The sequence below is a fragment of the Nonomuraea sp. NPDC050394 genome, assembly GCF_044459065.1.
GTDB lineage: Bacteria > Actinomycetota > Actinomycetes > Streptosporangiales > Streptosporangiaceae > Nonomuraea.
On record NZ_JBITIO010000001.1, the window covers coordinates 1,290,145 to 1,347,815 of the forward strand.

The 57,671-nt window shown below is 70.7% G+C and carries 47 protein-coding genes (2 of these 47 only partly in view); 24 read left to right on the forward strand and 23 right to left on the reverse strand.

The window, feature by feature from the left end:
• A protein-coding gene (locus ACIBKY_RS06350; protein WP_397095463.1) for a threonine/serine dehydratase crosses the window boundary here: on the forward strand, positions 1-128 show its 3' portion. 787 nt of this gene lie to the left of the window's left edge; 128 of the gene's 915 nt are visible here — the last part of the coding sequence; the start codon falls outside the window, past its left edge; its stop codon occupies positions 126-128.
• Here the strand turns inward: ACIBKY_RS06350 and ACIBKY_RS06355 are convergent.
• Both ACIBKY_RS06355 and mscL read right to left on the reverse strand, forming a co-directional pair.
• Positions 125-712 (reverse strand): hypothetical protein, encoded by a 588-nt coding sequence (locus ACIBKY_RS06355; RefSeq protein ID WP_397094863.1) that lies wholly within the window; start codon positions 710-712, stop codon positions 125-127. The genes ACIBKY_RS06350 and ACIBKY_RS06355 overlap by 4 nt on opposite strands.
• Positions 713-805: 93 nt before the next feature.
• Positions 806-1,222 (reverse strand): large conductance mechanosensitive channel protein MscL, encoded by a 417-nt coding sequence (gene mscL / locus ACIBKY_RS06360; RefSeq protein WP_397094864.1) that lies wholly within the window; start codon positions 1,220-1,222, stop codon positions 806-808.
• 144 nt (positions 1,223-1,366) lie between these two features.
• On the opposite strand from mscL, the gene glgX reads away from it, so the two are divergent.
• From glgX to ACIBKY_RS06405, 9 genes are all read left to right on the forward strand, one after another.
• Entirely contained in the window at positions 1,367-3,460 is a 2,094-nt protein-coding gene (glgX, locus tag ACIBKY_RS06365) for a glycogen debranching protein GlgX (protein WP_397094866.1), read from the forward strand.
• Positions 3,453-5,564 carry a malto-oligosyltrehalose synthase gene (treY, locus tag ACIBKY_RS06370; protein WP_397094868.1) on the forward strand — a complete coding sequence of 704 codons (2,112 nt, stop codon included), beginning with the start codon at positions 3,453-3,455 and terminating at the stop codon, positions 5,562-5,564. The genes glgX and treY overlap by 8 nt, the downstream gene beginning before the upstream one ends.
• Positions 5,565-5,632: 68 nt before the next feature.
• Positions 5,633-7,345, forward strand: a complete 1,713-nt coding sequence (treZ, locus tag ACIBKY_RS06375; RefSeq protein WP_397094870.1) for a malto-oligosyltrehalose trehalohydrolase — start codon at positions 5,633-5,635, stop codon at positions 7,343-7,345.
• Positions 7,346-7,513: 168 nt separating this feature from the next.
• A complete protein-coding gene (locus tag ACIBKY_RS06380) occupies positions 7,514-8,491 on the forward strand; it encodes an ABC transporter permease (RefSeq protein ID WP_397094872.1) in 978 nt (325 codons plus the stop codon).
• A 3-nt stretch (positions 8,492-8,494) separates the two neighbouring features.
• A complete protein-coding gene (locus ACIBKY_RS06385; protein ID WP_397094873.1) occupies positions 8,495-9,340 on the forward strand; it encodes an ABC transporter permease in 846 nt (281 codons plus the stop codon).
• Positions 9,337-11,406 carry a dipeptide ABC transporter ATP-binding protein gene (locus tag ACIBKY_RS06390; protein WP_397094875.1) on the forward strand — a complete coding sequence of 690 codons (2,070 nt, stop codon included), beginning with the start codon at positions 9,337-9,339 and terminating at the stop codon, positions 11,404-11,406. The genes ACIBKY_RS06385 and ACIBKY_RS06390 overlap by 4 nt, the downstream gene beginning before the upstream one ends.
• On the forward strand, positions 11,403-13,112 hold the full coding sequence (locus ACIBKY_RS06395; protein ID WP_397094876.1) for an ABC transporter family substrate-binding protein: 1,710 nt from the start codon (positions 11,403-11,405) through the stop codon (positions 13,110-13,112). The genes ACIBKY_RS06390 and ACIBKY_RS06395 overlap by 4 nt, the downstream gene beginning before the upstream one ends.
• A gap of 171 nt (positions 13,113-13,283) precedes the next feature.
• Positions 13,284-14,207, forward strand: a complete 924-nt coding sequence (locus ACIBKY_RS06400) for a hypothetical protein (RefSeq protein ID WP_397094878.1) — start codon at positions 13,284-13,286, stop codon at positions 14,205-14,207.
• 136 nt (positions 14,208-14,343) lie between these two features.
• The gene (locus tag ACIBKY_RS06405; RefSeq protein ID WP_397094880.1) at positions 14,344-15,117 is read left to right on the forward strand and encodes an SAM-dependent methyltransferase; all 774 of its coding nucleotides are present in this window, start codon (positions 14,344-14,346) and stop codon (positions 15,115-15,117) included.
• A 208-nt stretch (positions 15,118-15,325) separates the two neighbouring features.
• Here the strand turns inward: ACIBKY_RS06405 and ACIBKY_RS06410 are convergent, their stop codons facing one another.
• Complete coding sequence (locus ACIBKY_RS06410; RefSeq protein WP_397095465.1) at positions 15,326-16,912, reverse strand: FAD-dependent monooxygenase; 1,587 nt, start codon at positions 16,910-16,912, stop codon at positions 15,326-15,328.
• A gap of 744 nt (positions 16,913-17,656) precedes the next feature.
• Here ACIBKY_RS06410 and ACIBKY_RS06415 point away from each other — a divergent pair.
• Entirely contained in the window at positions 17,657-17,818 is a 162-nt protein-coding gene (locus ACIBKY_RS06415; protein WP_397094881.1) for a hypothetical protein, read from the forward strand.
• 124 nt (positions 17,819-17,942) lie between these two features.
• On the opposite strand, the gene ACIBKY_RS06420 is transcribed toward ACIBKY_RS06415, so the two are convergent.
• From ACIBKY_RS06420 to ACIBKY_RS06435, 4 genes are all read right to left on the reverse strand, one after another.
• Positions 17,943-18,233, reverse strand: coding sequence for an MTH1187 family thiamine-binding protein (locus tag ACIBKY_RS06420; RefSeq protein ID WP_397094883.1), 291 nt, complete (start codon positions 18,231-18,233; stop codon positions 17,943-17,945).
• Between the two features lie 525 nt (positions 18,234-18,758).
• A complete protein-coding gene (locus tag ACIBKY_RS06425; RefSeq protein ID WP_184966041.1) occupies positions 18,759-19,079 on the reverse strand; it encodes a hypothetical protein in 321 nt (106 codons plus the stop codon).
• A gap of 17 nt (positions 19,080-19,096) precedes the next feature.
• Positions 19,097-19,717 carry a response regulator gene (locus ACIBKY_RS06430; protein WP_397094885.1) on the reverse strand — a complete coding sequence of 207 codons (621 nt, stop codon included), beginning with the start codon at positions 19,715-19,717 and terminating at the stop codon, positions 19,097-19,099.
• Positions 19,714-20,865, reverse strand: a complete 1,152-nt coding sequence (locus ACIBKY_RS06435; RefSeq protein ID WP_397094887.1) for a sensor histidine kinase — start codon at positions 20,863-20,865, stop codon at positions 19,714-19,716. Before ACIBKY_RS06435 ends, ACIBKY_RS06430 begins: the two co-directional genes overlap by 4 nt.
• Positions 20,866-20,993: 128 nt before the next feature.
• Here ACIBKY_RS06435 and ACIBKY_RS06440 point away from each other — a divergent pair, with 128 nt between their 5' ends.
• Positions 20,994-21,419: a DoxX family protein gene (locus ACIBKY_RS06440; protein WP_397094888.1), complete on the forward strand. Its 426-nt coding sequence runs from the start codon at positions 20,994-20,996 to the stop codon at positions 21,417-21,419.
• On the opposite strand, the gene ACIBKY_RS06445 is transcribed toward ACIBKY_RS06440, so the two are convergent.
• The 5 genes from ACIBKY_RS06445 to ACIBKY_RS06465 form a co-directional block, all read right to left on the reverse strand.
• Positions 21,416-22,093, reverse strand: coding sequence for a uracil-DNA glycosylase (locus ACIBKY_RS06445; protein WP_397094889.1), 678 nt, complete (start codon positions 22,091-22,093; stop codon positions 21,416-21,418). The genes ACIBKY_RS06440 and ACIBKY_RS06445 overlap by 4 nt on opposite strands.
• Before the next feature lie 112 nt (positions 22,094-22,205).
• Positions 22,206-23,105 (reverse strand): carbohydrate ABC transporter permease, encoded by a 900-nt coding sequence (locus ACIBKY_RS06450; protein WP_397094891.1) that lies wholly within the window; start codon positions 23,103-23,105, stop codon positions 22,206-22,208.
• On the reverse strand, positions 23,105-24,469 hold the full coding sequence (locus ACIBKY_RS06455) for an ABC transporter permease subunit (RefSeq protein WP_397094893.1): 1,365 nt from the start codon (positions 24,467-24,469) through the stop codon (positions 23,105-23,107). Before ACIBKY_RS06455 ends, ACIBKY_RS06450 begins: the two co-directional genes overlap by 1 nt.
• Positions 24,470-24,481: 12 nt before the next feature.
• The gene (locus ACIBKY_RS06460) at positions 24,482-25,801 is read right to left on the reverse strand and encodes an ABC transporter substrate-binding protein (RefSeq protein WP_397094894.1); all 1,320 of its coding nucleotides are present in this window, start codon (positions 25,799-25,801) and stop codon (positions 24,482-24,484) included.
• Between the two features lie 8 nt (positions 25,802-25,809).
• On the reverse strand, positions 25,810-27,048 hold the full coding sequence (locus ACIBKY_RS06465) for an ABC transporter substrate-binding protein (RefSeq protein ID WP_397094895.1): 1,239 nt from the start codon (positions 27,046-27,048) through the stop codon (positions 25,810-25,812).
• 126 nt (positions 27,049-27,174) lie between these two features.
• On the opposite strand from ACIBKY_RS06465, the gene ACIBKY_RS06470 reads away from it, so the two are divergent.
• From ACIBKY_RS06470 to ACIBKY_RS06480, 3 genes are read left to right on the forward strand one after another with little or no spacing between them, the layout of a single operon-like run.
• Positions 27,175-27,681, forward strand: coding sequence for a PadR family transcriptional regulator (locus tag ACIBKY_RS06470; RefSeq protein WP_184966027.1), 507 nt, complete (start codon positions 27,175-27,177; stop codon positions 27,679-27,681).
• Positions 27,678-28,403, forward strand: coding sequence for an ABC transporter ATP-binding protein (locus ACIBKY_RS06475; RefSeq protein WP_397094897.1), 726 nt, complete (start codon positions 27,678-27,680; stop codon positions 28,401-28,403). Before ACIBKY_RS06470 ends, ACIBKY_RS06475 begins: the two co-directional genes overlap by 4 nt.
• 50 nt (positions 28,404-28,453) lie before the next feature.
• Positions 28,454-30,718, forward strand: coding sequence for an ABC transporter permease (locus ACIBKY_RS06480; protein ID WP_397095466.1), 2,265 nt, complete (start codon positions 28,454-28,456; stop codon positions 30,716-30,718).
• A gap of 4 nt (positions 30,719-30,722) precedes the next feature.
• On the opposite strand, the gene treS is transcribed toward ACIBKY_RS06480, so the two are convergent.
• On the reverse strand, positions 30,723-32,414 hold the full coding sequence (gene treS / locus ACIBKY_RS06485) for a maltose alpha-D-glucosyltransferase (protein ID WP_397094898.1): 1,692 nt from the start codon (positions 32,412-32,414) through the stop codon (positions 30,723-30,725).
• A 260-nt stretch (positions 32,415-32,674) separates the two neighbouring features.
• On the reverse strand, positions 32,675-34,318 hold the full coding sequence (locus tag ACIBKY_RS06490) for an asparagine synthetase B family protein (RefSeq protein ID WP_397094900.1): 1,644 nt from the start codon (positions 34,316-34,318) through the stop codon (positions 32,675-32,677).
• A gap of 110 nt (positions 34,319-34,428) precedes the next feature.
• Here ACIBKY_RS06490 and ACIBKY_RS06495 point away from each other — a divergent pair, with 110 nt between their 5' ends.
• The 4 genes from ACIBKY_RS06495 to ACIBKY_RS06510 all read left to right on the forward strand — a co-directional run bounded on the left by ACIBKY_RS06495 (position 34,429) and on the right by ACIBKY_RS06510 (position 39,750).
• A complete protein-coding gene (locus ACIBKY_RS06495) occupies positions 34,429-36,270 on the forward strand; it encodes a hypothetical protein (protein WP_397094902.1) in 1,842 nt (613 codons plus the stop codon).
• On the forward strand, positions 36,270-36,974 hold the full coding sequence (locus ACIBKY_RS06500; RefSeq protein WP_397094903.1) for an anticodon-binding protein: 705 nt from the start codon (positions 36,270-36,272) through the stop codon (positions 36,972-36,974). Before ACIBKY_RS06495 ends, ACIBKY_RS06500 begins: the two co-directional genes overlap by 1 nt.
• 116 nt (positions 36,975-37,090) lie before the next feature.
• On the forward strand, positions 37,091-38,473 hold the full coding sequence (lysA, locus tag ACIBKY_RS06505; protein ID WP_397094905.1) for a diaminopimelate decarboxylase: 1,383 nt from the start codon (positions 37,091-37,093) through the stop codon (positions 38,471-38,473).
• Entirely contained in the window at positions 38,470-39,750 is a 1,281-nt protein-coding gene (locus ACIBKY_RS06510) for a homoserine dehydrogenase (RefSeq protein WP_397094906.1), read from the forward strand. The genes lysA and ACIBKY_RS06510 overlap by 4 nt, the downstream gene beginning before the upstream one ends.
• 46 nt (positions 39,751-39,796) lie before the next feature.
• On the opposite strand, the gene ACIBKY_RS06515 is transcribed toward ACIBKY_RS06510, so the two are convergent.
• From ACIBKY_RS06515 to ACIBKY_RS06530, 4 genes are all read right to left on the reverse strand, one after another.
• The gene (locus tag ACIBKY_RS06515; RefSeq protein WP_397094907.1) at positions 39,797-40,954 is read right to left on the reverse strand and encodes a cation:proton antiporter; all 1,158 of its coding nucleotides are present in this window, start codon (positions 40,952-40,954) and stop codon (positions 39,797-39,799) included.
• Between the two features lie 8 nt (positions 40,955-40,962).
• Positions 40,963-41,445: a cation:proton antiporter regulatory subunit gene (locus ACIBKY_RS06520; RefSeq protein ID WP_397094908.1), complete on the reverse strand. Its 483-nt coding sequence runs from the start codon at positions 41,443-41,445 to the stop codon at positions 40,963-40,965.
• A gap of 61 nt (positions 41,446-41,506) precedes the next feature.
• Complete coding sequence (locus ACIBKY_RS06525; RefSeq protein ID WP_397094910.1) at positions 41,507-44,077, reverse strand: FHA domain-containing protein; 2,571 nt, start codon at positions 44,075-44,077, stop codon at positions 41,507-41,509.
• A gap of 35 nt (positions 44,078-44,112) precedes the next feature.
• Positions 44,113-45,084: a hypothetical protein gene (locus tag ACIBKY_RS06530; RefSeq protein WP_397094911.1), complete on the reverse strand. Its 972-nt coding sequence runs from the start codon at positions 45,082-45,084 to the stop codon at positions 44,113-44,115.
• Between the two features lie 86 nt (positions 45,085-45,170).
• Between ACIBKY_RS06530 and ACIBKY_RS06535 the strand changes: the two genes are divergently transcribed.
• Both ACIBKY_RS06535 and ACIBKY_RS06540 read left to right on the forward strand, forming a co-directional pair.
• Positions 45,171-46,313, forward strand: a complete 1,143-nt coding sequence (locus tag ACIBKY_RS06535) for a sensor histidine kinase (RefSeq protein WP_397094913.1) — start codon at positions 45,171-45,173, stop codon at positions 46,311-46,313.
• Positions 46,310-46,939, forward strand: a complete 630-nt coding sequence (locus ACIBKY_RS06540; RefSeq protein ID WP_397094915.1) for a response regulator — start codon at positions 46,310-46,312, stop codon at positions 46,937-46,939. The genes ACIBKY_RS06535 and ACIBKY_RS06540 overlap by 4 nt, the downstream gene beginning before the upstream one ends.
• Positions 46,940-46,943: 4 nt before the next feature.
• Here the strand turns inward: ACIBKY_RS06540 and ACIBKY_RS06545 are convergent, their stop codons facing one another.
• The 4 genes from ACIBKY_RS06545 to ACIBKY_RS06560 are packed head-to-tail and all read right to left on the reverse strand — an operon-like array spanning position 46,944 to position 52,505.
• A complete protein-coding gene (locus ACIBKY_RS06545; protein WP_397094917.1) occupies positions 46,944-48,644 on the reverse strand; it encodes a glycosyltransferase in 1,701 nt (566 codons plus the stop codon).
• Positions 48,641-50,554 (reverse strand): glycosyltransferase, encoded by a 1,914-nt coding sequence (locus ACIBKY_RS06550; protein WP_397094919.1) that lies wholly within the window; start codon positions 50,552-50,554, stop codon positions 48,641-48,643. Before ACIBKY_RS06550 ends, ACIBKY_RS06545 begins: the two co-directional genes overlap by 4 nt.
• Positions 50,555-50,586: 32 nt before the next feature.
• A complete protein-coding gene (locus ACIBKY_RS06555) occupies positions 50,587-52,086 on the reverse strand; it encodes a glycosyltransferase (RefSeq protein ID WP_397094920.1) in 1,500 nt (499 codons plus the stop codon).
• Positions 52,083-52,505, reverse strand: a complete 423-nt coding sequence (locus tag ACIBKY_RS06560; RefSeq protein ID WP_397094922.1) for a hypothetical protein — start codon at positions 52,503-52,505, stop codon at positions 52,083-52,085. Before ACIBKY_RS06560 ends, ACIBKY_RS06555 begins: the two co-directional genes overlap by 4 nt.
• A gap of 228 nt (positions 52,506-52,733) precedes the next feature.
• Here ACIBKY_RS06560 and ACIBKY_RS06565 point away from each other — a divergent pair, with 228 nt between their 5' ends.
• Together ACIBKY_RS06565 and ACIBKY_RS06570 are read left to right on the forward strand one after the other, a co-directional pair.
• Positions 52,734-53,879 carry a glycosyltransferase family 2 protein gene (locus tag ACIBKY_RS06565; protein WP_397094924.1) on the forward strand — a complete coding sequence of 382 codons (1,146 nt, stop codon included), beginning with the start codon at positions 52,734-52,736 and terminating at the stop codon, positions 53,877-53,879.
• Positions 53,876-55,504 carry a glycosyltransferase gene (locus ACIBKY_RS06570; RefSeq protein WP_397094925.1) on the forward strand — a complete coding sequence of 543 codons (1,629 nt, stop codon included), beginning with the start codon at positions 53,876-53,878 and terminating at the stop codon, positions 55,502-55,504. The genes ACIBKY_RS06565 and ACIBKY_RS06570 overlap by 4 nt, the downstream gene beginning before the upstream one ends.
• A 209-nt stretch (positions 55,505-55,713) precedes the next feature.
• Here ACIBKY_RS06570 and ACIBKY_RS06575 read toward each other — a convergent pair whose 3' ends face one another.
• On the reverse strand, positions 55,714-57,228 hold the full coding sequence (locus ACIBKY_RS06575; RefSeq protein WP_397094927.1) for a glycosyltransferase: 1,515 nt from the start codon (positions 57,226-57,228) through the stop codon (positions 55,714-55,716).
• A gap of 146 nt (positions 57,229-57,374) precedes the next feature.
• On the opposite strand from ACIBKY_RS06575, the gene thrC reads away from it, so the two are divergent.
• On the forward strand, positions 57,375-57,671 hold the 5' portion of the coding sequence (gene thrC, locus ACIBKY_RS06580) for a threonine synthase (RefSeq protein ID WP_397094928.1). It continues 762 nt past the right edge of the window; the window shows 297 of its 1,059 coding nt (coding positions 1-297); its start codon is at positions 57,375-57,377; the stop codon falls past the right edge of the window.

Here is a 57,671-nt window from a genome sequence, read left to right on the forward strand (position 1 = left end):
TGGTGGCCGAGCCCAGTGGCGCCACCGCGACGGCGGCCTACCTGGCGGGGCGGGCGCCGGCCGGGCGGACCGTGATCGTGTTGTCAGGGGGCAACGTGGATCCCGAGCTGTTCCGCTCGGTGATCTAGGACGACCAGGCGAGGCGGGTCAGGAATCCGCGCTCGTCGCGGGCGTACTCGCCGAAGGCCCGCTGGATCTCCGCGAGGCCGGGCACCAGCGTGCGGTGGAGGGTGCCGCCCTCCTTGTACTCCAGCTCGTAACCCCCCGCCTCGGGCGAGACCTGCATGAAGTGGCGGCCGAAGTTGACGAGGGCGACGAAGGGGTTCTGGGCGGACAGCGTGGCCAGGGCGTCGTGGACGAGGCCCAGGTCCGGGTCGGTGACGATCATGCCGTCGCCGGTGTGGAGCTGCATGCCCGCGTAGGCGCCGCGTGGCCCCGCGTTGTGGACGAGGTCGCGCTGCGGGTCGTAGCAGACCAGGCCGTGCGCGCCGGCGACGGCGAAGACCCGGCCGGACATCTCGTCCATGGACTCCAGATCCATGGTCACCAGCACGTGCCCGCCCGTGTAGGCCGTGAGCTTCCCGGGCAGCTCGTCGGCGTACGGCGGCAGCGCGCCGCCCGGCGCGTCCTTCTTGGCCGCCAAATACCCCTTACGGGCGAGATCTCGGGTGATCGGCTCTGGTTCCCGCCAGACCATCAGCTCAACACTCACTCGCCCCATCTAACCGGACGATCGCCTCAGTCTGGGCATTAGCCAGCATAGGGCGCAAGATCCGCTTGCTGGCCGTGGCTTCTCCGCGTGGCGTCACGGCTGCTCGGACTGGGGGACCAGCTCGACCGTGCAGTACGCGCACCGCCGGGCCTCGACCGGGACCTCGCTCAGGCAGTCGGGGCACTGCTTGGTCGTCGCCGCTTGGTCCCGCTCGAAGAGGCTGACCAGCCGGGACATCGGCATGACGACCAGCCAGTACACGATGGCCGCGATGATCAGGAAGGCCAGGAGGTGGTTGAGGAAGTCGCCGTACTTGAACTCGCTGCCGTTGACGGTGAAGGAGTAGCTGGCGAAGTCCGGCTCGCGGCCGCCGGTCATCGCCCCGATCAACGGTGTGATCAGGTCGGCGACCAGGGCCTGCACGAGCCCGCTGAAGGTGGCGCCCACGATGACCGCGACCGCCAGCTCGACGATGTTGCCGCGCAGCAGGAATTTCTTGAATCCGCCCATGGGACCGGCACATTGCCGACAGAACGCCCCCGAAACCTGGAGCCGGGGGCGTGGTGGCGGGGGTTTGCGGGTAGGTCGGTGCTCCCGCCCTTGTCGCCGGCGGCGGGGGCACGGAACATGGGATGGATCGCGAGGGAGTCGTCGATGATCGAGCTTTGGCCGGGAGACCCTTACCCGCTGGGTGCGACCTACGACGGGGCGGGCACCAACTTCGCGCTCTTCAGTGAGGTGGCCGAGCGGGTCGAGCTGTGCCTGTTCGACGAGGACGGCAAGGAGAGCGCGGTCCGGCTGAGCGAGTGCGACGGGTTCGTCTGGCACGGGTACCTGCCCGGCGTCGGACCCGGCCACCGGTACGGCTACCGCGTCCACGGCCCCCACGACCCGGCCAGGGGCCTGCGCTGCAACCCGGCCAAGCTCCTCCTGGACCCGTACGCCAAGGCGATCGAGGGCGAGGTGACCTGGGACGAGGCGGTCTACGGATACATGTTCGGCCGTCCGGAGACGATGAACGAGGCGGACTCCGCCCCGTTCGTGCCCAGGTCGGTGGTGGTGAACCCGTTCTTCGGCTGGGGTCACGACCGGCCGCCGGCGACGCCGTACCATGACACGGTCATCTACGAGGCGCACGTCCGGGGACTGACGATCACCAACCCGAAGATCCCCGAGCGGATCCGCGGGACGTATGCCGCCCTGGGCCACCCGGAGACCCTCGACCACCTGACGAAGCTCGGGGTGACCGCCCTGGAACTGATGCCGGTGCACCAGTTCGTCACCGACGACTTCCTGAGCCAGCGCGGGCTGAGCAACTACTGGGGCTACAACTCGATCGGGTTCTTCGCCCCGCACAACCGCTACTCCAGCCAGGGCCAGCGCGGCGGGCAGGTGCTGGAGTTCAAGGCGATGGTCAGGGCGCTGCACGAGGCGGACATCGAGGTCATCCTCGACGTGGTCTACAACCACACGGCCGAGGGCAACCACCTGGGCCCCACGCTGAGCTTCAAGGGCATCGACAACACCCACTACTACCGGCTGGCCGACGGCGACCCGCGCCACTACCTGGACACGACCGGCACGGGCAACAGCCTGTTCATGCGCAGCCCGCACGTCCTGCAGATGATCATGGACTCGCTGCGCTACTGGGTGACCGAGATGCACGTGGACGGCTTCCGCTTCGACCTGGCCTCGACGCTGGCCAGGGAACTGCACGAGGTGGACCGGCTGAGCGCCTTCTTCGACCTGGTCCAGCAGGACCCGGTGTTGTCGCAGGTCAAGCTGATCGCCGAGCCCTGGGACCTCGGTCCCGGCGGGTACCAGGTGGGCAACTTCCCCTCCCGCTGGACCGAGTGGAACGGCCGCTATCGCGACACCATCCGCGACCTGTGGCGCGGGCAGCCGGCGACGCTGCCCGAGTTCGGCTCGCGCTTCACCGGCTCCAGCGACCTCTACCAGGACGACAGCCGCCGCCCCGCCGCCTCGATCAACTTCGTCACCTGCCACGACGGGTTCACGTTGCAGGACCTGGTCTCGTACAACGACAAGCACAACGAGGCCAACCAGGAGGGCAACCGCGACGGCACCGACGACAACCGCTCCTGGAACTGCGGCGCGGAGGGCCAGGCGGGGCCCGAGATCGAGGCGCTGCGCGAGCAGCAGAAGCGCAACTTCCTGACCACGCTCTTCCTCTCGCAGGGCGTGCCGATGATCTCCCACGGCGACGAACTGGGCCGCACGCAGCAGGGCAACAACAACGGCTACTGCCAGGACAACGAGCTGAGCTGGGTCGACTGGTCGGACGTGCGGGAGAACTGGCTGCTGCTGGAGTTCACCCAGCGGCTGGCGGCGCTGCGCAGACGGCACCCGGTCTTCCGCCGCAGGCGCTTCTTCTACGGCCGGCCCGTGCGCGGTCTTGCCGACATCGCCTGGCTGACCCCGGCGGGCGAGGAGATGACCAACGGCGACTGGGAGGCCGGCTTCGCCAAGTCCTTGGCGGTCTTCCTGAACGGCGAGGCCATCACCGAGCCCGACCGCCGCGGCCGCACGATCAGGGACGACTCGTTCCTGCTGCTGTTCAACGCGCACCACGAGACCATCCGCTTCACCGTCCCCAAGGATTACGGCGACATGTGGCAGACCGAGATCGATACCGCGATGCCGATCAGCGTGGGCGTGGCGACGTGCCGCGCCGGGGAGAGCGTGGCCGTGAACGGCCGCAGCGTGCGGGTGCTGCGCCGTGTCTAAGCCGACCTCGACCTACCGCGTCCAGCTCACGCCGGACTTCGGCTTCGCGCAGGTGGCCGAGATCGCCCCCTACCTGCGGGAGCTGGGCGTCAGCCATGTGTACCTGTCGCCGATCCTCCAGGCGACGCCGGGCTCGCTGCACGGCTACGACGTCATCGACCACTCCAGCATCCGGGCGGAGTTCGGCGGCGCGGCGGGCCTGCGCGAGCTGGCCGAGCAACTGGCCGCGCACGATCTGGCCATCGTCATGGACATCGTGCCCAATCACATGAACACCGAGAACGCGCAGTTCCGGTCGGTCCTGAAGGACGGTACGGCCTCGCCGTACGTGAACTGGTTCGACATCGAGTGGGCCGGCGGGAAGGTCGCGCTGCCGGTGCTGGGCGACGGCGCCGAGCCCAAGGTCGACGGCGATGTGCTGCGCTACTACGAGCATGAATATCCCTATCCGGGGCACTATCGGCTGGTTCCTTACACCGAGGGGCCCGGCTACCGGCGCTTCTTCGACGTGTCGTCGCTGATCGGGCTGCGGGTGGAGGACCCCGCGGTGCTGTTCGCCACCCATGAGGTGATCTTCTGGCTGCTCGACGAGGGGCTGGTCGAAGGGCTGCGGGTGGACCATCCGGACGGCCTCGCCGACCCGCGCGGCTACCTGGAGTCGCTGCGCAGGCGCTCCGGGGGCGTGTGGACGGTCGTGGAGAAGATCCTCATCGGCGAGGAGCGGCTGCCCGACGACTGGGCCTGCGACGGCACGACCGGATACGAGGTCCTGAACCGGATCACCCGCCTGTTCGTCGACCCGGCCGGGGCGGATCCGCTCATCAGCCAGTTCGTCCGGCGTACCGGGCAGAGCGCCGACTACCGGGCGGTGGTCGCGCGCTCGAAGCGCGAGGTCATCGAGCTGTTCTTCACCGCCGAGGTCGAGCGGCTGGCGCGGGCCGCCGGCGCCGATCCGGCCGAGGTCGCGGAACTGCTCGCCGCCATGCCGGTCTACCGCGCCTACGTGACGCCCGGCGAGCCGCCGCCGCCCGCGTCGGTCGAGCTCATCGAGGCGATCGCCACGCCGAAGACGCGGGAACTCGCCCAGAAGATCCTGTACGGCCCCGCCGAGGTGGTCACCAGGTTCCAGCAGAGCACCGGGCCGGTCATGGCCAAGGGCGTCGAGGACACGGCCCTGTACCGGTGGTACCCGCTGGCCGCGCTCAACGAGGTGGGCGGGGAGCCGGACGTCTTCGGGATCGAGGTCAAGGAGTTCCACGAGTTCTGCGCCGGGATGCGGCCGCACACGATGACGACGCTGTCGACGCACGACACCAAGCGCTCGGAGGACGTGCGGGCCCGGCTGTCGGTGCTGTCGGAGATGCCCGGGGAGTGGGCGCGGGCGGTGGCGGACTGGTCGTCGGCCCTGAGCTTCGACCCGCACCTCGACTACCTGGCCTGGCAGAACCTGCTCGGCGCCTGGCCGATCACGCCGGAGCGCTTCGCCGGTTACCTGCTGAAGGCCGCCCGGGAGGCCAAGACCCGGACGTCCTGGGTCAAGCCGGATCCGGCGTATGAGAAGGGGCTGCGCGAGTTCGCCGTCCAGGCGACGCAACTGCCGGTGGGGGAGTTCGCGGCGGAGATCGAGCCGTACGCGATGGCGAACTCGCTCGGGGCCAAGCTCGTGCAGCTGATGATGCCCGGCGTGCCCGACGTCTACCAGGGCAATGAGATGACCGACTTCTCCCTCGTCGACCCGGACAACCGGCGGCCCGTCGACTTCGGCCGCCGCCCGGCCAACGCCTGGGACGCCACCAAGCTGCTGCTCACCAGCCAGGCGTTGCGCCTGCGCCGCCGGCTGCCGCCCGCCGCGCCGTACCTGCCGCTGTTCGCGACGGGTGAGGCGGAGGAGCACGCGATCGCCTTCGCGCGCGGCTCCGGCGCGGTCGCGGTCGCCACCCGCCTTCCCGTACGGCTGGCGCGCCGCGGCGGCTGGGCCGCCACCACGCTCATGCTGCCGCCGGGATCCTGGCACGACCTCCTGACCGGCAGCCGTTACACCGGCCGCATCCCCCTGGCCCACCTCATGTGCCGCAACCCCGTCGCTTTGCTGGAGCGAACCTGACGCAGTGAGTGGAGTGGAGGCCCGACGAAGGAGGGACTCCGCGAACCGATGAGCAGGGAGCGAACCTGATGCGATTTGACGTGTGGGCGCCTCGTGCCACGACCGTCGAGATCGAGCTGCCCGAGGGGCGGCGGCCGTTGCGGGCGGGCAAGGACGGCTGGTGGGGCGCCGAGGTGGCGGAGGCGGGGCACGGCACGCCGTACTCCTTCGTGCTGGACGGCGACGGCCCCTACCCCGACCCGCGCTCGCGGCGTCAGCCCGAGGGGATCTTCGGCCCCAGCATGGTCTACGACCACGCCCACTACACCTGGAGCGACCACGACTGGACCGGCCGCGACCTGCGCGGATCGGTGATCTACGAGCTGCACATCGGCGCGTTCACCCCCGATGGCACCTTCGCCTCGGCGATCGAGCGGCTGGACCACCTGGTCGAGCTGGGCGTCGACTTCGTGGAGGTCATGCCGATCGTCCCGGTGCCCGGCGGGCGCAACTGGGGCTACGACGGCGTCGACCTCTACGCGGTCAACGAGACCTACGGCGGGCCCGACGGGTTCAAGTCGTTCGTGGACGCCTGCCACGGCAAGGGCCTGGGCGTCGTCCTGGACGTGGTCTACAACCACCTCGGCCCGTCGGGCAACTTCCTGCACCCGTTCGGCCCGTACCTGACCGGCACCCAGGGCAGCTACTGGGGCGAGGCGGTCAACCTGGACGGCCCCCAGTCGGACGAGGTACGCCGCTACTTCATCGAGAACGCGCTGCAGTGGCTGCGCGACTACCACGTGGACGGGCTGCGGCTCGACGCGGTCCACGCGCTGCACGACCGCCGCGCCACGCACCTGCTGGCGGAGCTGTCGGCGGAGGTGGACGCGCTGTCGTGCGCGCTCGGCCGCCCGCTGTCACTGATCGCCGAGTCCGACCTCAACGACCCGCGCATGGTCACGCCGCTGGAGGCCGGCGGCCTCGGCATGACGGCGCAGTGGAACGACGACGTCCACCACGCCCTGCACTGCGCGGTCAGCGGCGAGAACCACGGCTACTACGGCGACTTCGCCGGCCTGGAGTCGCTGGCCAAGGCGCTGACCTCGGGATTCGTGCACGACGGAGGCTACTCCACCTTCCGCGGGCGTTCCCACGGCGCCTCGGCGCGCGGGGTGCCGGGCCACCGCTTCGTCTGCTGCCTGCAGAACCACGACCAGATCGGCAATCGCCCCGCCGGCGACCGGCTGCCGATGACGGCGCTGAAGCTGGGGGCCGGGCTGCTGCTGGCCTCGCCGTACACGCCGATGCTGTTCATGGGGGAGGAGTGGGGGGCGCGCTCGCCGTTCCTGTTCTTCTCCGACCACGTGGAGCCCTCGCTGCGCGAGGGCGAGTCGGTGCGCCGGGCGCGGGAGTTCGAGGGTTTCGGGTACGACTGGGACGCGCCGGACCCGTCGTCGGAGGAGGCGTTCCAGCGCTCCAAGCTCGACTGGAGCGAGCTGAAGGACGAGGAGCACTGGACGCTGCTGAGCTGGTACCGGGATCTCATCGCGCTGCGGAAGGCGTTTCCCGAGCTCGCCGACCCCCGTCTGGACCGGGTCCGGGTGGAGGTGGGACCTCTTGACCGCTGGCTGATCCTGTGGCGGGGATCACTTTGCGTAATCGTAAATTTTTGTCCGGATTCTGTGACACTGCCCCTCCGCGGAGGCACCGTGATCTTGGCTGCTGATGAGCCTGTTTCCGCAGGTCCGAAGGGTTTACTGGTCCCCGGACAATCAGTGGTGATCTACCGTTCAGTAATCTGACCGTTACTTTGCCCCGTTGCGGACTGTTACGTTTCGCCAGATATTCTGCGCTTCGGCCGTGACTGATGCGTCAAGTGGTTTCTCACAACGCGGAACGGCCTTTTCGTTGCGGGGGCGAACTCTCCACCCCAGGACCTTCTGGCCCCCGTTCAGCGCGAACGGAGGGTAATGGGCAAGTACCTGCTGCGCAGGTTGGCGACGAACGTGCTCTTGGTCGCTATCGCGGCCAGCCTGGCTTACCTCCTCGCCGCGTCGAGTCTCAACCCCCAGGTCAACTTCAAGGGACGTAACCCTCCCGTCCCCGAGGCGACCATCGACAAGACGCTCGACCAGTACAACCTCAACCCCAAGAAGCCGCTGCTCGAGCGGTACGGCACGTGGGCGTCCGGGGTGGTCAAGGGCGACTTCGGCCAGACGTGGGAAGGCGACTCGGTCAACGAGGAGATGGGCCGCAGGATGGGCGTCAGCCTGCGCCTCCTGCTGATCGGAACGATCCTCGGCTCCGGGCTCGGCGTGCTCATCGGCGCCTTCGCCGCGGTACGCCAGTACAAACTCAGCGACCGGGTGATCGGCGTCTCGTCATTCGTGATCATGGCCGTGCCGGTCTTCGTCATGGCCACGATGCTGATCCTCGCCGCGACCGGGCTCAACAACGCCGCGGGATCGAAGCTGATCGAGTTCGTGGGCGAATACTCGCCCGGCCTGACCGGCTGGGACCAGTTCGCCAACCGGCTCGTCCACCTGATCCTGCCGACGATCTCCCTGTGCCTCGGCCAGATCGCCTTCTACAGCCGGATCCAGCGGAACATGATGCTCGACGTGCTCGGCCAGGACTTCGTCCGCACGGCCATGGCCAAGGGGCTGCGGCGCCGTACCGCGTTGTTCAGGCACGCGCTGCGCACCGCGCTGATCCCCGCCGCGACCTATTTCGCCTTCGCCTTCGGCACGCTGCTCACCGGCGCCACGTTCACCGAGAAGATCTTCGGCTGGCACGGCATGGGCGCCTGGCTGGTCGACTCGATCAACCAGCACGACGTGAACTCCGTGGCGGCGGTCAGCACCTTCGCGGCGGCCTGCGTCCTCGTGGCCGGTTTCCTGTCCGACCTGGCGGTCGCCGCCCTCGACCCCCGAGTCCGGGTGAGCTAACAGATGCGTAGCAAGGTCGTTCTCCGACGCCTGGTCAAGAACAAGCAGACGCGCTACGGCCTCATCGGCGTGCTCTTCCTGCTGATCCTGGCCTACGTGGGCCCGTTCGTGGCCCCCTACGACTGGTCCGACAAGGACTTCATGGCCTTCATGCAGCCCCCGGGACCCGACCACTGGTGGGGCACCACGCAGACCGGCGGCGACGTCTTCGCCAACACGCTGCGCGGCCTGCAGAAGTCGCTCGTCATCGGCTTCCTCGTGGCGCTGATCTCCACCGGTCTCGCCGCTCTCGTCGGCGCCGCCGCCGGCTACTTCGGCGGCTGGGTCGACCGCCTCCTCATGTGGGGCGTCGACCTGCTGCTGGTCCTGCCCAGCTTCCTGATCATCGCCATCCTCTCGCCGCGGCTCAAGGGCGGCACCTGGCTGCTGTTCGTCCTGCTGCTCGCGCTGTTCGGATGGATGATCACCTCCCGGGTGGTCCGCAGCATGACGCTGTCGCTACGTGAGCGTGAATACGTGCTGGCCGCCCGGTACATGGGCATCCCCGGCTGGCGGATCATCCTGCGGCACGTGCTGCCCAACCTGTCGTCGCTCCTGATCATCGACGCCACGCTGAACGTCAGCGGCGCCATCATCGGCGAGACCTCGCTGTCGTTCTTCGGCTTCGGCGTCCAGGCGCCCGACGTCTCCCTCGGCACCCTGATCGCCGACGGCTCCGGCACCAGCACGGTCATCTCGTATCCGTGGCTCTTCCTCTTCCCCGCGGGCCTCCTGGTGGCGCTGGTGCTCAGCGTCAACCTGATCGGCGACGGCCTGCGCGACGCGCTCGACCCCGGGAGCACCTCATGAGCATCCTCGAGGTGAAGGACCTCACCGTCACGTTCCCCGGCGGCATCGAGGCCGTCCGCGGCGTGAACTACTCGGTCTCGCGCGGAGAGGTGCTCGGCATCGTCGGCGAGTCCGGCTCGGGCAAGTCCGTGACCTCCCTGGCCGTCATGGGCCTGCTGCCGCGCAACGCCGTGGTCAGCGGCTCGGTGAAGCTGCACGGCCGCGAACTGCTGGGCATGTCGGAAGACGAGCAGATCAAGGTACGCGGCAAGACGATCAGCATGATCTTCCAGGATCCGCTGTCGGCCTTCACCCCCGTCTACACGATCGGCGACCAGATCGCGGAAGCCGTCCGCATCCACCAGAAGGTGGGCAAGGACAAGGCGGCCCGCAAGGCCGTCGAACTCCTCGACCTGGTCGGCATCCCGCACCCCGGCGTGCGGGCCAAGTCGTTCCCGCACGAGTTCTCCGGCGGCATGCGCCAGCGCGCGATGATCGCCATGGCCATCGCCAACGACCCCGACCTGCTCATCTGCGACGAGCCCACCACCGCCCTGGATGTCACGATCCAGGCGCAGGTGCTGGAGGTGCTCAAGACCGCGCAGCGGGAGACCGGCGCCGGCATCGTGATGATCACCCACGACCTGGGCGTCATCGCGGGCATGGCCGACCGGGTGCTCGTCATGTACGCGGGCAAGCCGGTCGAGCAGGGGCCGGTGGACGAGCTTTACTACCGGCCGCGCATGCCGTACACGATGGGACTTCTCGCTTCGATCCCGCGCATCGACGGCGAGGAGGGGCCGCTGGTCCCCATCGAGGGCAACCCGCCCTCTCCGGCGGCGCTGCCGCCCGGCTGCCCGTTCGCGCCGCGCTGCCCGATGAAGGTCGACGCCTGCGACGACGAGGAGCCGCCGCTCACCGAGATCGGCGGCGGGCGGCACGTGGCCTGCATCCGCTCGCGCGAGATCGAGCACAAGGGCCTGACCGGCGCCGACGTCTTCCCCGTCCCGGTGATCCCGCCGAGCGACGTGGTGCGGATCCCGCGCGAGCAGCGTCCCACGGTGCTGGAGCTCGACGACCTCATCCGGCACTACCCGCTGATGAAGGGCGCGGTCTTCAAGCGCCGCGTCGGCACCGTGCACGCCGTGGACGGCATCAGCTTCGACATCGCCGAGGGCGAGACGCTGGCGCTGGTCGGCGAGTCGGGCTGCGGCAAGACGACCACGCTCCAGCAGATCATGCAGCTGGAGCCGCCGCAGAGCGGCCGCATCGTCGTGCTCGGCAAGGACAGCGGCAAGCTCGGCAAGGAGGACCGCAAGGCGCTCCGCGGCGACCTGCAGATCGTCTTCCAGGACCCGATGGCCGCGCTCGACCCGCGCATGCCGGTCGGCGACATCGTCGCCGAGCCGCTGCGCGCCCACGGCCGCAAGAACGTTGGCGGGCGTGTGGCGGAACTGCTCGCGCTGGTCGGCCTCGACCCGAGCTACGCCGAGCGCTACCCGCAGCACTTCTCCGGCGGCCAGCGCCAGCGCATCGGCATCGCCCGCGCGCTCGCCCTGGAGCCCAAGCTGCTCGTCCTCGACGAGCCGGTCTCCGCCCTCGACGTCTCCATCCAGGCCGGTGTCATCAACCTGCTGGAGGAGCTGAAGAACACGCTCGGGCTGTCCTACCTGTTCGTGGCGCACGACCTGGCCGTGGTACGGCACCTCGCCGACCGCGTAGCCGTCATGTACCTCGGCCGGATCGCCGAGATCGGCACCGTCGAGAACGTCTACGACCGCCCGGCCCACCCCTACACGCAGGCGCTGCTGTCAGCGATCCCGCTGCCCGACCCCGAGATGGAGCGCACACGCAAGCGCATCCTGCTCGAAGGCGACCTGCCCAGCCCGGCCGACCCGCCATCGGGTTGCCGGTTCCGCACCCGCTGCCCCAAGTTCGCCCGCCTCAGCGAGGCCGAGCGGCGGCGGTGTGTGGAGGAAGAGCCCTCAGTTGTTCGGCTCGCGAACGCCGTCGACCACGGTGCCGCCTGCCACTACGCGGAGGAGATCGAGGTCATCACGGCCTCGGACGATCAGGAGGAAAAGTGAAGGTTCGTTACCGGGCAGCGGCCGGACTCGCGGTCCTCGCCATGGCCGTCGCGGCCTGTGGCGGTGGTGGCGGCAGCGACGCCAAGAAGCCCAGTGCCGAGCAGTCGCAGCAGGCCCAGCAGCAGGCCGCCGCGCTGCCGGAGGTGTCCATCAACGAGACGCCGTACGAGCAGGTCCCGGACGGCGGCACGGTGAAGCTGGCGCTGCAGTCCTGGCAGACGCAGTGGAACTACAACCAGACGCAGGGCACCAAGGGTGACGTCCGTGACGCCATGTCGCCGATGATGCCGTTCATCAGCGTCGCCGATGAGAAGGGGCAGGTCGTCAACAACCCGGACTACGTCTCCGAGTGGAAGTCCGAGGTCGTCGACGGCAAGCAGACCGTCACCTACAAGATCAACGATAAGGCCACGTGGTCCGACGGCGAGCCGATCGGGTTCGCGGACTTCGAGGCCCAGTGGAAGGCCCTGAACGGCAAGAACAAGGACTACCTGATCTCCTCGCCTGACGGCTACGACCGCATCCAGTCGGTGGAGAAGGGCGCCACCGACAAGGACGTCATCGTCAAGTTCTCCAAGGTCTGGCCGGCCTGGCAGGGCCTGTTCAGCCCGCTGTACCCGGCCTCGATCAACAAGACCGCCGAGGGCTTCAACAAGGGCTACCTGAACAAGGTCCCGGTCACCGCCGGGCCGTTCAAGCTGGGCAAGATCGACCAGACCGCGAAGACCGTCACCGCGGTCCGCGACGACAAGTGGTGGGGCCGCAAGGCCAAGCTCGACTCGGCCGTCTTCCGCGCCATCGACCTGTCCGGCCACGTCCCGGCCTTCGCCAACGGCGAGATCGACGCCGTGGTCATCGGCGCCGACGGCGCCAAGTACCAGCAGGCCAAGAACGTCGCCGGCGCCGACATGCGCAAGGCCGCCGGTCCGATCTGGCGTCACTTCACCTTCAACGGCGCCTCCGAGGCCCTGAAGGACAAGAACGTCCGCCACGCCATCTTCATGGGCATCAACCGCACGCCCATCCTCCAGTCGGACCTCCAGGGCCTCGACTGGCCGATGCAGCCCCAGGACAACCACGTCTACGTGAACACCCAGAAGGGCTACCAGGACAACTCGGGCGGGCTGAACACCTACAACCCCGACAAGGCCAAGCAGCTGCTCGACGCGGCCGGTTGGAAGCTTGAGGGCGACGTCCGCAAGAAGGACGGCAAGGAGCTGAACATCCGCTTCATGTACTCGGCCGACCTGGCCGTGGCGAAGCAGGAGGGTGAGCTCACCCAGGCCATGCTCAAGGAGATCGGGGTCAAGGTGACCCTGGACGCGGCCGTTCCGGACAAGTTCTTCGACCGGATCAACGAGGGCGACTTCGACGTCACGCCGTTCGTGTGGGAGGGCACGCCGTTCCCGCTGGGCAACCTGTTCCAGCTGTACGGCAACCCGCCGGACTCGAAGCTGTTCAACAACAACTTCACCCGCGTGGGCTCCGCCGAGCTGGACGCCGCCATGGACGCCGCCGCCTCCGAGATCGACCCTGCCAAGGCTGTCGAGCTCGGTAACAAGGCGGACCAGCTGATCTGGGACCAGGCCGGTGTGCTGCCGCTGTTCCAGCGGCCGAACATCGTCGCCGCCAAGAGCGGGCTGGCCAACTACGGTGCGTTCGGGTTCTCGGACCGTGACTGGACCGCCGTCGGGCTGAAGAAGTAGTTCCCGACCGGTTTGCTCTGGGCCCTGGCCGGGTTGTCCGGCCGGGGCCCTCTGCTTTTCCACAGCCGGGCCGCCACGGCGGCGGCTCTTTCCCCAGAACCCCGTTCGCGCCCCCTTCCCACCCCCACCCCTCGGCACCCTGAGGGCCTCACCGTTCATCCGGAGGCCCCTGTGCAGATCACCTTCCCCGTGCCCGCGTCCCTGACGGCCCTGTTCGTGGTGGCCATCGAACGTCTGCGCTTCGACATCGAGGGCGTGCTGCCGTGGCGCATGGGCAGACCCCACAGAAGAGCCGCGATGGCGGCGCTGGGCACGCCGCTGCTGACGTTGACCCACAGCACCGCCCAGTGGCGACCCGGCGGAGTCGACCTCACCGAGGACGAACGCCGCCTGCTGCGCCGTACCCGCCAGCACGTCCTGGTCTCCAGCACCGCGCCACCACAGGCACTACCGGCAAGCCTCCAGGTCGCCAGGGCCGCCGCACGAGCCATAGCCGAGGAGTGCGCGGGCATGGTGGTCGACCCGCTGGCCGGCTACGCCCTGCCGTCCTGCGTCCGCTGCGCCGGCGAACCGTCCTCGTTCCGTCTGACCGACGACTGGCTGGGCTGGAGCGTGGACGTCCACGACACGGCGACCTGCCCACCCTGGAACCCCGCCGACACCCGGGCCTGCGACTGCCTGCGCGTGACCTCACGGGGCCTGCGCCGCTTCGCCCTCCCCGAGATCACCCTCGATGGCGCCGCCTGCGCCCACAACCTGTGCGCCATCAACCTTCTGCGCGCCGTGGCCCAGCGCCTCCTGACCGACCACCTGGCCTTCCTGTCGGCCAACCCCGAGGCCCGCGACCGCACTATCGACGACCACCTGCGCATCCACGACCACGCCCTCTTCTCCGACCGCCAGTCGTTCGGCGTCCGCCTGACCCCCTGCGAGACCCCCGGCCCGATCCGCCGCCTGAAGGTCGGCCCCGCTCCCGGCTCCGGCCAGTTCACCTGCCTGAAGGTAGGCCCGCCCTCCGGCTTCACCGGCACCCTGAACGACTGGCTCTGCTCCACCCAGGGCGCCGCCCCGGTCACCTACCTGGCCGCCGCCTGAAGCTTCGCCCATCCGGTACGTGGCCGATCCGCGCTCTGTGGGCGTACCTGGATGGGACGGTGTGGACGGGGCGGCGTGCGATAGTCTCTGCGCCAATGTGGTTGCCGGTGCTCCTGGCCGGCACGGGAGGAGAACGATGAGCGAGCGGGCTCCCGCGGGCATAGACGTCCACACGCCGAACGTCGCCCGGATCTACGACTACATGCTCGGTGGCAAGGACAACTTCGCCGCCGACCGTGAGGCCGCCGAGCAGATACTCAAATCGTTCCCCGAGTCCCGGGAAGGTGTGCGGGTCAACCGCGAGTTCCTCGGCAACGCCGTCCGTTACCTGGCCGATGAGGCGGGGATCCGGCAGTTCATCGACATCGGGGCGGGCCTGCCCACTCAGCGGAACGTTCACGAGGTGGCCCACTCGGTCGACAAGACGGCCCGCACGGTCTACGTCGACAACGACCCGATCGTCTGCGTCCACGGCCGCGCCCTGCTCGCCAACACCCCCACCGTGGCCATGGTCGACGCCGACCTGCGCGAACCCGACACGCTCCGGGCCAAGGTGGCCGCCACCACGCTGATCGACTTCGAGGAGCCGGTGGCGTTGCTGATGGTGGCCGTCCTGCACTTCCTCGAAGACCCGTACGACAACGTCGCCCAGCTCCGCGACATGCTCCCGCCCGGCAGCCACATGGTGATCACACACATGTCCATGCAGGAGAAGCGGAGCACGGACACGGACTCGGTCCGCGAGGTCTACTCCCGCGCCAGCTCAGGCGTCTACCCCCGCACGGTGCCGGACATCCGCCGCTTCTTCGGCCCCTACGAGGTACTGACTCCCGACCACTTCATCTCCCCTCACATCCTGAGCCGCTTCGCCCCGCTCGGCTGGGCCGCCGTGGCCAAACACCCTTCCTGACCACCGCCCCCTGTTCCGACCCGCCGGCGTGCCCCGCCTCCGGGCTCACCCGCCCGGGGTTCGCCTCGCCTCTGGCCGCAGGTGGCGAACGCGTGTGCTCAGCGTTGCCGGGTAGTGGTCTCGGGCCCGAGGATCTTGCGAACCGGCTCCGGTCCACGGCAGTTCCGAGGCGTCCCGCAGCTTCCCCGAAGCTGTCCCGGGGACGCGGCTAGAGGCTGAGGATTTTGGTGAGGGCTTCGTGGAGGGTGGTCTCGGGGGACGGGGGCAGGGAGGCGGCGCGCCAGGCGACGTAGCCGTCCGGGCGGACCAGGACGGCGCCGGTGTCGTCGACGCCGTAGCGCTCCTGCCAGCGTCCCTCCATGTCCTTGAGCTCGCCGCCGATGGGCAGCGGGGTGAGGTGGAGTGACAGGCGTTCGCTCAGCCTGCGCGCCGCCGTCTCCCACGCCCGGCCGCCCGGCCCGACCAGCAGGACGAAGCCCGTTCCGAACAGGTCGATCGTGGAGATCGGCTGGCCGTCCCAGTCGAGGAGCATGTGGGGTGCGCGGCTGCCGGGGCGGGCGGTGGCGGTGCGGGGGTCCTCCAGGATGGAGCCGTCGTCACCGGGTTCCGTCAAGATCGCCGTCGAGTGGTAGCGGTAGCCGATCATGACCGAGAAGGGGTCCGCGATCGGCGGAGGGAAGCCCTGTGTCTGCTCGGACGGCATGCGGAAGGCCAAGTTGGCCAGCTGGCCGTCGGCCGTCAGGGAGCCGATGGGGCGGCGTTCGGCGTCGTAGGTGTCCAGGAAGTCCGGTCCGGCCTGGCCGGTGTGGACGAGCCACAGGCGCCAGGCGAGGTCGATGCCGTCCTGGAGCGCGGTGCTGCCGCCCTGGCCGCCGGTGGGCGGCATGGTGTGGGCGGCGTCCCCGGCGAAGAAGACACGGCCCGCTCGGTAGGTGTCGGCGAGGATGTGGGCGAAGGCGAAGCTGGTGGTGTCCTTGATGGTGACGTCCAGATCGGGGATGCCCACGGCCTGCCGTACCAGGTGGCGGCAACGCTCTTCGGTGAAGCCGGGGTCGGTCTCCGGGTCGTAGTAGACGCCGAACACGTGGCTGCCGACGCCGGTGCCGGTGACGATGGCGCCGGTGAAGTCCGCTGACTGCAGGTACCAGAGGGTGACCTCGCGGTCGCGTACGATGCCGGTGAGGTCGGCGTCGAACATGATCGAGTACATCTCGTTCAGCGGGCCCTTGCCACTGGTCGGCACGCCGAGCGACGTGCGCAGGGGGCTGCGGGAGCCGTCGGCGGCCACGACGTAGTCGGCGCGGACGGTGCTCACCGCGTCGCCGGACATGATCACGGCGGTGACGCCGTCAGCGTCCTGCTCCAGGGAGATGAGCTCGGTGGAGAAGCGCAGGTCGGCGCCGAACTCCTCGGCCTTGGCCCGCAGCACCCGCTCCACCTCCGACTGCGGCGCCCCCACCTGCGGCACCGGCGTGATGTCGATGATGGAGTCGAGGTCGCCCTCGGAGGTGTCCACGATGATCTTCGGGTTGGGGTCGACGAGGCTGCCGGCGATCGCGATGCGCATGTCGTCGCCGATGCCCTCCCAGATGCTGGTGAGGCTCGACTCGATCCCCGGCACCGACCGCACCAGCTCCATCACCCTCGGTCCCACGCCGAATGCTTTTGGCTGGATTGATGTGCTCGCATGCCGTTCGACCAGAATGACCGGCACCTCGTGCCATGCCAGCATCATCGCCGCACTGAGCCCCGCATACCCGGCACCGACCACCAGAACGGGCACCCGCTCTTCCATCTCCACCCTTTCCACCTCCGAGATGCTCGGCTTCGCGTAATATCGCGTTAGCGCGTCCGAAGGACACGATATGTCGCGTGTTGCGGTGGGTCAAGACATATCGCGTTTGTGGGTGGTTGGTAAAGAGCACCATCCTTTACGGCACAGCCGTCCCCACCGCCACCCGCCGCACGGGGCCGGGCCCCATCCAGGGAGACGCCGAGGAGTCGTGCGCGGGGCGGGCCGCCGTCACGAGATCCGCCTACCGGCCGGGTGGTTCAGAAGCCGGGCACCGAATCGGGCCCACCGAGCCCAGACTCCGGAAACCCGCCTTGAGGCACACCGTTCTGCGGAGCTCCGCCCAGAGGCGCAGGGTTCTGCGGAGCTCCGCCCAGAGGCGCACCGTTCTGTGGAACTCCGCCAAGAGGAGCGCCGTTCTGTGGAACTCCGCCCGGAGGGGCACCGGTCTGGGCCTGAGGCGCCCCATTTTGTGGCATTCCTGCCTGAGGCGCCCCAGCTTGGGGAGCACCTGCTTGGGGAGCGCCTGCCTGGGGCGCACCGGTCTGCGGCAGACCCGCTTGGGGGACGCCGTTCTGCGGAACCCCCGTCTGCGGGACCTCCTGATGGGGGCCGCTCGTCTGGGGTGCTCCGGTCTGGGGTGTGCCGGGTTGGGTGGTGCCAGGCTGCGGGGCTCCGGTGGTGTCCGGGGTTGGCACGTTGGTGAAGGTGTCGCCGGAGGGCGGGGCCGAGGTGGGGAACAGGTCGATGGGCGACGTGGAGAGCGTGTCCGCCGGGGTGATCGTGCTGACGCTGGTGGTGGCCGTGAACACCTGGAAAAGCGCCAGCACCGCGCTTGCCGTGAGCGCCAGCGCGAAGGCTCCGATGACGATCGGAACCGCCAGGGGAGTCCGCATTCGCGATTTCTAGCATGCTCGGCGCAGCGAGAAAACCCCGAATACCCCGGAATCCCGGATATATCTGACCAGGGGCTGGGCCGACCGGCCAGGTGGGCCGGGCCGCCGCAGGGGGTGGGCGGGGTGTCGCGGGAGGGTCAATCCAGGTGGCGTTCGAGAGAGTTCAGTTTGCTGGTCATTCCGTCGGTGACGCCTTCGCGGATGTCGGCCTTCAGCACGATGCTGACCCGGGGTGCGACTTCCTTCACCGCGTCGACGGCCTGCTTGATGACGGCCATCACCTCGTCCCACTCGCCCTCGATCGTGGTGAACATCGCGTCTGTCCGGTTCGGCAGTCCGCTCTCCCGGACCACCTTGACCGCACGGGCCACCGGCTCGGCGACGCCTTCGCCCACTCCCAGCGGCGTGATGGAGAATGCGACGATCACGAACCAACCTCCACGAATTCGGCATGCCCCGAAGGCTCCCGATCCTACAAACGCCACACCCGCTCAACGGCACCGGGTAGCAGCCCCGGGGGTGGCTCGGCGCCCCGGAAAGCTACGAGGCCACTGTGCCGGGAACGCGGTTGGGCGGGGACACGGTTGGGCGGGAACGCGGTTGGCAGGGGACGTGGTTGGGCGGGGACGGGTGGTGGGGGACCCGCCTGCGCAGGGGTTGAGCGGCGGTGTCCTGGTGCGGCAGAGCTTGGGGCGTCTGCCGTGGCTGGGTGGGGGAGCCGAAGTGCGGCGCGGCCGGGGTGGCGAGAACCGGGGGTGGGGTGGCCGGAGTCCGCGCGGAGAGAGCCGGCGAAAGGGCCGGGGTGGGGTGGCCGGAGTCCGCGCGGAGAGGGTCGGAGAGAGCCGGCGAAAGGGCCGGGGTGGGGTGGCCGGCGGTGGGTGTGAGGGGAGGGCTGGGGTGGGGAGGGTGGGTGGGGAGCCGCTGGTGGTTGGTGGCGGCTCCCCGGGTCGTGCTCAGTGCTCGTGGTCGTGCTCTTCCTCGTCCTCACTCAGCCCGTCCGACGGCTCCACGCCCAGCACGGCCTCCCGCGGCTCAACCTCGTCGATGTGGTTGACCAGCGACAGCACGTGGTCGGGCTCGATCAGCCATTGCAGCGCCGTGGCCCCGGTCTCGTCGGCGTTGACCAGTTCGGCCTGCTCCTTGCGCTCCTCGTCGGTGAGGTCGGCGTCCTCATGGCGGATCTCGCCCAGCGCCGCGGCCTGCAGCGCGTCAACGTCGAGCACCTCCACGGTCAGCTCGACCGTGAGACGCAGGAACTTACCTTCATCACTCATGGAGCTGACTCTACGGGTTACAGCCGGATCAGGCGCCGCTCCACGGCGCACCGGACGGCCGCGGTTCTGCTGTCGACGCCCAGCTTGTCGTAGACGTGGGCGAGATGCGTCTTGACGGTGGCCTCGCTGATGAACATGGCCTTGCTGATCTCACGGTTGGAACGGCCGGCCGCCAGGAGTTCGAGGATCTCGATCTCCCGCTGGCTCAGCGCGAGCTGGGGGCTGCGGAAGCGCTGGGCCAGCCGGGAGGCCACGGGCGGCGACAGGGCGGTCTCGCCGCTCGCGGCGGTGCGCAGGGCCGCGAACAGTTCTTCGGGGGGCGACTCCTTCAGCAGATAGCCGACGGCCCCGGCTTCGAGGGCTCGCAGGATGTCGGCGTCGGAGTCGTACGTGGTGAGCACGACCACCTTGGGCGCTCCCGGCAGGGCGGCGATCTGCCTGGTGGCCTCCAGGCCGTCGATGCCCTCGCCCATCTGGAGGTCCATGAGGACGAGGTCGGGGGCCAGGTAGGCGCTCTGCCGTACCGCTTCCTCTCCGTCGGCGGCTTCGCCGGCGACGGTGAAGCCGTCCTGTGCGGCGAGCATCGCGGCCAGGCCCGCCCGCACCACGGGGTGGTCGTCGACCAGCAGGATCCTCATGCGTACACCTTGACCGCCACCACGGTGCCCTCGCCGGGCACGCTGTCCACGGTGGCCGTGCCGCCGAGCGATTCGGCGCGCTGGCGGATGGCCTTCAGGCCGTAGCCCCGGCCTCGGCCGGAGCTGGGGCTGGTGGGGTCGAAGCCGACGCCGTCGTCCATGACGTCGAGGGTGACGGTGTCGGGCAGGTAGGTGAGCGTGACCACGACGGTGCCGGCGCGGGCGTGCTGGGCGGCGTTGGCGAGGGCGCCCTGGGCGATGCGCAGGAGTTCGCCTTCCACGCCCGGGTCCAGCTTGCGTGGTGTGCCTTCCACCCGTACCTGGACGGCGTCGGCGACCTTGCGGAGAGCCTCGGGGAGGGAACGTTCGTCGAGGGCGGGCGGGGCGAGGTCGTGGACGAAGCGCCTGGCTTCGGCGAGGTTCTCGCGGGCGGCCACCGCGGCCTGGCGCACGTGGGCGCGGGCCTTGCCGTTGTCGGCGTCCCATTCCTGGTCGGCGGCGTTGAGCAGCATGTGCATGCTGGACAGGCCTTGGGCGAGCGTGTCGTGGATCTCGCGCGAGAGCCGTACCCGCTCCTGGAGGACGCCGGCGGCGCGCTCGGACTCCGCGAGCGCGTCCCTCGCCCGCATGAGGTCGTCGATGAGCTCCTGGCGGCGGACGTTCTCGTGGTGGAGGCGGCGGTAGTTGAACATGCTCATCGTGGCGATCGCGATCGGCGCGACGAGCGGGGCGGGGTCCCAGTTGGTGCGCGCGTGGAACTCGCCGACGACCGCGGCGACCGCCGCGAGATATCCCACCAGGGGTACGGCCAGCCGCATCGGCAGCACGATCAGCACAAGGAAGAACAGCGGGATCGCCGACCAGCTGAAGCACGGCGTGGTCAGCGTGAGCGGCGTCCAGGCGGCGATCATGGCGCCCAGCCAGGCGACCTGCTGCCGCCCCGGCTTGGCCCACGCGACGCCGCCGGCATAAAGGGAACAGAAAGCGGCCACCGCGACGAGCCTGATCACATCGAGCTGCGAGACGCCGCCGCCATAGGACAGCATCCGTACGGTGCAAGCCGCCATCGTCAGATAAAAGCCCAGGTGGACGACTCGCGGGAAACTGTCATCGAAGGTCATCGGCTGCCGCAGGGAAAGCACGCTCATCCCTTCTTGGTACCAGGAGCGTGCGATGCCCGGATCATCCTTTTGGATGATCGGAGACCAACCATGCGCCCGTCCCGCCGTCCGGCCTGGGCCGGAAGGCTTGACCACGACCGGAAAGGAGACTTCACATGATCGACAAAATTCGGCCGTTCTCCCTGCTGATCGGACGCGTGGTGCTCGGGGCCGTGTTCCTCGTGCACGGCCTGCAGAAGTTCACCGGCGAAGGGATCCCGGGCGTGACCGGGTTCTTCGCATCGCTGGGCGTCCCGCTTCCCGGTGTGGCCGCGCCGGTGGTCGCGATTCTGGAGGTGGGCGGCGGCGTCGCCCTCATCCTGGGCGCGGCTCTGCCCATCGTCGGCACGCTGCTCGCCGTCGACATGCTCGGCGCCATCGTCCTCGTCCACTTCAAGAACGGCTTCTCCGTCGGCGAGGGCGGCTACGAGTTCGTCCTCACGCTGGCCGCGGCCAGCCTGGTGATCGCGTTCAGCGAGGGCGGCGCACTGGCCGTCGACAACGTCTGGCGGCGCAAGCGCGCCCTCGCCGTGGTGCGTTAGGGGAGCTTCCACTCCACGGGCGCCGCGCCCTGCTGGACCAGCAGCTCGTTGGCCCGGCTGAACGGCCGCGAGCCGAAGAAGCCGCTGCGCGCCGACAGCGGAGACGGGTGCGCGGACTCGATCCGCGGCACGTCACCCAGCATCGGGGCGAGGTTGCGGGCGTCGCGGCCCCACAGAATGGCCACCATCGGCTTGGCACGCGCGACCAGAGCGCGAATGGCCTGCTCGGTGACCTCCTCCCAGCCCTTGCCGCGGTGGGAGGCGGGCTTGCCCGGCATCACGGTCAGGACCCTGTTGAGCAGGAGCACACCCTGCTCGGCCCACGGCGTCAGATCGCCGTTGGCGGGCCTGGGCAGGCCGAGGTCGCTCTCCATCTCCTTGTAGATGTTGAGCAGACTGCCCGGCAGCGGGCGTACGTCCGCCGCGACCGAGAAGGACAGGCCGATGGGGTGGCCCGGCGTTGGATAGGGATCCTGGCCCACGATCAGCACCTTGACCTCGTCGAAGGGTTGACTGAAGGCGCGCAGCACGTGCGCGCCCGCGGGGAGGTACTGCCGGCCTTCGGCGATCTCCTTGCGGAGGAACTCACCCATGGTGGAGATTCGCTCGGAAACGGGCTCAAGCGCCGCGGCCCAACCGGCCTCGACGACTTCGTTCAGGGGACGACCTGCCATGGCCGTTGAGCCTATCCAGCTCTGGTACGGCTTGCGCCGCAAACGCGGGCACAAGCGGTACCAAAACGATCACACACCTGGGATCCGGGTGGCCCGGATCCCAGGGAATGCCCTACTTGACCGAACCCGCCATCATGCCCTGCACGAAGTAGCGCTGGAAGGCGAAGAAGAGGATCAGCGGGATGATCAGCGACAGGAAGGCGCCGGACGACAGGATGTCGATGTTGTTGCCGAACTGCCGCATCTGAGACTGCAGTGCCTTGGTCATCGGCTGGGAGTCGGGGTTGGCGAAGACCAGGGCGATGAGCATGTCGTTCCAGACCCAGAGGAACTGGAAGATGCCCAGGGAGGCGATCGCCGGCTTGCCCAGGGGGAAGACGATGCTGACGAAGATCTTCCACTCCGGAGCCCCGTCCATCCGCGCCGCCTCAAGCAACGACGCCGGGATGCCGACGAAGAAGTTGCGCAGCAGGAAGATCGCGAACGGCAGGCCGAAGGCCACGTGGAACAGCACCACGCTGGGGATCGACCCGAACATCCCGGTGCTGCCGTAGAACGAGGCGATCGGGATGAGCGCGACCTGGATGGGGACGATGAGCAGGCCGACGACGACGAGGAACAGCAGGTCGCGGCCGGGGAACTCCATCCACGCGAACGCGTAGGCGGCCATCGCCGCGATGCCGATGACCAGAACCGTGGTCGGCACCGTGATGGCGATGGTGTTCCAGAACGACGCGGTGAACCCGGTGGCCAGCAGGTTGGAGTAGTTGGCCAGGGTGAGTTCCGCGGGCTTGGTGAAGATCGTCCACCAGCCCTCGGCGTTGTTGACCGCGACCGAGCGCATCGACACGACCAGCAGGCCGAGCGTCGGGACCAGCCAGAACAGGCCGATCAGGATCATCACGACCTGGACGGCGCCGCCGCCCACCTTGTCCACGCCCCGGCTGAGCAGCCCGCGCTTGGGGGCGCCCGCCTCGACACTCCGCTCGACGGTGGCGGTCGCCGTGGCCATCAGCGCTCCTCCCTTCTGAACCTGCGGACATTCATGATCATGAAGGGCAGGACCAGGATCAGCAGGAAGACCGCCAGCGCGCTGCCCAGGCCCTGGTTGTTGCCGCCGCCGAACGACACGCGCCACATCTCCAGCGCGATCACGTTCGACTGTGGCTGCACTGAGGCCGGCGCGATGATGAAGACCAGGTCGAACACCTTCAAGGTATTGATGATCATCGTCACGAAGACGACCAGCAGCACCGGGGACAGGAGCGGGATGGTGATCCTGCGGAACACCTGCCACTCCGTGGCTCCGTCGATGCGTGCGGCCTCCAGGGCATCGCGCGGGATGGCCGCGAGTCCGGCCGAGATGAGGACCATCGCGAATCCGGCCCAGACCCAGACGAACGCGCCGATGATCGCGGGGGTGATGAGGGCCTCGCCGAGCCAGTTCAGGCCGCGGTAGGGGGCGGTGAAGTTGGTCTGCGGGAGCCGTACCTCATAGGAGCCGGCGGCCAGCCCGTCGAAACGGAAGGTTCCGTTGTCGGCGGTGGTGGTCGTCGCGGCGACCTGGCCGTCCTTGACCGCCTCGACGGTCATGCCGGGCAGGCCCTTCTCCTGGGGGTCGACCGCGCCGCTCGTGCCCTGGCCGCCCGGGGTGAAGTCGAACCAGACCGTTCCGGACAGCGCGCCCGGTGGCGGGCTGGCGAGCGCGGGGGCGGCGTTGGCCGGCATCGTGTTGGCCTTGATGCCGACCAGCGGGATGAGCACCGGCTGGCCCGCCTGCGCGGGCTGCTTGGTGGCGACCCCGCCGTCCTTGGCCGCGACCGGAGAGGTGTCGCCCTCGCGGGGGCGGGCGTCCGGGTAGCCCTGGCTGGAGGAGAAGGTGTCGTTCACGGTGGTGAGCACCGCGTTGGCCAGGCCCTTGTCGGGGTCCTGCTCGTAGACCAGGCGGAAGATGACGCCGGCGGCCATCAGCGAGACCGCCATCGGCATGAAGACGATCAGCTTGAACGCCGTGGACCACTTGATGCGCTCGGTCAGCACCGCGAAGAGCAGGCCGAGCACGGTGACCAGGATCGGCGCGACGATCACCCAGATCAGGTTGTTCCTGATGGTGACCAGCGTGCCGCGGTCGGTGAAGATCGTGGTGAAGTTCTCCACGCCCACGAACACACTGCCCGAGGCGTCGAAGAGGCTGCGGAAGATCGAGTAGACGATCGGGTAGACCACCCAGATTCCCAGCAGGATCGCGGCCGGCAGCAAGAAGACGACGGCGATCGTGGGGGAAGGGCCGAGGCGGAATTTCTTGGGGGTGTCAGCCCGTGAGGAGGCGGCCCCGTCCTGCGACGGGGCCTGCGGGCCGTCCAACCGTTCGGTCACGGCCTAACCTCTCTACTTCCAGGCCTTCTTGGCTTCTTCTTCGAGCTTCGCCTGAGCGCCCTTGACGTCGGCGGGGTTGCGCAGGAAGTCCTGCAAGACCTTCCACTCGCCCTTGCCGTCGGTGGCGCCGAAGGCGCTGGGGGCGAGGTCGGACATGTCGTAGCGGACGGCGTCACCGGCCGAGACGATGGTCTGGCCGAGCTGCTTGGTCAGTTCGTCCGGGTAGTTGTCGGGGGAGACGTTCTTGTTGGGCGACAGGTAGCCGGGCAGCTTGGCCCAGATCTCGCCGCCTTCCTTGGAGGCCAGGAACTCCAGCAGCGCCATCGCGCCGGGGGTGTCCTTCAGCGCCACCGCGATGTCGCCGCCGAGCACGACCGGGCTGGTCTCGCCGACCTTGGGGAAGGGGAAGGTCTTGGCGCCCTCGCCGACCTTCTCGCCGGACTGGGCGACCGGAGTGGCCACGAAGTCCGCCTCGATGATCATGGCGGCCTTCTTCTGGTCGTAGACCTTGGTGACGCAGTCGGGGAACTGCGTCTGCAGGGCGCCGGAGTTGCCGTCGAGGACGAACTCCTTCTTCGTCATGATCTGCGCCATCTTCTCCAGCGCCGTGGTGACGGACGGGTCGGTCCACGGGATCTCGTGCTTGGAGAGCTTGTCGTAGTTCTCCGGACCGGCGCTGCTGAGGTAGACGTTCTCGAACAGGTCGGTCAGGGTCCATCCGGAGGCGCCGCAGAAGGAGAAGGGGGCGGTGCCGGAGTCCGCGATGGTCTGCGCGGCCTTGAGCAGTTCGTCCCAGTTGGTGGGCGGCTGGACGCCGGCCTCCTCGAAGGTGGCCGTGCGGTACCACACCAGCGACTTGTGCGCGGCCTTCACCATCACGCCGTACACCTGGCCGCCCGCGGAGCCGAGCTCCTTCCAGTACGGGGTGTAGTTCGTGTCGATCTGGCTGATGACCTCGGGGGTGAGGGGCTTGAGCGCCTTGTCGTCGGAGTACTGCTGGACCAGGCCCGGCTGGGGCAGGATCGCGATGTCGGGCGGGCTGCCGCCCTTGATGCGCGGGCCGAGGTACGCGCCGGTGTCCTCACCGGTGGAGGCGTAGGTCACCTCGGCGCCGGTCTTGTCGGAGAAGGCCTTCAGCACCTGGCGGAAGGACTTCTCCTCGTCGCTGGTCCACTTGGCGGCGACCTCGATCTTCTGGCCCTGGAGGGGCTTCGCGCCGCCGGAGGTGGCGGCGCCGGTGCCGGCGGGCTGGCTGGGGGTGGTCGTCGGCGCGTTGCCACAGGCCGAGACCGCGACCGCGAGCCCTGCCAGGACGATGGCTGTCTTTCTCATGTCTTGCCTCACTGAGTCGACAATGACTCCGTCAGATCCGCCTTCAACGAGTCCACGACCGCGTCGCTCGGCTCGGGGAACGGCGGGCTGAGCGCCTTGGCGACCGAACTGGCGATCACCAGGCTCAGCTGGTTGTAGTTGGCGCTGACCGGCCGCGGCTTGGCGGCCAGGATGCTCTCTTTGAGCACCGGGAGATAGGGGAACTGCTCGATCAGCTCGGGGTCGTCGTAAAGCTCGGTCCACACCGGCGGGAAGGAGCCTTCGGACAGGACCCGGCGCTGGGTCTCCATGCTGGTGAAGTAGTGGATGAAGTCGCGGGCGGTCTTCGGATGCTTGGAGTAGGCGCTGACGGCCAGGTTCTGGCCGCCCAGGGCGCTGGTGCCCGGCCCGTTCTGGCCCGGCAGCCTGGTGACCGCGAACCGGTCGCCGAGCTTGGCCTTGGCGGAGCCGTAGGCGTGCGGCCAGTTGCGGGCGAAGGCCAGGTCGCCGTTCTGGAAGGCGAGCCGCGACTCCTCTTCCTTGTACGACAGCGCGTCGTCCGGGATCCAGCCCTCGCGAAGTCCCTGGGCGAGGAAGCCGAGAGCGGCCTTGGCCTTGGCGCTGTCGAGCGTCACCTCCTGGCCGTCGGTGCTGAGGATCTGCCCGCCCACGGCCTCGGAGAAGTTCACGGTCAGCCCCTCGTACGCGAGGAACTGCCCGGCATAGCCACCAATATTGTGTTTTTTCGTTACGTCAATCGCCCGCCGCCGGAGGTCCGCCCAGGTCTTGGGCGGCTTTTTCACCAGGTCAGAGCGGTAGAACAACAAACCCGCATTGCTCGTGTACGGCACTGCCCAGAGCTTGCCGTTGTACACCGCTGTGTCCACGACCGGCGGCAGGAACTTGTCGAGCGGGAAGGCCCCGCGCTCCAAGGGGATGATCCAGCCGTTGTCCGCGAACTCCGCGGTCCACACGACGTCCAGGACAAGCACGTCATACCTGTCGCTGCGTGCCTGAAGGTTGGAGACCATCTGGGCACGCTGTTCGTCCGCCGCTTCTGGCAGCTCGATCAGCGTCACCTTCTCGGCCGGGTGGGCCTGGTTCCAGCGATCCAGCAGTGGCTGCAAGTACGTCGTGCCCTCGCGCCCGACGGCGAAGGTGATCGGGCCGATCCCGCCCGTCTCCGGCTCGCCGCCGCCGTCGTCGCCGGACGCGGCGCAGCCTGCCGTCAGCAGAGCGGCGAGCAGCACCGGCATCAAACGACGCACGTTGTTACCTCCACGTTTCTAGGATTACATACGTGTTAGGTAGATGCATTCATGTTATGCACACCTGTAATCTGATGGTCAACGGTTATCTCCGTAACGCATGCGTAACGTACGGGAGGTGGGGCGGTGCGGCTGCACCTGCTGGCGCTCCTGGCCAAGGAGCCTGCCCATGGGTATGAGCTCAAACAGGCCCTGGAGCTGACCTTCGGCAGCGCTTACCCCTCTCCCAACATCGGCCAGATCTATGTGACACTCGGCCGGCTGGAGAAGGACGGGCTGGTCAGGGCGGTTGACGTCGAGCAGTCCAACCGGCCCAACAAGAAGGTCTACTACCTGACCGCGGAAGGCCGTGAGGCCCTGACGCAGTGGGTGGACGAGCCGACCGAGGGCCCGCGCGTGCGCGACGAGTTCTTCATGAAGCTCGTGCTCGCGCCGCTCACCGGGATCTCCGACCAGATGGCGCTGATCAGCCGCCAGCGCCGGCACTATCTGGCGCTGATGCGCGACCTCAACGACCTCCTGGAGCGTACGGACCCGGCCAACCGGGTCGCTACGCTGCTGATCGAGGGAGCCATGCTGCACCTGCAGGCCGACCTCGACTGGCTGCAGCGCTGCCAGGAGGACCTGATATGACCCTTTTGAAAACCGTCAACCTGGTCAAGATCTACTCGAACGGCGGGGTGCCCGTGCCCGCCGTACGCGGCGTGGACCTGCAGGTGGACGAGGGCGAGTTCGTCGTCATCATGGGCCCGTCCGGGTCGGGGAAGTCGACGCTCGTGCACATGCTGGGCGGGCTCGACACCCGCACCAGCGGCGAGATCTGGCTCGGCGGCAAGCGCGTGGACACGCTGTCGGAGTCGGCGTGGGCGGTGCTGCGGCGCCGCCAGATCGGCTTCGTCTTCCAGTTCTTCAACCTGGTCGCCAGCATGACCGTCGCCGACAACGTCGAGCTGCCCGCCCTGCTGGCAGGGGCCACGCCCGGCGAGGCACGCGAACGCAGGGAGGTGCTGCTCGGCGCGCTCAACCTCGCCGAGCGCGCCGACGCCGCGCCCGGTCAGCTGTCCGGCGGCGAGCAGCAGCGGGTCGCGCTGGCCAGGGCCCTGGCCAACCAGCCCACGGTGCTGCTGGCCGACGAGCCCACGGGCAACCTCGACAGCCGCAACACACGCGACGTGCTGCGCCTGCTCGGACAGGTGCACAAGGACGGCCAGACCATCGTCATGGTCACCCACGACGCCCGCGTCGCCAGCCTCGCCGACCGCGTGGTGTCCCTGCTCGACGGCGAGATCGTCGACGACGGCCGGATCGCCCGCCGCCGCAAGGGCAACGCCGGAGAGGTCATCGAGCTCAGGTGACCGAACGCAGGTGACCGAACTCAGGTGACGATGAGAGAGCTCAGGTGACGATGAGACACGCGGGCAGCCGATGGGTCAGGGCGGACCTGCGGGCCAGGCGCGGGCAGGCCGTGCTGACCGTCCTGGCCGTCGCCGGGATCGTCGCCGCGCTGATCACCGCCGCGACGCTGCTGGAGGAGGGCACCAACCCCTGGCGCAGCCTGTTCTCCCAGACCGACGGCGCCCACGTGTGGATCCACACCCAGGAGGTTCCCCAGGCGGTCAGGCTGCGTGAGATCGACGGGGTCACGCAGGTGGCCGGGCCGTACCGCTCGGCGCCCGTGAGCGTCGTGCAGGACGGCAAGAAGGAGCCCGCCGCGCTGCGCGCGCTGCCCGCCGCGGCGCCCGAGGTGGCGCACCCGGTCGTCGCCGAGGGCCGCTGGCTCGACCAGGGACAGCTCGACGGCGTCGTCGTCGAGCGCTCGTTCGCCCGCGAGCTGGGGCTGCGGCTCGGCGCGCCGGTCACCGTGACCGCGCTCAGCGGCGCCCGCCACACGCTCTACGTCCGCGGCATCGCCGACACCGCCGAGCAGGGCTTCTACCCCGAGTGGACACCCGGCCTGGCCTGGGTGCTGCCCGACCTGCTCGACCGCATCGAGCCCGCGCTCGGCCGCAGCGAGTACGTGACCGGCCTGCGCCTGACCGACCCCGAGGCCACCCAGGTCGTCTCCCAGCGGGTCGTGGTCATGCTGGAGGACAAGCTCCAGCGTGTCTACACCTGGCGGCAGGTCAGGGCCGCCATGGAGCTCGACAACCGGCTCCTGGGCACGCTGCTGGCGTTGTTCGGCGTGGTGGGGCTGGTCGCCGCCGCGCTGGCGCTGGCCAACGCCGCCGGCGGGCGGGTGCTCGGCCAGTTGCGCGACCTGGCCACGCTGAAGTCCATGGGGTTCACCCGTGCGCAGGTCGCCGGCCTCCTCGTGGTCGAACACGGGGCGCTCGGCCTGGTCGGCGTCGCGCTCGGCACCGTCGCCGGCGTGGCGGTGATCGCCGTCGTGCTCGGCCCCTCGGCGATCGCCCCGGCGCCCGTGCTGCTCATCGTCGCGGGCACCGCCCTGGTCGTGCTGGCCGCCGTCGGCCTGCCCGCCTGGCGCGGCGGCCGCACCCCGCCGATCCCCGCCGCCCCTTCCGCGCCGCCCCGGGGCCACCTGTCACGCCTGGCGCGCCTGGCCCTCCTGGTACGGCTCCCGCCCGCCCTCGTCCTGGGCACCCGCGACGCGTTCACCCGCCGCGTGCCCGCGTTCATGACCGTGTTCGGCCTGGCCGTACCCATGATGATGATCACCATCGGCCTGGGCGTGTGGTCCACCCTCGACAACTTCCAGCGCAACCCCGCCCAGGTCGGCCAGCACGCCGCCCTCCACGTCCGCCCCGGCAAGCTGGAGTCGGCCTCGGCGGAGCGCCTGGCCAAGGCCGACCGCGGCGTGGCCACCGTCTACCAGGGCGCCGACGTCAACGCCCTGGCCCCGGGCCAGGCCAGGTCGGTGCGGGTGCGGGCGATCGGCAACTCGGCGCAGCCGTACCCCTTCCCGGTGGTGGAGGGCCGCATGTACGCCCAGCCCGGCGAGGCCGTGGCCGGGCAGGGCCTGCTCGACCTGCTGCGGGCGAAGATCGGTGACCGGGTGCGGCTGACGGTCGGCGACTCGCCGCTCATCGTGCGCATCGTCGGCAGGACCGTGGAGCCCGACCTGGACGGCGAGGTGCTCTCGGTCGGCCTGGACAGCCTCGCGGCCAAGGACACGGTGCCGCCGGAGTTCTACGCGCTGGTGCTCAAGGACGGCGCGGACGCGGGGGAGGTGCGCACGCGGCTGCTGGCCGTCTCCGGAGAGGGGCTGGACGTGCAGCGCGTGGTGAACCCGGCCGAGCGGCTGACCGTCATCCGGGTGCTGGTCGTGGCGCTCATCTTCGTGCTGTCGCTGATCGGACTGGCGAACCTGCTGACCGCCAGCGCGCTCGGGCTGCGCGACCACGCGCTCGACCTGGCGGTGCTGAAGGCGATGGGCCTGACCCCGCGCCAGCTCATGGCCACACTGGTGACCGGGACCGGGCTGCTGGTGATCCTGGGCGTGCTCGCGGGCACCGCCGTGGGCGCCTCGGTGGTGACGGGCCTGATCGACCTGCAAGGTCACACCAGCGGTGTGGGCGCGGGCATCGGCCGCCCGCCCTCGGCCACCACGCTCGTGCTCGCGGTGCTGGTGGCGGTGGGCGCGGCGCTGGCGGTGGCACTGATCCCCGCCAGGCGGGCGGCGCGGGCCCAGGTGCCCGTCACCGCCCGCTGAGCGATCACATGTGTTTCAGCGCGAACCAGTAGAAGCCGTGGCCCGGGAGTGTCAGCAGGTACGGCAGCTCGCCGATCTGCGGGAACGGCACGCCGCCGCGCGCCTCCACCGGGGTCATGCCCTTGAAGCGGCGCAGGTCGAGCTCGACCGGCTGCGGGAACTTCGACAGGTTGTTCACGCACAGCATGAGGTCGTCGCCCTCTTCGCGGACGAACGTCAGCACGCTGGAGTTCGACGACCACATCTCGGTGTACGCGCCGGTGCCGAAGACCGGGTGGTTACGCCGGATCTGCAGCATGCGGCGGGTGAAGTGCAGCAGTGAGCCCTCGTGCTTCTGCTGCGCCTCGACGTTGACCGCCTGGTAGCCGTAGATCGGATCCATCACCGCGGGCAGGTAGAGCCGCCCGGGGTCGGCGCTGGAGAAGCCGGCGTTGCGGTCGGGGCTCCACTGCATCGGGGTGCGGACCGAGTCGCGGTCCTCCAGCCAGATGTTGTCGCCCATGCCGATCTCGTCGCCGTAGTACATGACGGGTGAGCCGGGCAGCGACAGCAGCAGGGCGTGGAAGAGCTCGATCATGTCGCGGTCGTTGTCGAGCAGCGGCGCCAGGCGCCGCCGGATGCCGAGGTAGGCGCGCATGCGCGGGTCCTTGGCGTACTCGTTGTGCATGTAGTCGCGCTCTTCCTCGGTCACCGTCTCGAGCGTGAGCTCGTCGTGGTTGCGGAGGAAGATGCCCCACTGGGCACTGTCGGGCAGCTTGGGGGTCCGCGACATGATCTCGGAGATCGGCTCGCGGGCCTCCTTCTTGACCGCCATGTAGATGCGCGGCATCAGCGGGAAGTGGAAGGCCATGTGGCATTCGTCACCCCCGGTGGTGGGGTCGCCGAAGTACTCCACCACGTCCTCCGGCCAGCCGTTGGCCTCGGCCAGCAGGACCCGGTCGGGGTAGAGGCGGTCCACCTCGGCGCGCACCTTCTTGAGGTAGGCGTGCGTCTCCGGCAGGCCGGAGCACCCCGTGCCCTCGCGCTCGAACAGGTACGGCACCGCGTCCAGGCGGAAGCCGTCTATGCCCAGGTCCAGCCAGAAGCGCAGGACCTCCAGCATCGCCTCCTGCACGGCCGGGTTGTCGTAGTTCAGGTCCGGCTGGTGGTGGAAGAACCGGTGCCAGTAGTACTGCTTGCGCACCGGGTCGTAGGTCCAGTTGGACTCCTCGGCGCCGATGAAGATGATCGGCGCGTCGGGGTAGCCGGTGGGTTCGTCGGACCAGACGTAGAAGTCGCCGAAGGGCCCCTCGGGATCGTGCCGGGAGGCCTGGAACCACGGATGCCGGTCACTGGTGTGGTTCATCACCAGGTCGGTGATGATGCGGAGCCCACGGGCGTGCGCCGACTCGATGAGCTGGACGAAGTCCCCGAGGTCCCCGAAGTCCGGAAGGATCTTCATGTAGTCGGAGATGTCATATCCGCCATCGCGCAGCGGCGACTCGTACAAGGGCAGCAGCCAAAGGCAGTCGACACCGAGCCACTGCACGTAGTCGAGCTTCTCGACCAGGCCGCGCAGGTCTCCGGTGCCGTCGCCGTTGGAGTCCTTGAAACCCCGGACGAGGACCTCATAGAAAACAGCCCGCTTGTACCAGTGCGGGTCCTCCGAGACGAACGTCTCGGACACCTGCTCAGGTGTTGGGGATGCGTTGATCATGTGTCGCTCACAGAAGGAGATGTGGGCAGGACGAAGTCACCGGATACCCCGGCGTTTTGTGGTGACCGCGCCGCCTGGAGTCGTCATCCCTGCGAACCCCATGCCCTGAGCGAGCCCGGATTTGTGACCCGGTGCCCGCTTGTTCGCGGCGCTTACGGGCCGAACACTACCAGCCCGTCGGCCTTCCGGAACCCGCTTGTGCTGTGCCGCATGTAATACCCACGAGATCGCGGCGTAATCGCGACGTTACTTAGCGTTCGCTAGAACGGCGCTTCCAGTTCACCCAGGTCATGCCCGTAATCGCGCAGCCAGGCGCCGAACAGCACCAGACCGCGCACCCAGAACCGGTCGTTCCAGCCGTTGAAACGCGTCAGCGCGTCGGGCCCGCCGCCGATCACCTCGTGCAGGTCCTCCGACAGCAGGCCCGGCACCCGCTCGGCCACCGTGGCCAGCATCCGGTGCGAGTACTCGCGGGCCGGCGCCGCCGTCGAGCGCAGCGGCACCCGCTGAAGCGGCTGCTTGACCACGTTCGTGGACGGCAGCGCCGCCACGCGCGGACCGGCGGCGTGGAGCAGCTCGCGGTAGAAGCGCCCCTTGTCCTTGCGGGCCACGCCCACCGACAGCGCCGCGTCGAAGAACTCCGGATGGATGAACGGCGCCGCGAACGAGGCCTCGGGCCCCACCAGGTTCACCGCCGAACGGGCGATGCCCCGCACCGTACGCGTGTGCAGCACCGACAACGGAAGCTCCGCCCGATGCCCGTGGAGCATCGAGGTGGACTCGGCGAACTGCTCGCCCACGGTCCGCGCCATCCAGGCCGCCGCCGCCTCCGACAGGAACGGCCGCGACGGCGCGCCCAGCGACAGCGAGCTCAGCACCGCCGCCGAGCGCTCGGCCTGGGAGGTGGCCTCCAGCGCCGCCCCGCTGACCATGAAGTTCTTCAGCAGCGGCCCGCCGGCCAGGCCGTCCACCAGGATGCGGCCCGCGCCGTGCACCTCCTTGGCGAACGGCGCGTACCAGGCGTGGTGCGGCGTCAGATACTCGAGCCTGCGTGCCACCTCCAGCGCGTCGGCCGGATAGGCGCCGGGATCCTGGGTGACCACGCGGTGCGGGATGCCCAGCTCGCGGGTGATCGCCTGGGCGAAGGAGATGTCGGTGTCGGTGCCGTCGTCCGGGCTGGTCGTCCAGGACTCCACGTCGAAGCCGCGCGCCACGGCCACACTGGCCAGCAGCCGCGAGTCGTAGCCGCCGCTGACCGGGACCAGCAGCCGCCTGCCCTCGTAGTCCTTGTAGACCTCGTGAAGGATCTCCAGGATCTCCTCCGCACCGGTCCAGGCCTCGTACGGCTCGCGCCGCAGCCAGCGCGGCAGCCGCCGCTCGGTGGCCAGCCGCTCTCCCGTGAACACCAGCGCGCTGGAGCCGGGCAGCCGCCTGATCTGCCGGTACGGCGTCGCCTCCCCGAGCGGGAAGGTCACCTGGAGGATCGAGGCCCACGCGTCCCAGTCGATCTCGACCGGGACCAGCGAGAGCAGGGGGGCGATCAGGGAGGAGAAGTAGACGGCGTCGCCGAGCCGTACGTAATAGACGTCGACGAGCCCGAGCGCGCCCGCGTGCAGCGTGACCCGCTCGCCCGCGCCGATGAGACCGGGCGTCTCGTAGGTCTCGGCCACCGACATCCACGTGCCCAGGGCCGGCGGCTTGCGCTCGCCCCAGGAGAAGGCGAACTCGCCCTCGGCACGGTGGTAGGGCGGCAGGGGGGCGGTGCTGAACAGCGCCGCGTGGGCGGTCTGGAGCGCGGGGCGGCAGCGTGGGCCGGCGGCGGCCAGCTTCGCCGCGACGGCGGGGTCGATCCGGCCGAGGGCTCCGCAGACGTAGGGCCGCACATTGAACTGCACCGGATCCATCCCTTCCTGCCGCTTACCGGTTGAAGGGTATCCTTTGGCCTCGTGAGCGAGCGCAGCGAGCGAGCCAATGGACACGGCCACTTTGTCGTTGGCCTGCTGGAGGAAGGCCGATGACGGAGCTGGAAAGCACGCGCAAGGCGCTGAGGGACGCGGTCGCCCAGGCCGAGCACGCGGCGGAGCTGGCGCGGCTGCTGGACACCGCCCAGGCGAAGCTCGCCGCCGCCGAGCAGAGCGCGCAGGAGGCAAAGGCGCTGGCCGCGCAGGTGTCGGAGCTGGAGGACCGGCTCGACGACGAGCGTTCCGACGCGGAGAGGCTGCGCAAGGAGCTGGCCGAGCAGCGCTATCAGGCCGAGGTGGCGCAGTGGAAGCTGTCCTCCATCAAGGTCGCCCGCTGGAACCGGCTCGGTGACGCGCTGAAGTCAGGCAAGTCCAACCCGGTACGTCTCGCCAAGGGCATCAAGGGCGCGGCCAAGGCCGCCCCGCGCCCGGTCGCCCCCAAGCGCAAGCCGGTCGCCGCCGCCGATCAGAAGGCCGAGCGGCCCGGCGCCGCCTTCCAGGCCACCGCCGCGACCCGGACGATAGAGGGCGCCTCGTTCCGGCTGAAGCCGTTCAGGATCCCGACCGGCCCCAACACGCGCCCCCACCTGACCGCCGCCGTCATCGCCGACCCGCACGCCGAGGCGCTGCTGCGCTACGAGTGGCGGCAGACGACCGGCTTCACCCCACGCGACTTCGCCCGGGTGCTGCCGCTGGAGGTGCCCCACCTGCTCGTCGTCGAGTCGGTCACCGAGGGCCCGTGGGCCGAGGAGATCGCCGGCGAGCCTGGCGAGGGCCTGCGCGCGCTGCTGGCCTGGTGCGCGGAGCGGGGCATCCGCACGGTCTTCTGGCACACCCAGGGCGACCCCGCCGGCTTCGCCGCCGCCGCGGCCCTGTTCGAGCACCGCTTCAGCGTTGACGTGGCGAGCGGCTGGCCCCGGCTGCAGTTCGGCGTGCAGCCGAGGGTGCACAACCCGCTTCCGCTGTCGGGCGGCCGGGTCGACCGGGTGCTCACGCTGGAGCAGTTGCTGCCGCCGCACCTGTCGTATCCGGACGTGCTGACGTCCTACCGCTGGCCGGCCGCGGTGGACGTGCCACCGGGAACGCCGACATGGCGGCTGTCGGAGATCGCCGCCTGCGGCACCTCGATCGGCCCGGAGCCCGACTCCCGCCGCGCCCACGCCGCGCTGCGCCGCGCCCACGCGGGCGGCACGATGACCGAGCGGGTCGACGAGCTGCTGGAGCGCATCGGCCTGCCCAGCGCCCGCGCGACGCTGAACGTCTCGGTGATCCTGCCGGTCACCGACGCGGCGCTGCTGGAGCACGCGCTCGCCCAGGTCGCCAGGCAGAGCGGGGTCACGCAGCTGATCCTGTTCGGCCCGCCCGGCGCGGGGGAGCGCGCCCGTGACGTGATCAAGGATGCCGAGGTCGTCTTCCGCGACCTCGACCCCGCGCTGTCCACGGGCGGCATGCTCAACCACGGGCTCGACCTGTGCGAGGCCGACCTGGTCGCGGTCATGGACCCGCGCGACGTCTACGGCATGCACTACCTGTCCGACCTCAGCCGGGCCTTCCTGTTCGGCACCGCGGACATCGTGGGCAAGGCCGCCTTCTACGCCCACCTGCGCAACGCCCAGGCCACGCTGCTGAAGCAGCCGGACGCCGAGTACACCTACACGCCGGAGATCGCCGGGGCGACGCTGCTGGCCCGCCGCAACGCGCTGCGCGAGCTGGGCTTCCCCGACCTGACCGAGGGCTGGGACGAGGTGCTCATGCGGCAGTGCCGTACGGACGGGGTGAAGGTCTTCTCCGCCGACCGCTTCGGCTACGTGCGCGTGCGCGACGAGGACCGCTGGCTGCTGGGAGCGGCCCAGCTCGTCGAGTACGGCTCCGCCGAGCCCCACGCGCTCATCTGATGACACCCGGGCAGCTCGCGAAGCTTCTCGGCGAGCCGCCCGCGCCCGAGGGCGACTGGACGCGGGAGGCGGTCTATCTGTCGGCCGCCGCGCTGCGCCGCCGGGTGGACCCGGGCGAGCTGGCCGCGTCCGTGCCCGGGGCGGCGGCGCAGCCGAACGGGCTGCTGCGCATCGTCCTGCCCGAGCCCGCCGACGTGCTGGGCGAGGTCTTCGCGGTGGCGGACCAGGGGTGGCCGGAGGAGCCGCTGACCTGGGACAACCCCGGATTTGTCGTGAAATATGCGCGCGCCAGGGCAGTGGCCGTGGCGCGCGAGGCCGCCGCCCTCGGAGTGCCCGGCGCCCCTGGAATGCCTGGCGCCCCTGGAGTGTCCGGTGCCCCTGCGGCGCCCGGCGTCCCTGGTGAGTCGGGCGGGCTTGGCGCGTCCGGCGGGACTGAGGCATCTGGCGGGTTTGAGCCCGGGTGGTTGTCGGGGGCGCGCGATCGTGCGGTCTTGCGCGTGCTGGCCGAGTTGCCCGGCCGCCGGGTCAGTGCGGAGCCGGGGTGGGCGGCCTTTCTGGTACGGCTCGCGCTGGCCTACCACGACGCCTATGAGCACGCGGCGCCCCTGCCCGTCGGGGACGAACCGGCTTCCCCGGTGCACACCGCTCGGGTGCGGCTGGCGCTGGCCGTACAGGAAGTCCTTCCTGGACCCGACAGAATCTGAAATTTCACGCCATAAGGCGTGAAAGCGTGTAAAAACTCTACAATTTCCTGCACATCGTGTCTCGACAGGTGGGCACGGTGTCCGGCGCGATCCCGCGTTCCGATAGCCTCTTTTGGGTGAGTCGATTCGCCCATCCCGCAGGGGACCGGCACGCCGAGATGCTGCCCCACGAGCGCCCGCCGCTGGCGCCCGCCGACCTCAACCGGATCAATCCCGCGATCTGGCCGCGAACGTCGAGCAGGACCGAGGGCGCGCTCACGGTCGGCGGCATCGACGTGCGGGACCTCGCCGCCGAGCACGGCACTCCGCTCTACGTCGTCGACGAGGCCGACGTGCGCTCGCGCATGCGCGACTACGCCACCGCCTTCGCCGGTTCCGACGTGCACTACGCCGGCAAGGCGTTCCTGTGCAGGGAGATCGTCCGGTGGCTGCGGGACGAGGGGCTCGGCCTCGACGTGGCCAGCGGCGGTGAGCTGGCCGTCGCGCTCAGCGTCGGCTTCCCGCCCGAGCGCATCACGCTCCACGGCAACAACAAGTCCGTCGCCGAGCTGACCCGGGCCCTTGAGGTCGGCGTCGGGCACATCGTGGTCGACTCCTACGAGGAGATCGCCAGGGTCGGCTACCTCGCCGACGAGCTCGGCAAGCGGCCCAAGGTCATGATCCGGGTGACCACCGGCGTCGAGGCGCACACCCACGAGTTCATCGCGACCGCCCACGACGACCAGAAGTTCGGCCTGTCGCTCAACACCGGCGCCGCCGCGGAGGCGGTCCGCCGCATCCTCGCGCTGCCCCAGCTCGAACTCGTCGGCCTGCACTCCCACATCGGCTCGCAGATCGTCGACACCGCCGGCTTCGAGGTGGCCGCCCGCCGCCTGGCCGACCTGCTCGTGCGGATCAAGGACGAGCACGGCGTCGTGCTGCCCGAGCTCGACCTCGGCGGCGGCTACGGCATCGCCTACGTCGAAGGCGACGAGGCCCCCGACATCAAGGAACTGGCCGACGGCCTGCGCGAGATCGTCGCCAAGGTCTGCTCCGGCGCCGGGCTGCCCGTGCCCAACCTCACCGTCGAGCCGGGCCGCACCATCGTCGGCCCGGGCGGCATCACCCTCTACGAGGTCGGCACCGTCAAGGACGTCGAGGGCATCCGCACCTACGTCAGCATCGACGGCGGCATGAGCGACAACGTGCGCACCGCGCTCTACGGCGCCGAGTACACCGCGGTGCTGGCCAACCGCGAGAGCACCGCCGCGCCCATGCTCAGCCGCCTGGTCGGCAAGCACTGCGAGAGCGGCGACATCGTCATCAGGGACTTCTACCTCCCGGCCGACCTCGCGCCGGGCGACCTCATCGCGGTGGCCGCCACCGGCGCCTACTGCCGCTCGCTGGCCAGCAACTACAACTATCTGCCCAGGCCCGCCGTGGTCGCCGTCGCCGACGGTGCCTCCCGGGTGATCGTGCGGGGCGAGACCGAGGACGATCTGCTGAGGGGGCAACTGTGAAGGTCGCGCTGCTGGGATGCGGCGTCGTCGGCTCGCAGGTCATCAGGCTCATGCGCGAGCAGGCCGACGACCTGGCCGCCCGGATCGGGGCGCCGCTGGAGCTGGCGGGCGTCGCCGTACGCAGGCTGGGGCGTAAACGCGAGGTGGACGTCGACCCCGCGCTGCTCACCACCGACGCCGAGGCCCTCGTCACCCGTGAGGACGTCGACATCGTCGTCGAGGTCATCGGCGGCATCGAGCCCGCCCGCTCGCTGATCGTCGCGGCCCTGTCCAAGGGCAAGTCGGTCGTGACCGCGAACAAGGCGCTGCTGGCCGAGGACGGTTCCACCCTCCACGAGGCGGCCCGCGCCGGCGGCGGGGACCTCTACTTCGAGGCCAGCGTGGCCGGGGCCATCCCGCTGCTGCGCCCGCTGCGCGAGTCGCTGGCCGGCGACCACGTCAACCGCGTGCTCGGCATCGTCAACGGCACCACCAACTACATCCTCGACAAGATGGACTCCACGGGCGCCTCGTTCAACGACGCGCTGGAGGAGGCGCAGGCGCTCGGCTACGCGGAGGCCGACCCCACCGCCGACGTCGAGGGCTTCGACGCCGCCGCCAAGGCCGCGATCCTCGCCGGGCTGGCCTTCCACAGCCGGGTGACCGCCGAGCAGGTGCACCGCGAGGGCATCACCGAGATCACCGCCACCGACGTCGCCTCGGCCAAGGCCATGGGGTACGTCATCAAGCTCCTGGCCATCTGCGCGCGTTCCGACGACGGCAGGAGCGTCGGCGTGCGGGTCCACCCGGCGATGATCCCGCGCACCCATCCGCTGGCCGGCGTGCGCGAGGCGTACAACGCGGTGTTCGTCGAGGCCGAGTCGGCCGGGCAGCTCATGTTCTACGGCGCCGGTGCCGGCGGCGCGCCCACCGCCTCCGCGGTCCTGGGCGACCTGGTGGCCGTGGCCAGAAACCGGCTGGCCGGGGCGCGCGGGCCGGAGGAGTCCACGTACGCCTCGCTGACCGTGCACCCGATGGGCGAGACCGTGACCCGCTGCCACGTGGCGCTCGACGTCGCCGACAAGCCGGGTGTGCTGGCCAGGGTGGCCGAGGAGTTCGCCCGCCACGACGTCTCCATCCAGACGGTCCGGCAGGAGGGCCACGGCGACGACGCCCAGCTGGTGATCGTCAGCCACCGCGCCACCGACGCCGCGCTCACCGCCACGATGGAAGGGCTGCGCAAGCTCGACATCGTCCGCGCGGTGGCCAGCGTGATGCGCGTGGAGGGCGACGAGTAGCCGCCCCCGGCGTGGAGGGCGGCGAGTAGCCGCCCCCCACGCGGGATCAGGTACGGCGGGCGATCGCGGTGATCAGCGGCTGCACCGCCTTGGCCGCCAGCGGACCGAAGGCCGCCAGGATGAGCACGTACGCGGCGGCCAGCGGCCCGAGGTCCGGATGGACCCCGGCGGCCACCGCGAGCCCCGCGATGACGATGTTGAACTCGCCCCGCGGGATCAGCGCGATGCCGGCCCGAGCCTGACCGGCCTTGGCGATGCCCGCGCGGCGGGCGGCGTAGGCGCCGGTCAGGAGCTTGGTGACCATGCTGACCAGGGCGAGCGCCGCGGCCAGCCCGGCCACGGGGAGGATCGCCGCCGGGTCGGTCTGCAGGCCGAAGAAGACGAAGAACACCGCGGCGAACAGGTCGCGCAGCGGCTCCAGCAACGCCCGCGCGCCTTCGGCCAGTTCTCCCGACAGCGCGATGCCCACCAGGAACGCGCCGACGGCCGCCGACACCTGGAGCTGCTGGGCGATCCCGGCGACCAGGAGTGCCAGGCCGACGACCTTCAGGAGCAGGACCTCGGAGTTGGGGCTGGCCACGAAGCGTTCGATGAGCTTGCCGTACCGGAGGGCGAAGACGAGCACCACGCTCACGGTCGCCAGCGCGATCCCCACCGTCACCGCCCCGCTCAGCAGGCTCGCGCCGGCCAGCAACGCGGTGAGGATGGGCAGGTAGAGCGCCATCGTCAGGTCCTCGAAGACCAGCAGCGACAGGACGACGGGTGTCTCCCGGTTGCCGATCCAGCCCAGGTCGGACAGGACTTTGGCGGTGATGCCGGAGGAGGTGGCGTAGGTGACGCCGGCCATGGCGACGGCCGCGACGGGGCCCCAGCCGAGCAGCAGGGCGGCGATCGCGCCGGGCGCGGCGTTGAGCACCAGGTCCACGAGGCCGCCGCGGAGGTTGCCGCGCAGGCTGGTGACCAGTTCGTCGGCGTTGTACTCCAGGCCCAGCGTGAGCAGCAGCATGATGACGCCGAGCTCGGCGCCGACCTGGATGAACTCCTCGCTGGTGGCCAGCGGCAGGATGCCGCCGGTACCGAAGGCCAGGCCCGCGATCAGGTAGAGGGGGATGGGGGAGATGCCGCCGCGCAGGGCCAGCGCGCCGAGCACGCCGAGACCGAGGATGACAGCACCGAGTTCGAGAAGAAGGATCCCTGCGTGCACCCGCGGGCCTACCCCGCGGCCAGGACGTCGGCGGCGGCGGAGGTGCCCTCGGGCGTGCCCACGACCACGACCACGTCACCGGCGGCGAACACGAAGTCCGGGCCGGGACTCGCCACCACCCGGCCGTCGCGCGCGACGGCCACGATGGAGGATCCCGTGCGGGTGCGCATCTGGGTGTCGCCCATGGGCCGGCCCGCGTACGGCCCGCCGTCGCTGATCGGCAACTGCACGCTGACCAGGCCCTCGACCTGCCGGTGCAGCTCGTTGAGCCGCTGCACGATGCGCGGGGCGCCGAGCAGTTCGCACAGGGCGTCGGCCTCTTCGTCGTTGAGCTTGACCGCCTCGCACGCCTGGTCCGGGTCGCTCTTGTCGTAGATCACCAGGTCCCGGCGGCCGGTGCGGTGCGAGACGATGCCGATCCGCCTTCCGGACTGGGTGGTGAACTCGTGCCGCAGTCCGATCCCCGGCAGGGCCGTCTGCTCGACGTCCATTGCGTGCCCTTTCATTGCTTTTGTTGAACTTCATACTATTGGCCGGGGATGACCTTGTGGTTCAGCGGGACTTGGCCTCGTAGCGGCGCAGGGCGAGGCGGGTGGCCAGGGCCAGGACCGCCGACATGAGGATCAGCACGGCCATCGAGCGGAGCCAGCCCGCCGGGTCGTGGTCCCAGAGGGCGTCCTTGGGCTTGGCGAAGTCGATCTTCTGCAGGTTGGTGGTGGCCGCGGCGGCCGCGTAGCCCCAGCGGGTGGGTATGAGCCAGGTGAACTGCTCCAGGCCGGTACGGCCGACGACCTCGATCAGCTTGCCGATGAAGACGAACTGGGCCATCACCAGCACCACCATGATCAGCATGGCCTGCTCGTTGGTGCTGACCAGGGCGCTGACCAGCAGGGCCAGCAGGCTGCAGGTGAAGGCCACGGCGGAGACCACGACGATGATCTCGACGCTGCCGGAGCCGAAGATCAGCGGATCGGCGGGCGGCTTGCGGCCGATCATGGCCAGCGTGACGAACAACGCCGCCTGCACCACGTTGATCGCGCCCAGCACGGCAGCCTTGGACAGCAGGTACGCCACCGGTGACAGGCCGACCGAACGTTCGCGGCGGTAGATGGGGCCCTCCTTGACGATCTCCCGGATCGCGCCGATCAGGCCCATCAGCGCGGCCCCGAACACCAGGATGATCAGGAGGGTTCCGGCCTCCTCGCTGCGCCCGATCTTGCCGCCGGGCGGCGCCAGGCCCGCCGAGCCCTCCACGACGCGGGTCATCAGCGCCAGGATGATCGGCAGGCCGACCATCGACAGCGCGGCCAGCTTGTCGGAGCGGATCACCGAGAACATCCGCCGCGACAGGATCGCGAACTGCCGTCCCATGCTCTGCTTGGGCGGCGCCGGGGGCGGGGTCACGGTGTGGCCGTCGAGGCCCTGGCCGGAGCCGCCCCCGCAGTAGCGCGTGTAGTAGGAGGAGCGGCGGAAGCGGTCGGCCCACAGGTCGGCCTCGTCGCTGACCTTCTTGAAGACCTCCGAGTACTCCGTCGCCCCGAAAAAACCCAGCAATTCACCCGGTGGGCCGAAATATCCGACCTTGCCGCCCCGGCAGAGCACGAGCACGCGGTCGCAGACGTTCAGGTGCAGCACACTGTGCGTGACCACCACCACGGTCCTGCCGTCGTCGGCCAGCTCCCGCAACGTGTTCATGACCTCCTTGTCCAGGCTCGGATCCAGCCCGGAGGTCGGCTCGTCCAGGAACAGCAGCGACGGCTTCGTCAGCAGCTCCAGCGCCACGCTGGTGCGCTTGCGCTGGCCGCCCGACAGCCGGTCGATGCGCAGCTTGCGGCGTTCGGCCAGGTCGAGCTGGTCGATCACCTCGTCGATGCGGGCCCGGCGCTCGGCCCGCGTCACGTCCTGGGGGAAGCGCAGCGCCGCCGCGTACCCCAGCGCCCGCTCGACCGTGAGCTCCTTGTGCAGGATGTCGTCCTGCGGGACCAGGCCGATGCGGTGGCGCAGGTCGTCGTAGTGGGCGTACAGGTCGCGGCCCTCGTACAGCATCCGGCCGTGCGTGGCGGGCCTGGCGCCGGTGAGCGCGCCGAGCAGCGTCGACTTGCCCGCGCCCGACGGGCCCACCACCGCGAGCAGGCTGCAGGCGTCCAGCCGCAGGCTCACCCGGTCCAGCAGTACGGCGGAGCCCGCCTTGACCGTCAGCTCCTCGGCCCGCAGGGACACGGCGCCGGTGTCGGCGTGGACCGCCACGTGGTCGCGGTGCACGACCAGCTGGTAGTGGCCCACGGAGACCAGGTCGCCCGGCTGGACGTAGGCGTCGGTGACGCGGTGGCCGTTGACGTGGGTGCCGTTGCGGCTGCGCAGGTCCCTGACGTACGGGCCGTTGGGGGAGCGGTGGATCTCGGCGTGGTGGCGGGAGATCAGGAGGTCGTCGGGCAGGGCCAGGTCGTTGTCGGCGGCCCGGCCTATCCGCAGGACGCCGGTCAGGGGGAGGACCCGCTCGGGGAGCTCACTCGGACGCCCCTGCACGGCCGGCCGCCCGAGCTGCGTCACCCCTTCCGGCACCCCACCCCAGCCCTGCCCACTCCCGGAATGCCCCGCACCCGGGTGTCCCGAGCCCGGATGCCCTGGGCTTGGGTGGCCCGCGCTCGGATGTCCCGTACCTGGGTGGCCCGCGCTCGGGTGGCCCGCGGTTGGGTGGCCCGCGGTTGGGTGGCCCGCGGTTGGGTGGCCCGTGCCGGGGTGGCCCGGGTTTGAAGGGCCTGGGTGTTCGGTCACCTGGTGGCCGGTGTGCAGCGTGTCCGGGTGGCGCTGTGACTGCGGGGCCGCCGGGTGGGCAGGTTCGGGTTCGAGGTCGAGGCGGGGGCCGTGTTCCGCGCCGCCGAGCCGTACCGTGCAGGGGACGGCCACGTGGACGGTCGAGATGCGGTTCCGCCCGATGAACGTGCCGTTGCGGCTGCCGAGGTCGCGCAGGATCCAGCGGCCGGACTCGTGGACGACCTCGGCGTGGTGGCGGGAGACGCGGGCGTCGGCGATGGCGATGTCACCCTCGCGCCCCACGAGCAGCCGCTGCCCCGGCACCAGCCGGATGAAGCCCGCCGGACCCCGCACGAGTAACGCCGTCATCTCTCCGCACCCCGCAAACCCCGGCCGTCCCGTAATTATGGCCGCATATCAGGCTGGGGACGGGCCAGGGTGAGCGGCGTTGCAGGGACGTGACCTCGCGTGTAGTGGTAGGCCACGGTGGCCACGCCCAGCGACAGCCCCCACGGCAGGAAGAACAGCCCCACGCCGCCGACCGACCAGTCCATGTCACCGGACAGCAGACCGCGCCACGAGGTCAGCCCGGTCACGGTGAGGGCCACGGACACCAGCGACGCGGGCACGACCGCCATCGCCTCGGGCACCGCCCGCCCGCCGAGCACCGGCACCCAGTGGGGGAAGACCCGCCCCCACCGCTGCGCCAGCCCGAGCGTGAGCAGCGCCCCGCCCAGGCAGAGCAGCGGGAGCGAGTAGCTCCCCAGCCCGCTCACGCCCTTGGCCACGGCGTCGGCCGCCAGGGAGTCGACGAAGCTCTGGTCGACCCACAGCGGGATGCCCGCCGACCAGGCCGCCCGCTGCGTGCCGTACGGCAGCGGCGACAGCACCGCGACGGCCGTCGCCCAGAGCCCGATCCGCCGCCACGGCCACGACGCGGCGCCGCCCCGCACGGAGCCCAGCGCGACGCCGATCCACAGCGCCCCGCCCGCGACGCACACGAGCTGGTTGAGCACGGGCCAGTCGACCAGGCCGAAGTAGCCGCGCAGGGAGTAGGCCATGTTCTGCAGCAGCCGTACGTCGGGGAACACGAACAGGAGGCTCGCCCCGGCCACCCAGCCGTACGCGGCGACGACCGGCGCGGGAATCCCCGGCCACCAGAGGGCCGCCGCCGCGAGCAGGACGCCGGCCGTACAGGCGAGGGCGATGAACGGTGCCATCGCGTCCGCCGTCACGCCCACGAAGAAGCTCATCCCGACGTGGGCGTTGGGGTCGCCGAAGGGGAAGCCGCCGCCGCCCGACCACCAGAAGTAGCCGAGCGCTCCGTAGACCGCGCTCCAGATCAGCGCGCCGCAGAGGATCAGTCGTCGTTTCATGGTCCCCAGCCTGAGCCGGGACCGGCGCCGGGACATCTGCCGATCGGCAGATTCGCCCACGCGCCCTCCTGACTAAAGTGGCGGTCATGAAACGGGTGCTGGCCTGCGCGGTCGTGCTCTGGTGCGCCGTCTGGCTGATCTCGCTCAGGCCGCCGTTCCCGGAGCCGTTGATCTCGGTCCCCGCTCTGCTCGCGGTGGCCGCGGCGAGCGCCGCCGTCGCGTGGTCGCCGGGGACGCGGCCGCTGCTCGCGCCGCTCACGGCGCTCGTGGGCGCCGCCGGCGCGGCGTGCACGCTGGTGTGGCTGAGCGACCCGGCCGGTATGGCAGGGCCCGCCACCTACTTCCACACCTTGGCCGTGCTCACGCTCATCACGATGACCGTCCGCTGGTCGCCGCTGCCGCGCGGGGTTCCCGCCGTGGTGGTGGCGGCGGTGGCCGAGGCGCTGCTGGCGCTGCAGGTCGTGCCGGTGAGGTCGGTGACGGAGGCGGTCGCGTTCGGGCTGTTCTGGTCCTTTGGTACGGCCGGCGCGGTCGGCCTGGGCGCGTACCTGCGGGTGCTGGACGCCCGCCGCGAGCGGGCGGTGCGCGAGGCCAGGCGCTCTCAGCGGATGCAGCTCGCCCGCGACCTGCACGACTTCGTGGCCCACGACGTCAGCGCCATGGTCCTGCAGGCACAGGCGGCGCAGATCCTGCTGGAGAGCTCGCCGCGGGAGGCGGCCGCGACGCTGCGGGCGATCGAGGAGGACGGGACGCGGGCGCTGGCCTCCATGGACCGTACCGTCCGGATGCTGCGTGAGCTGGAGGGCGAGCCGGTCTCCGCCGAGCCGCTGCCCGGCCTGGACGACCTGCCCGGCCTGGTACGCCGCTTCGCCGAGGCCGGATTCCCGGAGACGGAGCTGGAACTCACGCCTCCGGGGTCGGTCTCGCGCGAGGTGGCCACCACGGTCTACCGCATCGTCGCCGAGGCCCTCACCAACGTCCGCAAGCACGCGCCCGCGGGGTCGAGCGTGGCGATCCGGGTGACGGACGAGGCGGGCGCGACCGTGCTCACGGTCGCCGACCGCGCCGGCGCGCCCGCACAGCCGCGCCTGCCCGGTTCCGCGCGGCCGGGAGTGGGGCTGGCCGGGCTGGCCGAGCGGGTCGAGGCGCTGGGCGGGACGTTCGGCGCGGGCCGGGCGGGAGACGGCGGGTGGCTGGTGAAGGTCGCCTTCCCGGGAGGACGGACATGACGATCCGGGTGCTGGTCGCCGACGACCAGCCCGCGGTGCGGCGGAGCTTCCGCACCATCATCGACGCCCAGCCCGACCTGGAGGTGGTGGGCGAGGCACCCGACGGCGTCGCCGCGCTGGAACTGGCCGCGGAGCTGGCCCCCGACGTGGTGGTGGCCGACATCCGCATGCCGCGCATGGACGGCCTGGAGCTGACCCGGCGGCTGGCGGACACGGTCCGCGTGATCGTCGTGACCACCTACGACCTCGACGAGTACGTGCACACGGCGCTGCGCTCCGGCGCCTGCGGCTTCCTGGTCAAGCACGCGGGGGCGGGGCTGCTGGCCGAGGGGATCCGGGCGGCCGCGGCGGGCGACGCGCTGATCAGCCCGTCGGTGACCGTACGGCTGCTGCGCCACCTGACGCCCGCGCAGGGCCGTACCGGGGTGGCGGGTGAGACGCTGAGCGACCGCGAACTGGAGATCGTCCGGCTGGTGGCGCAGGGCCGGTCGAACCCGGAGATCGGGGCCGAGCTCTTCATCTCCGCGGGCACGGCCAAGACGCACGTGGCCAACGTCCAGCGCAAGCTCGGTGTCCGCAACCGGGTCGGGATCGCCGCGTGGGCCTGGGAGAACGGCCACACCTGAGCGGCTACTGGTCGGGAAAGGTCAGGTCGCGCACCCTGCGCACCGCGCGCTTCAGCACGGTGCGGTCCTTGGCCCTGGCCAGGCGGACGGCCTCCTGGCGCCACGCCTCGGCCTTCTCGCGCCACCGTAGGGCGTCGCGCTCCGCCTTGCCCGCCTCCCGGCGCAGCTGCGACATCTCCGCCTGCAGCGCGGCGGCCCTGCGGCGCAGCCGGGTGATCTCCTTCTCGTGCTGGAGCGCCTGCTGTTCCAGCTCGGTCAGGGGACGGCGGCGCGGCGGGTAGACCTTGGGGCGGCGGACGAACCCCCACGACTCGCCGTCCACCCACTCCACGCCGAACACCTCGTGGATCACGTCGTCCAGGTGCTCGTCCGGCCCGGAGAGCAGGGCGGCTCTGGCCAGGGCGGCGGTGCGTTCGAGGCGGGCGACGACGACGCCGTCACTCTCCTCGGCCAGCGCGACGCAGAGCGCGCCCAGGTCGTGCTCGTCGAGGTGCTCGGTCAGGCGCTGAAGGGTGTCGTGGCCGGGCATCCAGCCGGGCGGGACCGTGAGGCGGTAGGGGGCGGCGGCGCCGGGCGGCGGGCTTTCCGGGGGCGTGAGCCGTACCCGGGGATCATGTTCGAACGTGGCGTGGATCAGGCGCAGGTCCAGGTCGGGGTCGCGCAGCGGGTGGCGGCGGCCGCTGCCCAGGTCCTGCCACGGCCCCGTGACCGTGACGCGCACGTCGGGCAGGGAGGCGGCGAGCAGGCCGTCCACGGTGGCGCGGACGTCCTCGTAGGCGTGCTCGCCCGCCACCACGCAGTCGATGTAGGGGACGAGCCACTGGCGGCCCTGGTTCACGCGCAGATAGCGGCGGTGCGGCACCCGGTCGGCCACGAACGGGTCGTTGTAGCGCTTGAGCGCCGCCCAGTCCCGCATGGCGGTGGGCAGCCCGAGATGCCAGGCCCGCGCGTCGGGGTCGGGCACGAACACGGCGCCCGCCTGGGCCAGCCGGTAGCCCAGTTCGGTGTCCTCCGCGAGCACCAGCGACGTGTCGAGCCCGCCGATCCGGCGCAGGAGCGCGGCCGGGTAGGAGGCGGTGGCGCCGACGTGGACGCGGGCGGCCAGCGCGCCGGGCGCGGTGCGCAGGCCGTCGTGCTCCTCGATGATCTTCTCGGCCCAGTCGTGGCGGAGCGGCGACAGGTGGAACAACTTGTCCTCGTTGCCCGCGTCGAGCGCCTCGCGTACCTCGGCGGGGGCGGGCAGGGCGGTGTCGGCGGTGAAGTCGATCCAGCCGAGCACGACGAGGTAGGGCGCGAGGTGGTGCCAGCGCAGCTGCGCCTCGACGTGGCCGCGGTGCGGCACCATGTCGGCGTCCAGGACGAGCACGATCTCACCGGAGGCGGCGTCGATGCCGGTCTGCAGGGCCCAGGCGCGCCCCCACCCGCCCGGGGCGCTGGGCACGAGCCGGGTGGCGGCGGGGCGCAGGTCAGGCAGGCGCAGCGGCGGCGCGCTGCCGTCGTCCACGACGATCACGTCGAGCAGGTCAGCGGGGTAGCTCTGGGCGGCCAGCGCGGCGAGCGTGAGGTCGAGCGTCTCCTGCCGGTCGTGGGCGGGGATGACGACGGTGACGGTCAGCTCGGGCGTCCAGGCGCCCAGCGCGGGCGGGGTCAGGACCCCGTAGTCGTTGCGCCGGATACGCGCGGCGCTCATCCCCGGTCCGCTCATACCCGGGCGCTCCCTTCCAGTTCCATCAGCGCGCATGGCCGGAAGCCGCGCCACTGGTGGCGATTGCGTTGCAGGAAGGTGCCGATCGGCTCCTGCCAGGTGTGGTTGGCGGCCAGACCGCGGTGGAGGATGTAGCCGAGGCCGTGGGTGCGGTAGATCTGCCCGCCTGCCGCCTGCAGCGCCTCCTGGAACTGCGTGTCCACGGAACGGCGCAGCGGACGGAACCCGCCGACGGCCTGGAAGGCGGAGCGCTCGACCAGGATCGTGCCGCCCGCCACGAAGCTGGTGATCTGCTCGGTGATCTGCTTGCGGTGCACGGTGACGTCGATCGATGACAGGTAGACGAACTCGGGTACGGTGCCGACCACCTGCGCCCCCGAGTACGAATGGGCCAGCAGCAGATCCGACAGGAAGTCCGGGCCGTACCAGTCGTCGTCGTCCATCTTCAGCAGGAACGAGCCGGACGCCCTGGACGCCGCCTCGTTCAGCACCTCGCCGAAGATCTGGTCGGCGGGCGCCTCGTACACGGTGACCTGGCCGTCGAAGGCGGCGATCGCGGCGGCCACGTCGGGGTGGCCCGCGGGCACGCCGTGCAGGGCCAGGATCACCTCAAGCTGCGCGTCCCGCTGCCTGGCGATCTGGTCGAGCGCGAACCCGACCATGTCCGCCCGGCGCGTGGCCAGCAGCACCGAGGTCAGCGGCGGCACCGGCGCGGGAGCGCCGAGCTGTTCCCAGCGGGCGGCCACGCCGTGGGTACGCAGCGCCGTACGGCGCAGCCGGATGCTGTGCTCCTCCCGCCGAAGCTGGTCGGCGAGGTCCGGACCCGACTCGATCAGCCGCACCAGCGGCTCGCCCAGCGCCCCTGCCCAGCGCGGCACGGACGGCGACACCAGCGGCACCCCGGCCGCGGCCAGCCCTGCCAGCACGCGCACCGCGGTCAGCGGACCGCTGTGGGCGTGCTGCCAGTCGACCTCCACGCCCCTGATCTGCCGGAGCCTGGCCACGTCGGAGTCGGTGACGCCGCCGGACTCGGCGAAGGCGATGATCGGCTTGCCGTCGAGGACGATGGACCAGCGGCCCTCGCGCTCGGTCAGCGCCGCCATGCCGCGCGAGGGGGTGGTCACGAAGCCCTGCGGGTTCACCATCCGCTCGTCGACGGGCGGGATCATCGACGGCTCCGCCAGCACCTCGGGATCGGCCAGCGGCAGCTCGGCGCCGCCCGGCCGGCCGAACTGCTCCCAGCTCGCCGCGCGCAGCGTGGGCCGCTCGACCGGCGTCTCGTCGCCCTCCCAGGGGGCTTCCCAGGGCGAGTCGGCCGAACCCGGGTTCACGTCGGGGTCGTCGAGCGTGCGCAGGACCAGGTCGCTGCCGGGCGCGCCGACCCGTCCGGGGACCGGGCCGCCGACCTCGGCAGGGGTGGCGTTCGGGTCGCCCGGCCGCCAGGCCGCGGCGCCGACCCCGGCGATCGCCGCCGCGGGGGCCGCGATCACGTCGAGGCGGTGCCCGGCGAAGGCCCGCGCGGTCGCGGCCACGGTACGGCCGGCCGGCGTGGGCGCCGAGAACTTCGCGTCCACCACCCAGACCCGGTCCTTGGGCTGGTACACCCGCAGATCGCTGAGCGAGCGCCACCGGTTCGCCGGGGTGGGCGTCGGGACCGGCGCCGGATGCGAGGGCGGCGCGTCCAGCACGGCCACGACCACGCGTTGCGTGTCGGGAAGGAGCTTGTGCAGGGTGGCGACCCTGCGCAGGTCGGCGGGGGTGCGGGCGAGCACCAGCACCTCGGGCGCGCGCTCCTTGCCGCTGGGCGGCTCCAGGATGTCGCGGTCGAGGTCGACGCCCTTGACGTCCTCGTCGATGCCGACGGCGTAGACCCACGCCCGCGGCATGTCCGCGATGAGAGAAGAGATCATGGCAACCTCCATGAGGCGACCCGCTGGCGTGGTCATCCGGTCTTCCTCAGGTGCTTGAGCAGGGCGGCGAGCGGGCCGGTCGCGGGTTCCGGCCGCTCGGGCGGCGGCTGCGAGAGGTGGTCCACCTCGGCCCGCAGCCGGGCCACCTCCGCCTCCAGTTCCTTGATCTCGGCGGCGCGCTTGGCCGCCAGCGCCCGCCACTTGGCCGGGTCACCGGCGGGCGGTTCGATGTCGTCACCGGCGGCGAAGCCGAACTCGGCGCCGCTCACCCACAGCGCCCCGAACATCTCGTCGACCAGGTCGTCGGCCGGGCCCTCGTGGTGGGCGGCGCGGCTGAAGGCGGCGGTGCGCTCCAGCCGGGCGGCGACCACGCCGGCGCCGGACTCGGTGAGGGCGGCGCAGACCAGGCCCAGCGTTTCCTGTTCCGCCTGCCGTACGAGCTGGGCGATCGTGTCGGCGCCCGGCGCCCATCCGGCGGGGACGCGCAGCAGGAAGGGGGCGGGCGCCGCGGAGACGGGCGCGTCGGCGGCGAACGCGACGCGCGGCTCGCAGGCGTAGAGGTTGCGCAGGAGGCGCAGGTCGAGGTGCGGGTCGTCGAGGGCGGCGTGCCGGTCGCCGGTCAGCACGTCCCAGGGGCCGGTGATGGTGACGGCGGTGTCGGCGAGCGTGCCGGCCAGCGCCGCGTCCACGGTGGCGCGGGTGCGCTCGTAGCCGTCGGCCTCGGTGACGACGCGCACGTACGGCACCCGCCACCGCCTGCGGGGATGGCCGCGCAGCCAGCGCAGGTCGGGGATGAGGTCGCCCAGGAAGGACCAGTTGTGCCGGTGCACCTCCTTCGCCCGCAACATCACCGTGGACGGCCCGACGTGCCAGCCCTTCGCCTCGGGGTCGGGGATGAAGACGGCGCCCGCCTGGGCCAGCCGGTAGCCGAGTTCGGTGTCCTCGGCCATGTTGAGCGTCACGTCCACGCCACCGGCCGCGCGCAGCAGCGCGGCGGAGACGGAGCTGGAGGCGCCGGTGTGCAGCAGGTAGGCGCTGGTGCCCGCGTCGCGGAGCATGCGCGTGGATTCGAGCGTCTTGGTGGTGTACTCGGTGCGGGTGCCCTCTTCGCCGAGCTCGTTCACGAACCTGGTGTCGCCGATCACGACCGCGTGGTCGAGCAGGTGGTGCCAGCGCATGTGCGCTTCCAGGTGCTCCTCGTCCAGGATCATGTCGGCGTCGAGCCAGTGGACCACGTCACCGGTCGCGGCGTGCGCGCCCGCCTGGCGGGCGGCGCCGCGGCCCCAGCCCTCGCTCACCCGCACCATCCGCACGCCCGGCGCCGACAGGGGCGGCGTGCTGCCGTCGTCGGCGACGACCACCTCGGTCAGCTCTGCCGGGTAGCTCTGCTTGGCCAGCGCGGTCAGCGTGCGGTCGAGCCCGTCCTGGTCGTTGTAGGCGGGGATGACGACGGAGACGCGCTTGGCCGGCCGCCAGCTCCCGATGGCCGGCGGCTCCAGGACCCCGTAGTCGTTGTGCCTGATCCGCCTCATGCCGAGCCCAGCGCCCGCACCTCTTCGCGTAGCCGCTCCACCTCGCGGGCGTGGGTCATGGCGTTGACGCGGTCCTCGCCGAGGGAGACGAGGATGGCGCTGAGGTCCTCGGTACGGCGGGCCGCGCCGTCCTCCATCGCCGCCGACAGCTCCTCCAGTCGCTTCTCGACACGCTTGAGCGCGGCGGCGGTGGCGGCGTGCGAACTCTCGTTCTTCTTCACGCGCTGGTCGATGCGCTGGGCCTTGCCGTCGAGGCGGCGCACGGTCAGCACCAGGAAGGCGAGGGCGGCGAGCGAGACCAGAAGCGCCGCGGCCACGGCGGCCGCGGCGAGCGTGAAGACGCCTGTGACCAGGAGCGCGGCAAGGGCGAGAACTCCCAGAATCGCGGCCGTCGCCGCTGTCCGGCGAGTCGAGAGCATCCGCATATCTATCCTTGTCACGACTTGAGAGGCACCAGGGGATATTGACACCCTAATAAACAGGTACGAGTTAACGTGCCATAAGTTCCTGAACGGAATCTGGGAGCCGCCGCCGTGTGACCTGCGGCAGGCGCCGTAACGAATGGGGGACCTCCCTCCTACCGAGCGGTAAAAGCGGCGTAAGGTAGGCGCCGTCTTCGAACCCCGCCGTCGAGGAGCGCCACGTTCATGACCGTCACCCCCTGCGGCTTCCGGCGTACACCGGAGAAGGGCCTGGCCCGCCTGCGCTGGGCCGGACGCGGCTGGACGGCCGAAGGAGAAAGGCTGCCCCCGGCCCCGCCCGGCCGCCTCGACCTGCCCGCCCTGCGGCCCTTGCGCGGGCTGGAGGTCGACTGGCCCGGCGGGCCCGTGCCGCTCGGGGAGATCGTGCGGCTGGCCGCCGCCGGCGTACCGCTCACCGCCGCCGAGGCGCCCGCCTGGGTGCCCGCGCCCCTGGCCGGACTGCTCGCCGACCGCGAGTGGCTGGCCGGCGAGCCCGCCGGCGGCCTGCGCTGCGTGGCCGACCTGCGCCGCGAGGAGCACAGCGTACGGCTGCGCCGCGTGGCCGCCCGGCTGGCCGCGACGCCGGGGGAGTTCCCGGCGAGCTTCGCCGGTGAGGTCGCCTCGGCGGCGCGGCCCAAGGTCAGCGTGGTCATGTCCACCAAGCGGCCGCACCTGGTGGCCGAGGCGCTCGCGCAGATGGCGCGGCAGCGGCACGTCGAGGTCGAGGCGGTGATCGGGCTGCACGGCGTGCCGTACGAGGCGGTGCGCGCCGCCGTCGAGTCCGCCGCGCTGCCGGTGTCGTGCGTGGTGTCGCAGGCCGCGTTCGGCGAGGTGCTGAACCTGGCGGCGGTCCGCGCGAGCGGCGACTACCTCGTCAAGTGGGACGACGACGATTGGTACGGTCCCGAGCACCTGTCGGACCTGCTGCTGGCCATGCGGGCCACGGGCGCCGACATCGTGGGCGCCACCGGCGAGTTCTTCTACCTCGAACCGCTCAACACCACGATCCGGCGCACCACCTTCGCCAGCGGGGCGGCGTACCCGAGCGAGGTGTGGGCGGATCACGTCGCGGGGGGCACGATTCTCCTCGCTGCGGCGAAATTTCGGTCTTTAGGGGGATTTCCTGCCTTGCCTCGGGCGGTGGACAAGGCCTTCCTCAAGGCCGCCCAGGCTCAGGGAGCGCGCATCTACCGGACCCACGGGCTCGGGTACGTGCTGCGCCGTACGCTCAGCGACGAGCACACCTGGCAACTGCCCCTGTCGCATTTCCTCAAGGTGGCCGCCAACCAGTGGCGCGGCTTCCGGCCGAGCAGGCTCATGGAAGCGGCATGAGGGTCCGGGGCAACGACTACCGGGTGCTCGCGCCGCCCGCGCAATGGACGCCCTCACTCAAGGTCAGCGTGGTCATCCCCGCCTACGGCGGGCAGCACGAACTCGACCTCGTCCTGCGGGCGCTGGCCAGGCAGACCTACCCGGCCGGGCTCACCGAGGTCATCGTCGTCGACAACGGCAGCGACCCGCCGCTACGGCTGCCGCGGGAACGCCCCGAGAACACCACGCTCGCGCTCTGCCCGCGGCCGGGCCGGGCCGCCGCCCGCAACACCGGGCTGGCCCTGGCCACTGGTGACGTCATCCACTGGCTCGACTCCGACGTGCTGCTCACCCCCGGCGCGATCGAGGCGCACATGCGCTGGCACCACCGCGCCCCCTACCTGGCGGTCACCGGCTACATCAGGTTCACCGAGGCCGAGGTCCCCGCCGAACTGCCCGACGACCTCGAGAAGGCCTTCGAACCCGCCCGCCCGCACGCCTGGATCGTCGACCTCGTCGAGCGCACCCGCGGGCTCACCGACAACCCGCAGCGCCCGTTCAGCCTGCACGTCGGCGGCGCCACCTCGGTCAACGCCCGCCTCGTCGCCGCCGCCGGACCCATGGACGAGGACCTGGTACTCGGCCAGGACACCGAGATGGGCTACCGGCTGGCACAGGCCGGGGCCGTGTTCGTGCCCGAACCGCTGGCCCGCGCCTACCACCTCGGCCCCACCATGCGCATGCGCGACAAAGCGCCCATCGACCGGGTCAGCCACGCCTTCGTCGCCGACCGCATCCCCACCTACCGCTGGCTGCGCGCCCACCCGGGCCGCGCGTGGAAGGTCCCCTACGTCGCCGTCGTCGTGGACGGCACCGCCGGGTACGAGACCGTCCGCACCACCGTGGACGCGGTGCTCGCCGGGACCGTCCCCGACGTCCGCGTGGTCCTCGTCGGCCCCTGGGACACCCTCGACCGCGACCGCCGCGCCCCCCTGCGCGACCCCGCCCTCGACCTGGTGCTGGTCCACGGCCACTACCAGCACGAGCCGCGGGTACGGCTGGCCGTCACGGACACCCCCGACCACGCGGTGCCCTGGATCCTGCGCCTGCCCGCCGGATGGGCGCCCGCCGAGGACGGCCTGGCCCGCATGCTGGACCTGGCCGCGGGCGAGGGCCTGGGACTGGTCAACGTTCTGCTCAGCGAGTCGCCGTCCGGCCTGGTCGGCGCGCGCCTGGAGCGGGCCTCCGCCTTCGCCAGGGCCGCCCTCGTGGCCGGGCCGGGGGAGGATCTCGACGACGCCGTCGACGACGTGTCCGGCGTGACCTGGGTGGAAGGCGAGAGCTACGGCTTCACCGAGGCGCCCGCCGAACCCCTGGGCCGCCGCGGCGCGCTGCGCGCCCGCCTGGAGGCGCAGTCGGAGGCCGCCCGGCTGGGCAAGGAGGTCGAACGCCTGCGCGTCCAGACCGCCAAGTGGCGGGAGGAGGCGGGCACGTGGCGTAAGAGCGCGGTGGAGCTCCGGCGCGAGGTGGGCGGGTTGCGCCGCCAGCTCGCCGCCGCCAACCGCACCCAGCGCAGCCTCCGCGCCCTGCTCGCCGCCGCCCTGAAACGCGCCTGGACCAAAAAACCGGACGGCCCCCAACCCTGACCCCTGCACACCCCGCCACACGCGCCCTTCCCGGACCGCGCCCTTCCGGGTTGTGCCCGACGGTGCGGCCACCCGCCGCGTCACGCTTCTGGGTATCTCGCCGGGCAAGACCGACGTTGCGCTCACCTGGAGGTGACAAGGCGCTTTCGGGTCTTGTGCGCCGGAACCCCGAGATGATGTCCGGAGCCCAAGGAAGCCTGGTGTGTCGGTTAGTTGGGGCGGAGGGCGGACTTGAGGCGGTTCAGGAGGGTCTTCTCCTCCGCCGGAACTGCCGGAACTGCCGGACCTGCCGGGACCGCGGGGATCTGGATGGGCTCGGGTGTCTTCGCGTCGGCGGCGGGCGGGGCTTCCGGCAGGGGTGGCGGGGGCCAGTAGCGGGCCGGGGCGGCGTGCCGTACGCCATGGGTCTGTTCGATCACGGCGTCCAGGTCGTCAGAGACGCCCGCCAGCAACACGGCCCGCGCGAGCGCCGACGTGCGCTCAAGCCGCGCGCTGCGCCCGGCGCCCACGTCGACCACGAGCACCCCGTCGAGGTCCTTCTGCACCGTCTCCACCATCCGCTCCAACGTCGCCCGGTGCAGCGGCACGTCCACCGGCCCCCGGTAGCGGAACGGGATGGGCGCGGGCGTCGGCGCGGCCTCGTCGATGAGGCGGACGCGGTCGTCGTAGGCGAACAGGTCGCGCATCATGCGCAGGTCGAAGCTCGGGTCGCCCAGGACCGATCGGCGTTCGTCGCGCAGCGTCGACCACGGCGCCACCAGCGTCACGACGACGTCCTGCAGCTTGCCGTCGAGGGCGGCCGCCACGGCCTGCCGTACGACGGGCGCGGGGGTGTCGCCCACCTCGAACACGATCTCCACGTACGGCACCAGCCACCGCCGCCCCCGATCCTTGCGCAGGTCGCGGCGGAGCGGGATCCGGTGCGAGAAGGCCGGTTCGACGGCCCGCACGACCCGGTCCTTGTCCACCCGCTGCGCCGGAAGCCCGAGATGTACGGCCTTGGCCGCCTCATCCGGGATGAACACCACGCCGTGCATCGCCAGCCGGTAGGCGAACTCGGTGTCGCCGCCGCGGTGCACGTTCGGGTCGAGACCGCCAACTGCGTGGAAGATCTCCCTGGGAAGGGCGAGCGTCGGCCCTGTGCACACGTGGTAGGGATTGCGGCTCTTGCGCAGCCCGTCGGTCTTGGCGATCGTCGCCTCGGTGGAACTGGCCACGGCGGCGTCCAGGTCGAACAGCTCTTCCAGGTGTCCCGCCCGGTAGATCTGCTCGGCCTTGAGCGGCGGCGGCTCGACGAAGCGCTTCATGCCGATCGTGACCAGGTAGTCGGTCACGTGATGCCAGCGGGCGAGCGCCTCGATGTGCTCGCGGCAGGGCACCATGTCGGCGTCGAGCCGCTGGATGATCTCGCCGTCGGCGGCCAGGGCGCCGGTGTTGACCGCGTTGGAGATGCCCCATCCGTCCGTGACGGGCACGATCCGGGTGTTGAACGGCCGGATCTCCGGCAGCTCGATCGCCGGACGGCTGCCGTCGTCGACGACCAGGACCTCCATGAGGTGGTCCGGATAGGTCTGCGCGGCCAGCGCCGCCAGCGCGAACTCCAGGTACGGCCCGCCATGGGCCGGAATCACGACGCTCACCGACAGCGACGGCGACCAGGCGCCCAGCTCCGGCGGTGTGAGCGGTGAAAAGTCGTTCTGCCGCACAGCAGGACGCGCGTTCATAGTCGATGACCCCCTGGCGGGAAACCTTAGCCGGGGTTGCTGAATATTTCCTGAAAAGGCGTGGTGTCCATGCTGTGGACTCGGCTCCTCGTCCCCATCCGGAAGCCCGTACACTCGGTGCCCAACACCGCAGGTAGGGAGTCATCATGGCTAGGTCGTGGCGTGGCCTCATCGAGGAGTACCGAGAGCGTCTTCCGGTCACCACGACGACGCCCGTCGTCACGCTGCTGGAGGGCGGCACGCCGCTGGTGCCCGCGCACCGGGTCTCCGCGCTGACCGGCTGCGACGTCTACCTCAAGGTCGAGGGCGCCAACCCGACGGGCAGCTTCAAGGACCGCGGCATGACGATGGCCATCAGCAAGGCCGTCGAAGAGGGCGCGAAGGCCGTCATCTGCGCCTCCACCGGCAACACCTCCGCCTCCGCCGCCGCCTACGCGGTACGC

Coding starts and splice junctions, on each gene's coding strand:
- ACIBKY_RS06535 (WP_397094913.1), top strand. CDS start 45,171: ATGAAACGGGTGCTGGCCTGCGCGGTCGTGCTCTGGTGCGCCGTCTGG.
- ACIBKY_RS06570 (WP_397094925.1), top strand. CDS start 53,876: ATGAGGGTCCGGGGCAACGACTACCGGGTGCTCGCGCCGCCCGCGCAA.
- ACIBKY_RS06540 (WP_397094915.1), top strand. CDS start 46,310: ATGACGATCCGGGTGCTGGTCGCCGACGACCAGCCCGCGGTGCGGCGG.
- ACIBKY_RS06500 (WP_397094903.1), top strand. CDS start 36,270: ATGACACCCGGGCAGCTCGCGAAGCTTCTCGGCGAGCCGCCCGCGCCC.
- ACIBKY_RS06460 (WP_397094894.1), bottom strand. CDS start 25,801: ATGAGAAAGACAGCCATCGTCCTGGCAGGGCTCGCGGTCGCGGTCTCG.
- ACIBKY_RS06545 (WP_397094917.1), bottom strand. CDS start 48,644: ATGAGCGGACCGGGGATGAGCGCCGCGCGTATCCGGCGCAACGACTAC.
- treZ (WP_397094870.1), top strand. CDS start 5,633: ATGCGATTTGACGTGTGGGCGCCTCGTGCCACGACCGTCGAGATCGAG.
- ACIBKY_RS06530 (WP_397094911.1), bottom strand. CDS start 45,084: ATGAAACGACGACTGATCCTCTGCGGCGCGCTGATCTGGAGCGCGGTC.
- ACIBKY_RS06480 (WP_397095466.1), top strand. CDS start 28,454: ATGAGACACGCGGGCAGCCGATGGGTCAGGGCGGACCTGCGGGCCAGG.
- ACIBKY_RS06550 (WP_397094919.1), bottom strand. CDS start 50,554: ATGATCTCTTCTCTCATCGCGGACATGCCGCGGGCGTGGGTCTACGCC.
- ACIBKY_RS06520 (WP_397094908.1), bottom strand. CDS start 41,445: ATGGACGTCGAGCAGACGGCCCTGCCGGGGATCGGACTGCGGCACGAG.
- ACIBKY_RS06560 (WP_397094922.1), bottom strand. CDS start 52,505: ATGCTCTCGACTCGCCGGACAGCGGCGACGGCCGCGATTCTGGGAGTT.
- ACIBKY_RS06475 (WP_397094897.1), top strand. CDS start 27,678: ATGACCCTTTTGAAAACCGTCAACCTGGTCAAGATCTACTCGAACGGC.
- ACIBKY_RS06430 (WP_397094885.1), bottom strand. CDS start 19,717: ATGAGGATCCTGCTGGTCGACGACCACCCCGTGGTGCGGGCGGGCCTG.
- ACIBKY_RS06575 (WP_397094927.1), bottom strand. CDS start 57,228: ATGAACGCGCGTCCTGCTGTGCGGCAGAACGACTTTTCACCGCTCACA.
- ACIBKY_RS06435 (WP_397094887.1), bottom strand. CDS start 20,865: ATGAGCGTGCTTTCCCTGCGGCAGCCGATGACCTTCGATGACAGTTTC.
- treS (WP_397094898.1), bottom strand. CDS start 32,414: ATGATCAACGCATCCCCAACACCTGAGCAGGTGTCCGAGACGTTCGTC.
- ACIBKY_RS06490 (WP_397094900.1), bottom strand. CDS start 34,318: ATGGATCCGGTGCAGTTCAATGTGCGGCCCTACGTCTGCGGAGCCCTC.
- ACIBKY_RS06405 (WP_397094880.1), top strand. CDS start 14,344: ATGAGCGAGCGGGCTCCCGCGGGCATAGACGTCCACACGCCGAACGTC.
- ACIBKY_RS06415 (WP_397094881.1), top strand. CDS start 17,657: ATGGGCGACGTGGAGAGCGTGTCCGCCGGGGTGATCGTGCTGACGCTG.
- ACIBKY_RS06390 (WP_397094875.1), top strand. CDS start 9,337: ATGAGCATCCTCGAGGTGAAGGACCTCACCGTCACGTTCCCCGGCGGC.
- ACIBKY_RS06495 (WP_397094902.1), top strand. CDS start 34,429: ATGACGGAGCTGGAAAGCACGCGCAAGGCGCTGAGGGACGCGGTCGCC.
- ACIBKY_RS06380 (WP_397094872.1), top strand. CDS start 7,514: ATGGGCAAGTACCTGCTGCGCAGGTTGGCGACGAACGTGCTCTTGGTC.
- ACIBKY_RS06450 (WP_397094891.1), bottom strand. CDS start 23,105: ATGGCCACGGCGACCGCCACCGTCGAGCGGAGTGTCGAGGCGGGCGCC.
- ACIBKY_RS06440 (WP_397094888.1), top strand. CDS start 20,994: ATGATCGACAAAATTCGGCCGTTCTCCCTGCTGATCGGACGCGTGGTG.
- ACIBKY_RS06555 (WP_397094920.1), bottom strand. CDS start 52,086: ATGAGGCGGATCAGGCACAACGACTACGGGGTCCTGGAGCCGCCGGCC.
- ACIBKY_RS06445 (WP_397094889.1), bottom strand. CDS start 22,093: ATGGCAGGTCGTCCCCTGAACGAAGTCGTCGAGGCCGGTTGGGCCGCG.
- ACIBKY_RS06385 (WP_397094873.1), top strand. CDS start 8,495: ATGCGTAGCAAGGTCGTTCTCCGACGCCTGGTCAAGAACAAGCAGACG.
- ACIBKY_RS06410 (WP_397095465.1), bottom strand. CDS start 16,912: ATGGAAGAGCGGGTGCCCGTTCTGGTGGTCGGTGCCGGGTATGCGGGG.
- ACIBKY_RS06565 (WP_397094924.1), top strand. CDS start 52,734: ATGACCGTCACCCCCTGCGGCTTCCGGCGTACACCGGAGAAGGGCCTG.
- ACIBKY_RS06425 (WP_184966041.1), bottom strand. CDS start 19,079: ATGAGTGATGAAGGTAAGTTCCTGCGTCTCACGGTCGAGCTGACCGTG.
- glgX (WP_397094866.1), top strand. CDS start 1,367: ATGATCGAGCTTTGGCCGGGAGACCCTTACCCGCTGGGTGCGACCTAC.
- mscL (WP_397094864.1), bottom strand. CDS start 1,222: ATGGGCGGATTCAAGAAATTCCTGCTGCGCGGCAACATCGTCGAGCTG.
- ACIBKY_RS06525 (WP_397094910.1), bottom strand. CDS start 44,077: ATGACGGCGTTACTCGTGCGGGGTCCGGCGGGCTTCATCCGGCTGGTG.